Origin of the sequence: Dyadobacter sp. CY312 (assembly GCF_021390535.1) — a bacterium.
Classification (GTDB): domain Bacteria; phylum Bacteroidota; class Bacteroidia; order Cytophagales; family Spirosomataceae; genus Dyadobacter.
This window is the reverse complement of the sequence record NZ_JAJUXG010000011.1, coordinates 288,357-346,027: the sequence shown is the minus strand read 5'-3', so window position 1 is coordinate 346,027 and position 57,671 is coordinate 288,357. Positions and strand designations below refer to the sequence as shown.

Below are 57,671 nucleotides of genomic sequence, written 5' to 3'. Positions count from 1 at the left end.
TTAAGTTATCCGTCGGTATAAGAATTAGTGAATACTCCTTTTTTGACTTTTCGATATCGAATTCAACCGATTGGTAAGAAACGTGGCTGACAACAATTTTACTGTTTGCCGGGATATTGTTCAGTTCGAAATTTCCGCCGTGGTTTGAGGAAGTACCAATTTTTGAATTCTTGACAACGATGGTAGCGTTACGGATAGGTAGTCCGGTTTTATTAATAATGTTTCCCTTGATGCTAACTGTCTCGGCTATTATTTTACCTTCAACTTTCGGCTCTGGGGAAAAATCATCTTTTCGCTCTGTAGCGTCTTCTATTCTACCAACATTCACCTCTTCTGTATAAGCAGTCGTGTCAGGAGTTAACATATGTTTCTTTGCGGCAGTGAGGCTAACAACTAATATCAGTACAGGGATGATCATCAGATACTTCCCGAGCAGCCAGCGTGATGTGCGGTTTTTATAGATCATTTGGATTCGTGCTTTTAAAAGTGAACTATTGAAGAAATGATTGGTAAGGGCTTTCACAGGAGAGTGGAGGGCGTAGGAAACCAGAAAGTTGGCATACCGGTCTTTGTTCGGAGCTTGTTCGTCAGCAAGGTATTCGTGTATTTCCTGCAATGATTTTTTATAAAACCACAATGCCGGGTTGAACCAAAATACAGTTTTAATAATCTCAATCAGCATGACGTCCATGCTGTGATGCTGACGGATGTGAACTGCTTCGTGGCGTAGTATCGTATCCAGGTGATAAGTATAGTCCTGGTAACTCATGATCAGCCATTTGAAAAAGGAAAATGACCCTGTGGCAGACTGGCTGTGCGGTAACAGTATGAGTGTGTAATCATCAAATGAAATATGCTCATTGCGTGCAATGATTTTAACCAATTTGAACAAACCCTCGATTAGTCTGCCCAGCATAAAGGTGAAACCAAGCAAATAAACTGCGATCAGAATTTCATTCCATGGGAATGACTCCTGAATCGGTTGTGTGCTGATAACGGTTATTTCCGGTGCATCAGATATCAGGTACGTGACTTTCGGAATGGCTACTACTACCTCTGTTTCAGGAAACGAAATCAATGGCACTGCAAAGGACACAAGCAGAGTGAAAAGAAGATAGAGCCGATTCCACCGAAAAAAGGTATGATTCCTGAAAAGCAACCAGTAGCAACCATAAAACAGCACCCAGCACAGGTTGACTTTTCCAAAATAGATGAGCGTTTCCATAGGTGTTGCTAGTGATTGTGATCTTACTGTTAGTTTCTGGAATCTGAGAAGGTTGCCTTTTTTGTTGTTATCAATATAACTCCGTTGATTCCCTTTTTCCCGTATTTAGATGTAGCTGAATGGTCTTTTAAAACATCAATCGATTCTATTGACTTGGGATTGATTTTTAAAAGACCATCATGATTCTCCACAAGTTTTCCATCTACCACAAGTAAAGGTTGCTTGTCAGCTGTAAGACCGCTACCACTGAACCTTATATTCATGGGAGACTGTTGAACAAAGAAGACGGAATTTGAATCCTGCCCTGTGTAACCGGAAGAATTTGATCTTTTTATCAACGCAAGCTCCTTTTGCCTATCGGTAATCTCATTACCAGATAGCTTCCGATTTCCAACTTTGTCATCATTGTCAATCTGAAAATTAATGGGAAGGTTGTATTTAACATTCACTGCCTGACCATCCTGTGTTCCTGGTTTCCACTTTGGGAATTGGGATACTACCCTAACCGCCTCTTCATCGCAACCAAATCCAATTCCTTTCAAGATCTTTACATCCTGTATATTTCCATTTGTGGTTACAACAAAAGATAGGAAAACACGTCCGCTTACATTGGCTCTTGCCGCCGCAGTCGGGTACTTTATGTTATTTCCTAAAAACTTATACATCGCCTTGTTGCCACCCGGGAATTCCGGTTGTTTTTCAACGACAGTAAAGACTTTTCCTTCTGTGGGTAGTTCAAGAGTTTGTATCCTCGCTTCTCCTGAAACTACTGGCAAATCTTCTTGATCGGAAGAAGAAGATTCAGTGTCTTCTCTTGGTGAAAGTGCTATTCCGTGATCAGATATACCGTTTAAAGGTCTTAGTTGTGTTTTAAAACCAGGAAAGGAAATTAGCAGGTTGCTATAAGCAGGTGCATTGATCACAAATTTACCATCGCTGTCGGTTGTGGTGCCAAGCTGCAATCCTTCCACAACAACATTGGCTCCGGGAATTGCTAGTTTTGTTTCCGCACTGGCAATCCAGCCTTTCACTTGTATCGTTTTGGTAGAGTCCATTTCCTGGCCGGGAACTTCCGAGCTACTTTCCGAGAAGTTCTTTTTGATCCTTTCACATCCAGCAATGAGCAAGGCTATGGCACCTATAAAACCGAAAGTCAGAATATAAGAAGAACGTAACCATTTGGAAGAACGGCTTTTATAAATCATTTCAATACGACTTTTAAGCTGAGACGGTTTAAAAAAGTGATTGGTGAGTGCCGCAATGGGTGCGTTTAGCCCATAGGAAACCAGGAAATTGGCATAGTTTTCACGATTTGGCGCGGCCTCGTCGGCCAGGTATTCATGTACTTCCTGCAAGGCGTTTTTGTAGAGAATCAGAACAGGGTTGAACCAGAAGAGAATCCTTAAAATTTCTACGAAAAGAATATCGAAAGTGTGCCCCTGAGACGTATGAACCATTTCATGCCTCAATATGGCATCAAAGTGATTTTCATAATCGTTACGGTTTACTACAATCCATTTCAGAAATGAAAACGAACCGACATCATTTGAATCAATCAGAACTACTTTGCAGTCTTCCAGTTCGATCAATTCTCCATCACGAATAAATCCTTTGAGCTGGCGGATATTGCCGAGCATTTCATAGAACCGGCGCAGAACAGCAAACAGATAAATTACAATGAAGGCATTGATCCAGGTGAAGATTGAGGTTTCTTCTGCTTTGACATAATTCACAGAAAAACTAGCGGCGCTTACTTCGTATATCACAGGAATCTCCGGTGCAGATTCCGGATAGATGATAAAAGGCAATGCAAAAGACGCCAACAGTGCAGAAATCAGGTACAATCGGTTCCACATAAAAAATGTTTGTTGCCTGAGAAACAGCTGGTAACAGGCATAGAACAGGATCCAATACAAACTGACTTTTCCTATATATAATAAGATCGTTTCCATAGCGAATATAGAACTACTGTTCGTTTTTGTGTTGATTGATCAGTTTCATGATTTCATCCAGATCTTTTGTCTTTAAGTCGTTCTCTTTCACAAAAAACGAAACAAGATTAGGCAGCGAATTATCAAAGTAATTGACCATCAGCTGCTGCATTTCATATTTTTTGTATTCCTCTTCTGTTATGAGGGGATAGTATTCGTGGGTCTTTCCGTAAGCGTTATAGCCCACCACTTCTTTCTTTTCGAGAATACGGACGATGGTGGAAACGGTGTTATACGCTGGCTTGGGCTCAGGCATCTCAGCAAGTATATCCTTCACAAAGGCTTTTTTCAAAACCCACAGAATTCTCATGATCTCTTCTTCCGCTCTGGTTAATGTGCGAATTTCCATTGTATATTTTGTATTTACAGTAGTTTAAATTGGATATTCAAAGTTAAGACTATTTTATTAGTTTCAAAACTATTTTATTAGTTAATATAGAGTGTTATTGAAAGTATTACTCGACAGGTACTCTTCCGATGAGTCTAAGAATCTATTATTTTTCCAGGAAGAATTGAAGGGGTAGTATGTACTCCACAGCGACAGGCTTGTTGTTTTGTTTTGCCGGGGACCATTTTGGCATATTAAGTACAACACGCATGATTTCTTCGTCAATCCCAAATCCTATTTTCTGAGAAATTTTCGGACTTCGGATATTTCCAGCTTCATTTACTGTGAAGGAGACATTTATCCTGCCTTGAATCTTTTCCCTTCTGGCTTCGGCAGGATATAAGATGTTTCTAGCTATATACAAGATCAAAGCCTGGTTTCCACCAGGGAATTCGGGATTTTGTTCTACAATCACCATTTCTGCTGCATAGTTGTTTGCAGACACCAGTGAGTTTGTGCTTTCTTTACTTGTTGCATAGCCAACGATAACTATTTCGCCAAGTTGGACTTGCTTCTTTTTTAAGTATATACTGTAAGTTGTCTTGGATTCATCAAGTTTAAATTCCTGACTTTCAAAGCCAACATGGCTTACAACTAGTTGGTCGTTTGTTGACAAACCCAGTAGTTCAAAACTTCCGGTACTGTCCGTAGCCATAGCAAGTTTGGTTTCTTTTGCGATTACGGTAGCATCGCTCAATCCCTTTTTGTCTTCGCCATATACGATGCCGGTTATATTCCTCTTCCATTGACTTTTCTTTGAAATACTGTCACGCACGGCTACCTTCTGCACTAAAATCTTTTTATGTTTTGCTTTCAGGTTTATGAAGTAATTACTGATATTCTTTTTTACCACAAAGCTCTGTGATATGTGTGATTCGTGGTTTGCAATGATGGTATCACCATCGTTCACATTGAAAACTGTGAAAGTGCCGTTTTTATCAGTAAGACTCTCATTTTCTTTCCATTTTACGCTTAGCGTTACCCTATCTAGTGGAGATCCTGATTCATCGGTAATATGTCCCTGAATTGTGAAACTACTTCCATCAGTCTGTATTCGTTGGAGGGATTGGAAAGCAAAACAAATTGACTGATAGGATATTATCGATAATAATAATAGAGTAAGTCCAAATTTTCTCATGTGATTACGGGTAAATTTAGGATATTATTGATGAGTGTACTGGCTCAATTAGAGTAGTTTTGTAACTATTTTATTAGTTATAGATCATAGTAAAAAAACGATGCAGGTTTTACATCGTTGATAATTTATGTTATTGGCAAGCTCAGGCGAATTCTGAACCTTGTTCCTTTAGGTAGTTTCCTACATTACAAACAATGCCATTCATAATTTCCACATCACGATTCCAATCCCGAATTTGCCAATCTCCATTCGGAGTAGCAATCATTACGTTTTTGGATTCAGTCAAAAACCAGATTACTTTTTCAACTCCAAATTCTAATAGTTTTTTTGTTTTAACCGCTATGTAGCTGTTTTCAGTAAAGTCTTCTAACTCAATGTCCAGATCAATTTCAATCGAAAGTTTTGGAGGTACACTAGAATAATGCTTGTTGATCTTGTCTATGGTTAGAACATCCTTATCAAAGATGAGTATATCTCCTGCAAGATTGTTGCGGCGATCTAAATGGAGTCCGGCTTCGTTGGTTGCGATAAGATATTTAGCCCGATCAATACTTGGATATAACAACCCGAGAATATAATCGATGATAAAAAACTGCAATGAACTTGAACCCATAATGTCTTCGAGTTTCTTGGTTTTGGCCAATACTTCCCGGTAGCCTTTGCGATACAAAGGTTTTCCGTCTATTATTTCATGGATCAAAACGCTGGGTATGTTCTTGGCAGAGATTTTGGGCAAAACCTTGCTCGGACCTGGTGAAGCTATCATTGCTAAACTTGTTTTGCTGATACTCAAATATAAGAATATTAGTTGAATTATAGCATGGGCTAAGGGAGAGGTGGGGATGGGGAAATTGGGTCAAAAAAGGCTTAAATGCAAGAAGTAAAATCGCTACTCTTTCAATGAAAAAGGGCATAGAAAAAGGAATTTGTTACCTTAATCTATGCCCTTATCTCCTTGCTCAATTTTCTATTCCACTATACTCAACTTAACCGTATTGGTTTTGCGGTGTTTTGAAACAGGCATACTTAATGTGTTGATAAACACATCTCCTTTTTGCAATTCTCCTTTTTCAACAAGGAATAATTTAATGTCTTCAATCAGGTCGTCAGTGGTAACACCCTGGTCACGATCGTAGAAGAATACTTTCGTTCCCCAATAAAGCGCCAGTTGGTTCATCAATACTTTGTTGGAAGTAAAGATCAGCAAACCTGCTTTTGGGCGGTGGTGAGACAGACGGAAAGAAGTATAACCCGAACGTGTAATACCGATAATGGCCGCAGCATGTGTATCACGAGCCAAACGGCAGGCACTCATTACTACGTTATCGTTCAGTTTGTCAGCACCAGGGCTTTCGTTTACAAATGCGTGGTATTTGAAATAAACACTATCAGTTGAAGATTCGATTCTTTCGATGGTTCGGGTCATGCTCTCAACAGCAAGAATTGGGTATTTACCCGATGCTGTTTCAGCACTTAGCATTACTGCATCAGCACCGTCAAGTACAGAGTTCGCAACGTCACTTAGCTCAGCACGTGTTGCACGTGGGCTTTCGATCATACTTTCCAGCATTTGCGTTGCTACAATAACGGGCTTTCCAGCTTTATTACATTTCTCAACAATCATTTTCTGGATCATTGGTACTTCCTCAGCCGGAAGTTCAACGCCAAGGTCACCACGAGCAACCATGATCGCATCCGAAGCTTCAATGATTTCATCGATGTTCGTAATGGCTTCCGGCTTTTCGATTTTAGCGATCAAGCGAGCAGTTTTACCTTTGTTGGTAATGTATTCCTTCACTTTTAGAACTTCTGATGCAGTTCTTACGAAAGAAAGCGCTACCCATTCTACATCATGTTCAAGACCAAAATCCAGATCTTCATAATCTTTTGCAGTAACAGAAGGCATTGAAACCCTCGTGTTCGGCAGGTTTACTCCTTTTTTAGATTTAAGATAACCTCCGTAAATAACTTCTGTAATTACGTCGCTGCCGTCCAGACCTGTAACCAACACTTCCAGTTTACCGTCGTCCATCAGAATACGGTCACCGATTTTTACGTCATTATACATTCCGTCGTATGGAGTGCTCACTTTTTCAGCAGTACCCAATACTTCGGTATTTGATAGTATCAATTTGTTACCCGCTTCGATCAGTACGCCATCTTTTTCAGCGACAAGTCCGATACGGATTTTTGGTCCTTGTAAATCCTGCAAAATGGCCAGGTTATATCCGAACTCTTCATTTATTTCACGAATTGTATTCAGTCTCGCCAAATGATCGGCATGTGTGCCATGAGAAAAATTTAGGCGAAATACGTTTACTCCGGCTTTGGCCAACGCATGAAGCATTTCTTTTGTTTCAGAAGTTGGGCCGACGGTAGCAACGATTTTTGTTTTCTTGGAAGACATAGATTAATTAGCAGTATGGAATGAATTTACTTATATACAATCCACGTCGATGACGATATGGATACTTTTCAATGTTTTATCGGTGAGTACGTCAATCACTTTTTCCTGGATAAACGACTTTGCCGCCTTAAAATTAATCTTTTCTCGCTCAAGTTTAATGAGAATGTCGAACAAAAACTGATTTCGTACCCTTTCGACCAGCGGAGGCTGCGGGCCAAGTACTCTTCCGGTTCCCAAATTAGCAGTCAATTTCGCAGTCAGTATCTCAGCAGCGCGCTTGGAAACGGTCGAGTCAAGATGTTTGACAGTGATTTTTATTAAACGCGTATATGGCGGATAGTGAAATTTTTCACGTTCCGGTAGTTCGGCTTCATACATGCCTGTATAATCGCCCGTTACAACACGTTCCAATAGTTTTTGTCCCGGATTGGCAGTTTGGATCAATACCTTTCCGGGGCGGTTCGCCCGTCTTCCTGCTCGTCCGCTAACTTGCGTCAGCATTTGAAAGGCACGCTCCGAAGCTCTGAATTCAGGAAAATGGATCATACGGTCAGCATCGAAAATACCAACGATGCTCACATTGTCGAAGTCGAGTCCTTTGCTTACCATCTGTGTTCCGACGAGTATGTCTATTCCACCCTCTTCAAATTCCTGAATAATTTGCTGGTAAGCATTTTTGGCTCGTGTAGTATCAAGATCCATCCGCTGTACACGGGCAGAAGGAAACATCAACGTAAGTTCTTCTTCAATTTTTTCCGTTCCATATCCCATTGTTTTCACTTTGGGGGATCCGCAGTTGGGACAGGTGCGGGGAACTTCCTCTTTGTGGCCACAATAATGACAACGAAGCTCTCCAACCCTCATGTGGTAGGTGAGACTTACGTCGCAGTTAGCGCATTCCGAAATCCAGTTACATTCTTCACATTGCAGGTATGGCGAGTAGCCCCGGCGGTTTTGAAAAAGAATGGTCTGTTCTTTATTTTTCAGATTAAATTCCAGATGTTCGATTAGAACGGAAGAAAATTCATTCTTCATCTTTTTCGATTTCTTCTCTTTTTTTGTATCAATAAGCTCGAAAGTTGGCAACGCAGCGTTTCCGAAGCGTTCTTTCATTTCCACCAAACCATAGCGTCCATTTTTTGCATGAAAATAACTTTCAAGTGATGGAGTAGCTGATCCCAACAGCACTTTACCTTTGTGCATATAGGCCATCATCACTGCTACGTCGCGGGCGTTGTAACGCGGAGCGGGATCGTGCTGTTTGTATGAAGTTTCGTGTTCTTCGTCCACGATAATCAGTCCAAGATTATCAAACGGTAAAAAAACCGAAGAACGCACGCCGACTACAAACTGGAATTTTCCATCCAGAATCCCTTTCCAAACTTCAACACGTTCGTTATCAGAAAATTTGGAGTGATAGATTCCCATTACATCGTCAAACACTTTTCGTAATCGAACCACGATTTGGGTGGTCAGGGCAATTTCAGGTAACAAAAACAAAACCTGAGATCCGCTTTCCAGTACCTGTTTGATCAGTTCAATGTAAACCTCGGTCTTCCCGCTTCCAGTGATCCCATGTAAGAGAACAACTTCCTTTTCAGAAAAGAGGTCATAAATCTGTTTCGAAGCATTTTTTTGAGAATCGGTAAGGACAATTTCGGCAGGCTTACCAACGGGAATATCATCAAACCGGGATATGAAAATTTCGAACTGTTCAAAAACTCCTTTTTTAATCAGAGTCTGCAAAGCGGAATCCGAAAGCCCGTCGTCCTGCGAAAAGATGGATTTATCCAGACCTTTCTGATTCAAATCCGGGTTGTTGTATACGGGTATATGCGACAAGTATCGCATAATAATTTCCTGTTGTTTGGGTACTTTGTCCAACGAAGAAGTAAGCTGTACCAGCGAGTCATTTGACAAATAGGCCGTCGTAAGCCTCACTTTTTTTGCAACTTTGGGCTTGTATTTTTCTTTTACTTCTTCAAAAAGGATTACCGCCCTTTTACCTACAAGAGATTTAATGAGCGAAGTAATATTGGATTTTTGTACCAGCCGTTCTATTTCCTCATAAGACAGCGTCTGGTGTTTTTTGATCTCATCCAGTACAACATGTTCCAGGTCGGTAAGTAGGTCGTAATAATCAAACTCAGGATTGAATTGTATCCGTGACTGACTGGTTATTTTTAGTCCTGCCGGTAACGCCACGTTGAGGACCTCACCGATGTTGCATAAATAGTACTCTGCAATCCAGTTGAAAAGTTCGAGCTGCCGCGTGGTGATAATCGGCTGCTCGTCGAGCAATTCGAGGATGTATTTTGCCTGATATTTTGCTGGTGGAGTTGTATGAATCTGTGCTACGGCGGCTGTAAGTACTCTTTTCTGTCCAAACTGCACGATTACCCTTGCGCCAATTTTGATCAGCTCGCTCATTTCCCTTGGCACTCTGTATGTAAACAGTGAAGGAATTGGTACCGGTAATATTAAATCGGCGAATAAAGTAGTTTCTTCCTCAAAAAGGGAGGTCATTGATTGTGTGGGTTGTTAATATAAGATGTGGTGACATTATGTATCATCTCATCTGAAATATAGAAACTTAATGTTTTAATTATTGGTCAAGTAATTCTAAAATGGTCTTGGCAGTCTGCTTGTATGACGGATCTGTAAGATTCTGATTTCATTTATTAAAACTCTGAAAGAAACACAATATCGATCAATTTCAAAGGCGCGGTAAGATCCATCATTATTGATTTTGAAGTGATCAAGAGATTGATTAGAATGACTACCTGGTAAATTTCTAATTTTCAGAAGTATCTCATTTTCTAATTCCTCTGCATAGTTACCAAAATCATTTTCTTCGATAAACTGAATAATATTAAGGAGCTGTCTTACTGCAATTTTATTCCATTTGATCCTCATTTTATTGCCTTTCTTCTATTCCTAAATAAAAGATCTACATCTTCCTGATTTACAAAATTACCTGCTTCTATTTCAGTATTGGATTTGTCCAGATCTTCATTATAGCTTGTGACAAAGTCTTTCACTAGCTGGCTATCATCAATATCTGTTTTATACTGAATAGCCAGACTATCCAAAAATGCTATAAGAACTTTTTCTTCCTGTTCGCTTATGGTATTAACTAAAATGCTCATTTGGCTACGTTTAGTCAGTGTTCTACAAATACTAGTCTGATCAAAGTTAGCAACTTCAATCCACCATTCCAATAGGGAGCATTGGTGCAAGATCCCAGCCTACCATTGCGTTGAACAGCTTGATATGGCTAAATTTTTGAATGTCATTTTCAGAAACCTCAGCTTCCCGGATCACACCAGAATCCAGTAAAAGTGCCCGCTGTGTACCTGGGAGTAGGTAGGTTTTAGGAGTATACCATTTCTCTCCGTCTAAAAAAGCCACATTACAATAGAAAGAATCCGTAACCATTCCTTTTTTTATGATCAGAATTTCGTCCGCATCACCGCGCTGGGCGTACAAGTCATTCAGCTCTTCTCGTTGGTCATATTTGTAACTGTAATCAACTGAATCGTGGTGCACAATACGAATCTTTTGAATCGTTCGGGCGGTGTATGGCTCCCATCTGATGTTGTCAATTTCTTCGCCATAGGCCAACCGGCATTTGTGCAGATCATTGGAAACCTCATTGGGAATTTTGATAAGGTCTTCCAGCTTCCAATAATCGTTATATCCCCAAAGCTTCTTTCTGGTTTTGTTCAGCCGTGCTTCATGGTATTCGATATTTTTGAATTGCCTGTTTTGAACAGCGATGGTTTCAATGCACAGAGTGTGGGGCATGGCTAAAAGGAAGATATACTTTGTCTATTAATTCCTGGTATTCGTGTTCTGCATTGCTGAGTACGGTAATTCCGCCTCCACTTTTGAAAACAAAACTACCGTTTATGTCTTCTATGTAACGGATCATCACAGCACTTTCAAAATTTTCACCATCGAAAAAACCCATTACACCAGTATAATAACCTCGATCATAGCCCTCAGCTTCTTCGATGATTTTCATCGTGCTGGGTTTGGGAGCACCGGTGATAGAACCGGCTGGTAACAATTTCATAATCAGGTCGCCGTATTGACCGTCAAAATCGTCAGGTAAAATTCCCGCTACTTCCGAACTGACCTGCAAAAGCGTTTTATCATTGGTATGCACCTGATCAATGTATCGATAACGTTCCACCCACACTTTGTTGGCCACCATACTGATGTCGTTACGGATGAGATCCACAATTGTAGCATGTTCCGCTGCCTCTTTAGGGTCCGATAAAATTACATTTTCAGCATTTGGAGTGGAAGCGTCAATGGTACCTTTCATCGGAAAGGATGAGATACGGTTGCCTTTGATCCGAACGAATATTTCAGGAGAAAAACATACAACCTGATCTTTCATCCAAAAACGGTATGGCACCGCACTGTGTTGATAGATGTCCAATAAACTCAGATTGGTTTGAATAGGAGTAGGTACTGAAAGATTTACCAGAAAGGAATTGCCGGCCTTTAGATTTTTGACTACATGATCAAACTTGATTTTGTACTCCCCAAAGTCCATTGGCGATTTTCGCAGATAGAATTCTGGTGAAATTTTTATATTGGCTTCCGTGGGAGAATTGTGAAATCCGTTGAGATCAAAGCGTATTTTGGCAGGATCTATATCTTCCAACTGCCAGGCAAGTGGTTTTTTGTTCAGATAATCAATAAGAAAAACGAAGGGAGTTTTCTGTTTTCCCCAATGATTAAGTTTGTCAGAAAATGCCCTGATAGGATCAGTCAATGGATATATTTGTAATATTTTTAGAAACAACCAGAACAGTTGGCCAAATTACAAAGTTCAGAAACCAATAGCTAAAAAGAGGAGTTAGGTAAGGAGAAGTTAGGAATAGAGAAGTTAAGGGAGTTAAGAATGAAGAATTGAACGGGGCGATCATTTAGCATTGGCTGGGAAATCAGGCTTATTCGTCAATTACTACTCCTGAAAGAATTAAAACGAACTAATTTTTGTAGAACACCATTTTCGCTAACAGCTAACAGCTAACAGCTAACAGCTAACAGCTAACAGCTAACAGCCAACAGCCAACAAAAACAATGCATATACACGACGTAATTATTATTGGAGGCGGGCCATGTGGTCTTGCGATGGGGATTGAGCTGGCGAAAAGCGAACTGGACTATCTCATTTTGGAAAAAGGAAACTTAACGGAATCCATTCGCCGCTATCCGAGAAGAATGCGTTTTTTTTCTACTGCTGAAAACATTGAGATAGGCGGAATCCCTTTTGCAATTTCGGAAGTGAAGGCTAACCGGAATGAAGCTTTGCAATATTATCGGAAAGTAGCAGGATATTATCATCTGAATTTCAAGCTTTTCGTAGATGTAGATCGCACGGAAAGGCAGGAAGATGGTACGTTTCTGGTGTATGCCAAGGACGGACAAATTTTTCAGTCAAAAAAGGTAGTACTTGCTACCGGTTATTTTGATGTCCCACGCATGTTGAATGTCCCTGGTGAAAACCTACCGCATGTTTCACATTATTATGATGAACCTTTCAAGTATTCTTATACCAATGTCGTATTGGTAGGTGGATCAAATTCTTCTGTTGAGGCAGCCTTGGAACTATATCGCCACGATGCCCATGTGACCATTGTGCACAAAGAAGCGGACTTTCGAACGAAGGTGAAATACTGGCTAGTACCGGATGTTAAAAACCGGGTGAAGGAAGGTAAAATTCATACAAGATTCAACAGTGTTACAAAGGCTATTGAGCCTGGAAAAATGCAGATAGAGAATCTTGAAACAGGAGAAACGGAATGGATCGCTGCTGATTTTGTGTTTCTGCTTGTGGGTTATCTGCCAGATGAACATTTGCTTTTCCGTTGCGGAATTGTGCTTGATCCTGCCACGAAGGTTCCTACGTACGATCCTGAGACTTTCGAAACCAACATTCCTGGTTTATACCTGTGTGGAACCGTAATGGCTGGTGTTTTTACAGAAAAAATCTTTATCGAAAATGGCCGGGATCACGCTGCTGCAATTGCTGACCATATTACGGGTAAGGAGGTGCGGAAGGTGAAGGAGTTGATTGACAGAATCTGATTTCTGTCTCATAATCAGTGTCGTAAATAATGTTAATATGAATTATTGTTGAGAATATTTGGTGTAGAATTGCAAGCAATTGTGGTTATCTAAAACTTAATATTCGTGTCATGAAAGTGTTCTTGTTGCTTTTCCGATTGTTAGTATGCGTAAGTGTAGCATACAGTATGTTTGGATGTGAGCCGAAAATGTCCGGGAAAAGTCGTGTGATCAGTGGGGTAATAAGCGGGTTGCCAGACGGAGTTATGTATCTGAAAGATATCTCACTTACCAAAATCGATTCTTGCCCTACTTCTGCTGGAAGGTTTGAATTTCGAATAACCTCCGAAAAATTTCCGGAGCCTATTTATGCCGAAATGGTTCACATTGCTAACGATGACAGCACACTTCGTATTTTTGTTTTTCCTACAAAACACAAAATAATGGTAAACCGATAAACCAGGCACTTCTGATGCTTGATTTGGAGGGTATTACTATGAAAGGCAAAATACACGATTCTTTTTTTGCCAAGAAATCATATTATTCATCGATTGAAGGTGCTGTTAAATTTGGTAAGCAGACGAACATGTTTTTAGCAGACACATTTAATTTCAACGGTCAGGTTAAACTAAAAGATTTGAAAAAAATGATCTTAGCAAATCCCTTTTCTTATCATCTTCTTTACAGTGTCAAAAATATCAGACATTCATTGTCGGACAGACAAATACTGTCACTTCTTGAATGTTTTGATGATGATGTGCAGGCAAGTAACACTGCTTCTGAAATGAAAAGTTATATCGCTTCAAGAGGTAAAATAAAATTGAGTAATACAACTTTGACAGATTCAGCTGGAAAACAACATCTTATTTTGGATCAAAAAGCAAAGTTAAACATGGTCATTTTATGGGCATCCTGGTGCGGTCCCTGCCGGGCAGAAATACCTCAATTGAAGAAAGTATATAAAAAGTTTAGGAGTAATGAAAATTTTAAGATGGTATCTGTGTCCGTTGATAGTGAAAATTTGAAATGGAAAAAGGCGTTGAAAGAAGAAAAAATGCCTTGGAAACAGCTACTAACAGAACGAGAAATAGCGGACTATTACAAGGAACTTTTTGATGTAAACAACTCAATCCCAACCACGCTTTTTTATGATTCGAATGGGAAACTTATAAAAAAATATATTGGTTATGACGCCGCAAATGAAGTTGAAGTCATGGATCTAATCATCGCCAATCTGAAATAACAGTTTGCAAATCAAGTTGCCCATCGAGATGCTACTAATCAACAAACTTTAACCTCTTCCTTTTTCCCTTCGTCGATATCTTGTCAATTTTTCCGATCAGACCTTTTCCTCCCACGGCATAGCCGATATTTCCTGCAAAGCTAACGGCATGGAATGGCTCAGTCCCAAGGGGGCTCCAAGTCTTGCCTTTGTCAACCGAATAGCTACTTCCTGATGGTCCGGTTGCTACCAGTGCGTAATTGTCAGCACGAATCTGTGTATCGCCGTTCCAGGTTGCGTTTGCTTTATGGTAAATGGCTACACATTCTTTCAAACCTGTCGGTTTTGTCATGCTTTCCAGTTTCCAACTCTCTCCGCCATCCGCTGTTGTGAGTACATTAATAGTAGAGTCAGTAGTGCGTTTGTAGTCGCCGCCAACGGCAATTCCATTTTTGGAAGAAGTAAACCGGAGACCAAAAATGCCACTTGTCGGTCCTGCATTCATCGGTGTTTCTGATACCTTCCATGATTTACCATAATCTTCCGACCGGAAAACACGTGCTTTTTTGCTTCCTCCCGTTCCTATAAAAGCATTACCTTTTCCCGTTGCCAGTATGGATGTGCCGCTGGCAGCAAAACAAGCCTCTCCGGGCAGAGCTGTCGGACGGCTTTCGGCAGGTAATTCGGTCCATGATTTTCCGCCGTCCTCTGTGGTCAATACAAACAATTTTCCGTCTACCGGATCGCCCAAACAAATACCTTTGTTTTTATCCCAAAAGTCAATTCCATCCAGAAAAGCCCCAGTCTGTGTAGTTTGGTACACAAGAGTCCAGGTTTGCCCACCATTTTCTGTCCTGTATATTTTCGCTTTGCCTTTCTCTGCTTCACCTGCACTCATCGCAACGGCTGTTTGCTTGTCAAAGGCATGTATGTCACGAAAATCGAGCGAGTCGCCTTCCGGAACTTTTACGGTCGTCCATGATTTTCCGGCATCCAGTGTCTTGTAAACATTACCTCCGGTGCCGGCAATCCAGCATACATTGGAAGAAACCGCATGTACGGCGCGCATATGGGCTTTTGATTTAATGTCAAGAACTTTCCATTGTGACATGGCTGGAAATGAAAAACATGTCAAGATGATCATTAGTGTTAGAAGAAACTGACCGATATAGCGGTAAATCATGGATGTGGGTTGATTTGGCACGGTATTTTAATTAATTTCGGGATAAGTATATCTATCATCACACAAAATAAGACAATTCGTATGAACAAGAATCAAAAATTTCTGATAGGGTCGGTAGGAGCATTGTTAACCGGTATTGCCATCGGACTTTTAGTAGCTCCAAAAAGCGGTAAGGAATCTCGCAAACTGATCAAAACTAAAGCAAATGATCTGGGTGGTACTGCTAAGGATAAATATGAAAAAAGTCTTGATGAGTTGACGGTTCTTGCCGAAAAACTAAAAGATGGTTTTTTGAAAAATGTGAATACTGTAAAAGATAAAGCTGGTTCAGTTGCAGAAACAGTAAATGATAAAGTGCGTAGTGTAGTGAACAACAATGCTTAATTGCATCTTTTGAAAATATTAGGGGGTTGGTTTCCATTTGCGAAGCCAACCCTTTATTTATGGTATCCTGGTGAAAATTTCTGCGACTGCTTCTCCAATCTTGTCCGATAATTTTTTCTCCTTATCCGGTAAAATACCTTTCGCGCCACCTTCCCATACCATTTTGTTGTTTTCAGTTTCTACGAAATCAAGTAACATGGTACCTTCCCGATATTTGCCTACGGGTACTTCTTCGCTTTTCCAGGTATAGCGCCTCTGGCCCATGTATCTGGGATAACCATCGTTCAGGAAGTTGGTTTGTCGGGTTTGAATTTCTTCTTTGACTGACAACGCAATATTGATTTTTATTGCAGGATCCTGCGCTTCATTCAGTCCACGTTTTTTGAGATTCGTTGCAAGGGCGTCTTTAATCACCTGAATATTTTTTTCAAAGGTTTCAGAGTTAGTATCGCCTTGGGCTTCTATTTCATAAAAGCCATAAGTCGAGTAGTTGGACAGTTTAAAACCAGTTTCCTGTTTGGCTTTCAGGATTTTATAAGACGACTGGCAACTGGAAAACAGGAAGGCTGAAAGAATGAATACAAGTAATTTGATAGTTTTCATGAGTCGAGTTTTTTATGATTATTCTGGAAATTGATTTCTTATTGTCGTTTAAGCGAAGCGAATTTCATGAAGAGTTTCGCCAACGGAGAAGGCTGTCCCTGTCGATATACATATGAAAAATTACGTTCTATGTCTAAGCCAGCCACATCAACAATCGAGAGGCGGTCGTCGGCTAATTCCTGCTTCACACTATAAATAGACAGAAACGCAAAGGTATCGGAGCAAAAAAGATAGTTTTTAATACTTTCTGTACTCCCCAGCTGCATTTGAATATTGAGATCTTTATACGACAGACCTATTATTGATAAATGCTGGTCAATGATCTCAGATGTTCCTGATCCAACCTCTCTTGTCAATAGCGGAAGTTGGGTAAGTTCCTTTGGTTCAATTACACGATTTCTTGATACATTTTTAGGATGCGTCACCAGTACAATCTCATCTTTAAGAAAAGTTGTATATTTTAAATCTGAATGGTGAATAGATCCTTCAACCAGTCCAAGATCGATTTTTTTCTCTTCGAGCAACTGTTCAATTACCAATGAATTCGCATTGGTAAGCTCTATGTTAATTTCAGGAAAACGCTTGTGAAAATGCGCCAGATAGACCGGAATTACGTATTGGGCGATTGTGGTACTGGCACCGATATGCAACGTTCCTTCGGTTTTATTTTGAAGGAGGTTGATATCAAATTCCAGTTTTTGATACTGCTCAAATATAAGATGTGCGTGCTGAAGGAGAACTTCTCCGGCCTTAGTGAGAACGATCTGCTTTCTGCTACGGTCAAAAAAAGTCGTTGCATAGTGCTGTTCAATCTCCTTGATGTGTTTGGTAACCGCAGGCTGGCTGATACTGAGTTGTTCGGCTGCTCTGTTAAAATTAAGCGTTTGAGCAACCGTATAGAAAACACGAAGACGGAAATCAGCCATTTTTGATCTTTACGAAAGCGTTTAAATTAATTTCTAATTGCCCGAAACGAACTCAGCCGACCACACTTCCCAATTCTTTTGCGGCGGCCATGCTGATGCCTTTGTAAAACAGATACTCTTTCATCACGGCTATTTCTTCTTCAACAGTTTTTGCCTGAATTTGCTGCTGCTGACAAATCTTCATTTTCTCTTCGATGAATGCTTTTTTCAGTCTCAGAATATTTACAAAAGCTGTTTTGTCGAGAACATCTGTTTCAAAGGGAACGTATATTTCAAACTTTTCAGACCAAAGTTCACTCAGTTCATGTTTAGGTGTCAGCCATTCGATGGTTAAATTCCGAATTTCCGCCTCATGATGATTTAGGAAATACTCGGTTGCTAACACCGTGTTTCTACCATAATGTTCTCTGAAAAGAGTCAATAAATGACTAAAAACGGAATCTTTGAAATTGATGTCCTGAATTTCACCAAGCACGTACTGGCAAACAGTGATACCCGGTTCCAGCTCTTTTGCTCCGTAAAGAACCAGTAATTTAATAAATGCCTGCTCCTGATAATACAACCTTGAATACTGGACTGTCGCTTCCTGTATTTCTTCTCCTGGCGGGCCAAATAAATCATCAGGCGGACCGTCGAATGGGCTGCTATCCGTATTGGGTCCTGATGTTGTATTTATATCGGCTGGTCCGTTCGGAACAAATCCGGACTGTCTGTTGCCTCGCTCCTGAGGTTTTTGAGTTTGCTGTTTGCGCAGCAGTTTATTCCCCTCCGTGATCAGCATTTGCTCATCCACCTTCATCATTTCTGATGTACGGTGAAAGAATACCTGCCGTTTAATGGCATCCGGTATTTTGATAATGCTGTTCACCACCTCACCAATCACAGCTGCCAGCCTGAAAGGATCGTTACCGGCATCCTGCAACAAGGTCTCCGTTTTGAAGGTAATAAAGTCTTTTGAAGCCTTGCGCAGGTATTCCTTAAAAGCTTCCGCGCCTACTTTCCGAACATAACTGTCGGGATCATCGCCGTCGGGAAACAAAACGATGCTTACATTTAATCCTTCTTCGAGTACCAGATCAAGCCCTCGCAGTGCAGCTTTGATACCCGCCACGTCGCCATCATAAAGAATGGTAATGTTAGGTGTAAACCGGCCTATCAGCCTGATTTGCTCCGTGGTGAGCGAGGTTCCGGAGGAGGCAACCACATTTTCGATACCTGCCTGATGTAACGACACCACGTCCGTGTAACCTTCAACCAGATAACAGTGCTCCTGCTGGCGGATTGCATTTTTTGCCTGATAAATACCATAAAGAATTTCACTTTTATGGTATACTTCCGTTTCCGGAGAGTTGAGGTACTTAGGTTGATTTTTATCTGTTTTGAGTATCCTTGCTCCAAAAGCAATTACTTTACCCGCCACATTGTGAATCGGGAAAATGACCCTTCCTCGAAAGCGGTCATATCCGGCAGTGCTGCTTCCTTCTTTGTGAATAAGTAGTCCCGCTTTTTCCAGTACTTCCTGCGAGTAACCTTTTTCCAGTGCATCTTTGGAAAAGGCGTCCCAGTTATCGAGACTATATCCCAGCTCAAACTTTTTGAGGATTGTGTTACTAAAACCTCTTTCACGGAAATAACTCAGACCAATTGCCTGGCCTTCATCATTTTCATGTAATTTCTGCTGGTAGAAGTTTTTAGCATAATTTAAAACAATGTAAAGGCTTTCCCGTGCATTCTGCCTTGCAGCCTCTTCATTGGTTACCTCTTCTTCCTCTATTTCAATCCCATATTTATCGGCCAGGTAACGCAATGCTTCACCATAGCCGATCCCATCGACATCCATTACGAATTTAATGGCATCTCCCGCCGCTCCGCAACCGAAGCATTTATATATCTGTCTTACCGGATTGACATTGAAAGATGGCGTCTTTTCATTGTGGAAAGGGCAGCAAGCCGAGTAGTTGGCTCCCTTTTTCTTTAAAGACACAAAATCTCCGACCACCTCCACTATGTCAGCAGTTTGCTTGATCCTATCGACGGTTTCGGGATTAATGCGCATAAAATGTGATGATCCGGTAATGAGAGTTATATAACCCTTTATGTCAGCTTAACAGGTTTTTTTGCTTTTTTGTCCATTTTTATGTCCAAAAAGCATACGGAATTTTATGGGGTAACAAACTAATCAGCTCATTTAAGGCCATACTGCAACATCAGTTACAGAATAACGTTATTTATAAGTTATCGGTGATCCAAGTATGATAATAACCAATCAATTTCCGGGTGCGAAAATAACGAGGCGTCAGCGGTTTTAAGGTGTCTTGTAGATCATATTTAATCAAATTATTAATATTTAGCTCGGTTGTGAAGTTCTTTGCTGAGAAAATTTATTACAAAAGCCTTAGAATTAAGAAATTCATCACGTAAAGTTTTTTTCTGAATACTTTAATTTGTTATTTTGCGGTATCAATGCCAAGAAAAGAATCATCTAAGTAAGATATATAGATATTTAAAATATAGTGTGTGTATAGTGTGAAACAGGGCATGGAAGTTTTTCTATGCCTTTGTTTTTTTACAGGTATTTCTTCAAAAGTTTTTAGGTGCTCAGGCACTGATCATACAGATTCATTAACCTACCTGCAACGTCCTCTTCTTTTCTTATTTTAAGCCTAAGTTTCTGATCGTCTTGTTGTTTTGGTTGAAGGGCGGCAATCAGATCGATTTCTGATATGTGGTGATATAACATGCATTCTGGCGGTCTGGATACACAGTCCGTGGCGAATACCGGAACCTGGCTTTCAATAGCTTCATGTATGGAAATGGAGTCGCCGTCTGTGGTAGTATTTCTAATGAAAGCGTCGGAGTAAGTCAGTACGTCGGAAAAATTATGTAATGTGGAAATGAATATAATATTACCTGGCAAGGTTAATTGCTTTTTTACATATTGTAAGTACCTGGCTGATGGATCAGAAATGATGAGTGCTGCCATCGGCAAGGCTGTGAATTTTTGTATCAACGCAAGGATTCCGTATGTCTCATTTCCTGACCTGTCAAAGGTTACATTACCAGCGTTGGTACAAAAAACGTAGGCGTATTGCTGTTTCAAGGTTACAATAGTTACTACATTGACGACATCCAGAGAAATAAATGCTTTTGTTGGTAAAAATGAAGATAGGAGCAGCGCTCTGTTATTTAAACGGGATGCGATTTTCAGGCTACCCTGATTCTGGACAACTGGTATATAACACAACCGGCAGGACAAATTGACAACCCAGTTTTTGAAGGTACGGTATCGTCCCAGGTTCCCATGATAGGTAATGATCAGTTTTCTTTTCATTACCAAACATATTACTGAGGCTAAAAGTTGAAAGTACACATGCGACGTATGCAGATGCGCGACCGGAAACTTCATGAGTGCAGCAAGTATTGACAAAAGGGATGTTTTTCTTAAATCTAGGAAATAAAAGCGTTTATAACCTCTTTCTTTAAGGCTATCCACCAATCGGGAGGTGTGAATGGTAACACCACCAATGGGCGGAGGTATATTCCCGAGAATTAAGATTTTGCCCTCATCCATCGGTTGCCCTTTTTGATGTTTTCAACCTGGACAACAGAGCATAAAGATATCTCCAGTCCTGACTGACTGGTATAAAGAGCGCAGCAATTGTTATTTTTTCAGTTTTAGAATTTATCAAAACCACATAGGCGAAGATAAAAGCTGTAAGCGATGAACATAATGCGGCCATGCACAGCCCGTCGGACCCGTACAAGGAACACAGAATGGTGCCACTAATGATCAACCCAACGAACGATAAAAATTGTATGAAGTAGACGAGCCTTTTTCTTTCTGCTGCGATAAGATAATTGAGAAAAATATTGACCATACCGTGAACCATCACCCATGGAAAGAGTTTTAGCAACAAGGTCCAGCTTGGAATGAATTCATAACCAAAAAGCATAGTGAAAATAGGTTTTCCGATCAGGCAGGTCATTATCAAAGCGGAAAGAAGCAACAGGTTGGAAAATCGTATTGTTCTTGCCAATGTTTCCCGACCGGCTAGTTTGCTTATTTTTTGATTAAATACAATTGGCGCGATGGAACCATGTACAATCAGGAATGCTTCGGCTATATTTAAAGCCAGTAAGTAGTGACCGAGTCTGGGACTGTCAAGATACTGACTTCCGATTAAAACGGGAAGTCGTGCCATACCAAACTGAAAAACGACTAACGGCCATAGTGATAGCGAAAGGTTGATGTAAGTATGTAACAGACCACGGTCAAATCCCAATTGGAAATTCGGGAATCCAGTCAGAGTGAAACCGATTATTACTGTTGACAACCAATAGGAAATCTGAGCAATTACCACAGTTTTCATTGTTGCTGCCTGCCAAAAGGCTGAGAGTAAAATGAGGGTCTGGATTAGCAGCGGAATGATCTGTGTGAGAGAATAAGCTTGATATCTTCCTGCACCAAGCAACATTATAGGGAGTGCCATGGAAAGGATTATAATTGGAAGAAACGGAAGAAGCTGACGAAATATGCCCTGAGCAGATGAGCTCTCAGCGAATTGCCAATTCGCTATTTCCTCTGCGAAAACATGAGCAACGAGCATATTGCCCAGGCCCAAAATCAGTGAAAGTAGCACTGTGTAAGTTAAAATAGGATTTTTAGAATCTTGATATTTACCACTCATAAACTGTGTGGCAGGAGCAATTCCAACAGAACCCCATCGTGAAATGACGGTTGTTAAATTTAATGCGCTGCCAAAAGATCCCAGTCCGGTTGGTCCGAGGAGGCGGGCCAAAACAACTCTTGACAGCAAAACGAGAATAAGCGAAACTACCTTCGTTCCAAACGTAAAAGAGAAGGACCGGATGAAGTTCATACGCCAGCAGACGGTTTGAGTTGGAACGGCTGCTTTCTTGTGCTCTTTGCATAAAAATGCATACACATGAGCAACAGCGGTGCGATGCAGTTAACAGTGATGCTTTTACCAGGAAGAATTACAAATGTACTGCCGACCGTATGGTTGAATAAAAAGAAGCAAATGAATGCGATCAGAAGTGTTGAGTATATTCTTTCTTTTGTTGAAGCGAAGCGATAGAGTTGGAACAGCATTGCTGCCAGCAAGCTGTACATAAAAATGGTACCGATAATTCCCTGCTCGGCAAGGAGCGTATACCAAAGCGAATGCGCTTCTCTGAATCCGGGGCCGAGTAGCTCAAAACTGCCAATCCCATGCCCCAAAAGCGGTTCTTGTAAAAAAAGGGAATAAGCAACTTTATGAATTTCCGTTCTTCCGCTTATGGTTTCAAGTTTTGTTAACATGCTGTTTAGTGAACCCATGTCCGCAAACCGAAGCTGCCAGAAGTACAGCAAGTCTTGTACGTTCATAAACCCGGCAATTTTTGAACGGTACAGATAGCCAGAAAGTACAACAGCAAATAATAGTCTCAGATCGATAAAAGTAGAAGTCATCAGGCTTGTGACAAGGATAAACGGAAGAACAAGAAAGACGGCACCTCGCGAGAATGACAAGGCAACCACACCAATAAAGATGGCCATCAGTATCACTTTCAGCCATAGGGAGGCTTTGTTTTTTACGGAATAAAGCAAGGCAAACGGCCAGAGTAAAATGAAGTACGCCATGGTAACATTGGTATCTGCAATGTTACGCGATGCAAGCAAATTGTCACTGCCTTTGTAACCAGCGCCTGCGTACACCAGCCCGAACGTGCCCAATCCCAAAATAATAAAAAGCAGGCATAGGTATTTATCAAGTTCCTGCTGGAAATCATGCGCCTGACAGGCGATTTGTAAATAGGAAAACAAGAGTGGAATTGTGAAAATGTATAGTGTAATTCCACCCCAAATGATATTTTTAAGGTTCGGTGAAATGGAAAGAAAAAGCACACTTGCTATGAACCACAGAACAGTCACCAGGGGATTTTTAGTTTGATCTGTTCGGTGACGCCCGGCCAGAAAATGAAGCAGATATACATTCAGGATGATGTATGGTAGCAGCCTCCATAATGAATTTGCCCCGGTGGTAAAAGCGTATTTTTGAAAGATGTGAAGAAACTGAGTAAAGATTGGTAAAGACAGTACAAAGAACAGTTTGTGCCGCGAATGAACAAACAGTGAAACAGCGCAATAGACATAAAACGACAGCACCACAATACTCTGAAAAGTGTTTTCGCCGATCTTGAAGATAGAAGGTATCAGAAGTCCGGTAAAACAAACCAGACTTACAGCGACCAATATTCTTTTCAATATGCTTATCATCAGCTCAACCATTCACGTATATATTTCATAGTTATAGCAACAGATTCGGGAGCAGTGTGGTGAACAAATTTCTGGATCTTATCAGTATGATCAACTTTCGGAGCGTGATCGAGAAGCTTATCCAGGGTTAGAAACAATTCAGGTTTACTATAAGCGAACTGATCCAATCCAAGCTTGTTAAGTGGAATTTGATGTGAATAGGAGTAAAAGCGTTTCACTGAATGACTTTCTGGCAATATTTCATTTCCGTCATAGGCAATGCAGATGCAGGGTTTGTTACAAATTGCTGCTTCCAGTCTGATTGTGGAGGCAATTTGAATACACACATCACACGTTTTAAGCATGGAAGCAAGGTTAAGCAGTACATCCAAATCAGGAATAGTATTCGAAAACGTCTGATTTAGTGATGTTTTCTCCGAATGCCAGATTCGGAAATTCTGTTCGTTCTCAAATCGGCTGTATTTCCTGTAATCATCCGCAGGATGGCAGCGCACAAGAATGGTTGCTGAGGAATGGTGTGCTGCGTATTCCAACAGGTGTTCAAGAATATCTACCTGATTCGGGCAATGGTTTAAAGCGCTGGTTGCGAAAAGCATCACCTTATGTTCATTCGAAATATTGAATTTGTTGCGAATAGATTCAGCGGCATACTGCGGTGGCAGAGGTTTGTAGTAAACATCAAATCTGGGAACTCCGGTAATGAATATCTTTTGCTTTGTGATATTAAAAACTTTGTAAAACAGATCATATTCCTGAGCCATAAATTGATTCCAGACCAACACACAATCGTGATTTGCATTTATAATTCCTTTTGAAGTGAGATTGTCCCAACTAATGACGATCGCCAGGGAAGGCGTACTTTTGATTTTGAGATGATTGACTATTGTGTTCTCCCGGATGTCGAGCGGGGAGGTGGAAATCACGCCGTCAAAATCGGGCAAATTCCAGCTTTTGACGTGGCGGTTTTTGCCGGTAAACAGAATAATTATCTTTCGTAAAAGCTTTAAAAGGCCGCTTGTTAAACGTATAGACGCGATAAGAGACAACAAAATATCAACGGCGTAGCGGTACAGGATTGATGATTGCTGATCTTTTATCTTTTGGGTTTCTATCCTAAAATGATGAAAGAACACGGCTTTTTCAAGCTGCCTCAGAAATCTCAGCAAGTAGCTTTCTTCGAATAATGGCACTTGAATTTGCTGCATTTGAATATTAAAGTGTTTATTGATTTCTGATAATTCTCTCTTTCCTATCAGGCTGGAAATAAGCCGTATATCATATTCAGAAGCCAGTGGTTTAATAAGCCCGCTGTGAATTATGTTGATGGCGGCGTAGCTGTTGGTGATCAGAAGCAACAAGCTTTTTTTACGACTGGAATCCATTTTTTGCAATTGTTTCGGCCAGGAGCCAGTCTTGCATGCTATCAATATTTACATCAGGAGAATCTTCATTTAAAAAGCCAACAAGTTTTTCTCCATATAAATGTCCTGCCCGTATCACATCCATATGTGTAATGTAAACCTGCCCGTCGCGGTGCCACGTATCCGGCAATTCCTGCCGCCTTGAAATGATCTCCTTATCACCCGTCACAAGTTTCAGATAGTCATGCTGATTTTCGTAAGCCCAGTGCGGATTGTATTTGTCAGGAATTTTACGGACAGTTACAAGGCTGTCGCCCTGTTGTTCAATGAGATAAGTTATGGTTTTGTCGATTAAATGCTTGGTGCGAAACGGAGTTGTGGGCTGCAACAGGCATACATAGTCGAATGACAAGCCAAGCTTATCACTATAATGGATCATATTTGTGATCACATCCATCATGGGCGTATCGTCATGTGCCAGTTCTTTCGGTCGCAGTAATCCCTGAACTTCCGGATAACTAGTCCCAAAGCTTAGGATTTTCTCACAATCGGTTGAGAGAAAAACAGTATCTAACATACCTGATTCACATGCAGATACGATCGTGTAATGAATCAAGGGCTTTCCTGCAAGCATACGCATGTTTTTACCAGGAACGCCTTTAGATCCGGCTCTGGCAGGAATGATGGCAAGTATTCGGGGTTTTACCTCCATGTTATATGGGCGTGTTTAGTGAAATTTCAGCCAGAATTTCAGCCATATTTCTTCCCGCATTACCGTTTCCGTAAACAGGATCGGGCTGATAATGTCCGTGAGCAATCTGCCTTTTCGTTGCGTCCACAACAGCATCGCTGTCATAATGCACATCAATCACGTTACATCCTCTTTCGCGACCTTCCTGCCGGCTCCCGATATTTACAACAGGCACTCCAAGCGATGCACACTCCCGTATCCCTACACTGGAATTACCAATCAGACACAGAGAATTATTCAGTAGTTTGAGAAATGAACTGGCTCAATTGATCTAAACAAATGGATGTTTGCTGCCGGATGATGTTCCCGATAGGTTCTAAGCGTCTTTGAAACACCTTCTGTTCCCGGATCGGAATTTGGCCAAAACCAAAACACAGGTTTTCCAAGTTTTTCAATCGCCTGCAATGTTTGCAAAGTCTGGTCACCCGAGAAGAGATATTCGTTGGTCACAGGATGTTGCATCACAACCAGATATCCACTGCTCAAATCAAAAGAAGGACCTACACCACCATATTCGGATAACGGATTAAAGTCAGGTTGAGGCAGATTGAAAACTTCTGAGACCAGATCAATAGAAGGACAACCTGTAACGAAAACAGTTCCTTTATTGGCGCCCATGCTAATCACACGTTCGGCAGCCTGATCAGTAGAAACAAAATGATAATCAGCGAACTGAGTCACTGCATTTCTGACCTTATCATCAATGTTACCCGTAATTTCTCCGCCTTGTGTATGGACCAGAGGTATGTTCATACAAGCAGCGGTCATTGCGGTAGCAGTTGTTTCAAATCTGTCAGCAATTGTAATTACAGCGTCGGGTCTATTATGACTAAACAAAGTGGACAGCTCTATCATCGCCAGAGCGACTGTTTTGACAGAATCGGCAGTGCCACTCCCTTCCATAACATTTGAGAAGGATGCGGTAATATCAAATCCGTCTGATCGTATCTGGTTGATCACAGAGCCATATTTTTCTGATAATGCACTTCCACTCACAACCAATTGTAATGTCAGTAAAGGATGTTCTTGGATAGCAATTAATGCCGTTTTTATCCTGCTGTAACTTGCCCGGGCAGTGATGACTACACATATTTTACGCTTCATAAAATATCGGTTTCGTTTAAAAACATCCATTTTTTCATATCACGACTTAACCGTTTGCCAAGGACTTGCTCATACAGGTGAACCGGTATACCCATCCCTTTCGGTTTTTTGGATTCAAGATCGTGCAGGGTAATTACATGACCTGCGGGTAAATCCTTATTTACCGCAAGAGACTTTTCGAAGATGTTTTTAACATCCTGAAAACCTGAAATGTCTGCTTTATTCACCGGGTTTGTGTTTGCTGTTGAAATCTGCCTGACGCCTGTTGTAAGCATTTTAACCTGGTCAATGGTCAGAGATGAGGCCGAATCCGGACCATAGCTGCGCTTGTCGAAAGTGACATGGAATTCAAGTATTTCAGCGCCCAAAGCTGTTGCTGCAAGGCAGGCATAAATATCTCCTGAATGATCTGAAAATCCAGTGGGGACATTGTATTGGCTCCTTAACTCAGCTATCTGATTCAATCCCCATTGACTTTCACGGGTAGGATAGGCAGAAGTACATTGCAATAGCGAGAACATGGTATTTCGTTGTTTTAAAAATTGACATGTAAGGTCTAATTCGTCTTGCGAACTCATACCTGTTGATATGATCATCTCTTTCCCTGTTTTCGCTATTCGTTCCAGAAGCAACAGGTTGTAGGTATCACCGGAGCCAACTTTGTATCTGGAAACACCAATTTTTTCCAAAAGCTCCACAGCCTGAATGCAGGAAGGAGTTGCCAGGAAATCCATATCGTGGTCTTCGCAATGGTTTTTCAGACTGCTCCATTGTTCAGGTGTAAATTCCATACGTTCCCAGTACTCCATCCTCGTTTCAGTAGAATAGGGGAACGGGATACGAAATGTCTCATGTTCGCTACTTTCGGCTTCTGAAATGTGAGTCTGAAATTTGACGGCATCAACTCCGCTTTCTGCAAGCACATCTATGTATGAGTGAGCCACTCCAAAGCTACCTTCGTGCGCCTGCCCGATTTCTCCAATCATGTAAATAGCTGAATTCATCTCTGTTAGATGTTATGGTAAAAAATAACAGGGGACGTTGAGTTTCAGTTTTATCTACTTGCTCCCGTAGCCGTAGGCATATCCGGGTATGGCTTTCACGTCGTTGAGAATCAGTTGAAGTTTTGGCAGTGCGTTGGATTTTGAAATCTCTTGAATGATTTCGATCTGATGTCTGAAAGTGAAGTTTTGACGTACAACGAAGAGGCTTAAATCGGCATGATGACTCAAAATACTGGCATCGGTCACTAAATTAAATGGAGCCGAATCTATCACAACGTAATCATAATGTTCTCTGAGGTAGTTTAATAGTTCTTTTACACGAACTGACTGTAATAATTCGGCGGGATTGGGTGGAATAATTCCTGCAATAATTACATCAAAAGAATTATCCTTTCCGGATGGTTTTACGATATCTTCCGCAGCAATCGGGGTGATAATATATTCAGAAAGCCCTTTGCCGCTAATGCCCAGATTTACACCAATAGTAGGTTTTCTAAGATCGCATTCCAGCAACATCACACGTTTCCCGGATAATTGTAGCGAACGGCACAGGTTTATGGCGATAAACGTTTTTCCTTCACCAGCCATACTTGACGTGACGAGTATGACCTTGTTCTTTTCTGCATCAGGAACGAAGGACAAGTTGGTACGAAGTGTTCGGAATTGTTCACCCACAAATCCGTTTTTACCGGTATCAAACAAATTGTCCCGTGCGTCTTTGCCGGATCCTATTTCACCGATTACAGGGACTTTAATCAGATCAGTTAATTCCTTTTTGCTTGTAATCCGGGTGTTGAAAATTTCCCTGATATTGAAAAAAGCGATTGGCAGGAAAAGACCAATCAATACCGATACGAGGATGGTTAGCTGGCGATTGGGAGATACAGGAAGATCGTCTGCCTTTGGGTTGTCGATGATGCGTCCGTTCGCAAGCGTCGATGATTTTGAGACCGACGTTTCAATCCGTTTTTTTAGCAAAAAGACATACAGTTCTTGTTTGATCTGCTGTTGACGGGCATGGTCCTGGTATGTTCTTTCATTGGCAGGAATTGTATTGATCTGTCTTTTTGTTCCAACAATACTTCTTGATAATGATTGCTTCCTCAACCGCAATTCATTTTGACGTGATTCTATGTGGCTTATTAATTCATCTCTGATGTTTTTTAACTGAAAGTCCAAATTCTGTACCGCCGGATGCTCGCTGGTACTGGTATGCAGCGTGCGATCTCTTAACAGCTGAATTTCATTGTATTTGTTTATTGCTGAAATAAACCCTGAATTTTGCATAGCTACATAAGCAGGCACAACGTTGGAAGGATTTTCTTTCACAAAAGTTAACAGCGATTCAATAATGCTTAGCTGAACTTCAAGGTCAGTCCGTTCCTTTTCATCTAAACTTTTATTGGTTAGCAAAAGCCGCGACTGTTCGGGAAGGTCGGTGATTTGATTGGTAATCCTGTAATTTTCTATTTGTTTTTCAATTCCCGTAAGTTCCTGTGTAACCAGCGCCAAATTTTCATCTATGAAAGTAATGGTGCTATCCGCAATCCGATTTTTGTCAGTGATGCTTGCTTTCAGATAGTTGTCTATCAGTTTACTTAAAATTACTTCTCCTTTTAATGGCAGAATATCTGTCAATTTTAGAGTTATAACACTGACCTGTTTGTTGGTCGCCGCTACATGAAGTGCCTGACTATATTTTTTCGCGGCCTCATCGGCCTGCGAAATTGAAATTATATAAGAATCGCCGTTTAAGGGTTTTGGATTGGTGGTTTTAGTTAGAATTGCTTTTCCCTCAGGCAATATAAGAGTATCTCCAAATTTCAGTTGCCAGGTCTTGTCGTCATTGGTGAGCGTGAATTTTTTGCTTTTTGATATATCGAGGATATAGTTAACCAGATTTGTTTTGTGTTTTAAAAGGGGAGGGGTGAGGAAGCGTAGTTTTACGGGGGAGGTTTCAAACAGTTCTGTGGTTTTAATTTTCCCTTTGGCGAAATAAGATACATTCAATTGAAGATCAGCCACTACCTTTTCCATTAAGGTTCGGCTTTTCAAAATTTCTACTTCGTTATCTACATTGCTTTTACCGGCCGATAAACCCAGATTTTCAAGGATTGCAGCCTCTCCCAAATCTGTTCCTTTGGTATCGTCCTTTACCAATATGGAGGCCGTAATCTCAAACCTGGGTGTTGCATAACGCAGGTAAAGCAAACCACCTGTAAGACATATTGCTATTGACAACAAGATCCATGGCCAGTTCTGGATCAATTGAACAATCCGTCTAACCAACTGATTTTCATGTGGAAAGCCAGATGGAATTCTCGTGATTTCTTCCAGAGACTGTTGCATAAATCAGAACGTTAATCTGGAAATGAAGATGATCAGCACTGACAATCCGGAAGCGATTAAGGCATAGTTTCGTGTTTTTCCGGCGTCTCGTGCTGCGGCTATTTTGTTTTTATTAGGTTCCACAATCACGACATCTCCCTGTTTTAGATAAAAATGAGACGACTGTAAAGCTGCCAGTGAGTTAAGGCTTAAGCGAATGGCTTCTCTTTGGCTATCGCGATTTCGAATTACAAGCACATTTTCTTTCTTGCCATAAATACTGATGTCACCTGCAAGTGCCAGCGCATCTAGAACTGATAATTTCTCACGATCAGAAACAAAAATTCCTGGCTTTGGTACTTCGCCAAGTACCGTTATCGTGAAATTGGCTAGACGAAGTGTAACCACCGGGTCCTTGTAAAACTTGCCAGCCAGGATGGTAAGTGAGTCTCGTATCTGGCTAATCTGATAACCATTTACATGAACGCTACCCAAAACCGGCATTTGAATATTGCCATTAGCATCAACCGTAAGCAACAGGCCTGGCGTTGCAGGTAAGTTACTATTGGAAATGAGAGGGGTATCACTGGTAAGAATTGTGATTTCCAGAATGTCTCCGGGTGCAATAATGGGATACTGAAAAGTCGCCGTTGGGATAATCATCGCTTTCGAGAAAAGCGTATCAGGCAGATCCTGAAAGTATGCGATCCTGTTGGTTGTTTTACAGGAGAAAGTGGCAAATAGAAGTAAATAGAGCCATAGAACTGACCACAATCTCAGTTTAAGCGATTTGTTAGCAGTAATATCCGTATACATCTTAAGCGTGTTGAAGCGTGAAGGGTATGTCGGAGTTTCTACATAACGTAATGGCTATGTGACGCAAGGCGAGGGCAGAAGTATCAGGCGGAATTCGAAAAACATGATTTGAAGCATAACCTTGCGCTCTTCGTTCTAAAATAAAAGAGGCTCATTTGTACAGCAATGCACAAATGAGCCTCTTTTACATAATTTTCAATCAGGCAAAATGGGTCTTTACTTTTTTCAAAGCTGATCCAATTACCTGATGCATATCGTAATAACGGTACTCTGCGAGACGTCCTCCGAAGATAACTTTTTCTTCTGATGAGGCTAACGACTTATATTTATTGAATATTTCGGAATTCTTGTCATCATTTACAGGGTAATAAGGCTCCGCTCCCTTAGCCCACTCCTGTGGATATTCGTGCGTGATTACCGTTTTGGGCTGCGTCCCAAATTCAAAATGTTTGTGCTCAATGATCCTCGTATATTCCGTTTCGCCATCTGTATAATTGACGACCGCATTTCCCTGATAATTTTCTGTATCGAGAATCTGATTGTCAAAACGAAGGCTGCGGTATTCAAGCTGCCCGTGCTGGAAGCCGAAATATTCATCGATTTGGCCTGTGTATACAATTGTCTCGGCAAGCTCACTTAATGCTTCACGATCCTGGAAAAAATCGACACCAAGCCTTACCTCAACTCCTTCCAGTAATCCTTCTGTCAGCTTATTATATCCACCGATTGGAATTCCCTGGTACTTATCATTAAAATAGTTATTATCAAAGGTAAAGCGTACGGGAAGCCGCTTAATGATAAATGCCGGAAGCTCAGTTGCTTTTCGGCCCCATTGCTTCTCAGTATATGCCTTTATAAGTTTTTCGTATATATCGGTGCCTACAAGGGAAATAGCCTGTTCTTCCAGATTTTTGGGATCTGTGATTCCTGCCGCTTTTACCTGTTCCTGTATTTTTGCCTGAGCTTCGGCCGGTGTTTTAACCTTCCAAAGCTGGTAAAATGTGTTCATGTTAAACGGCAAGTTGTACAGCTCACCATAGTAGTTAGCCACGGGTGAGTTGGTGTATCGGTTAAACTCCACGAAGGAATTGACGTAATCCCAAATCTCCTTATCGTTCGTATGGAAAATATGAGCACCGTATTTGTGTACGTTTATACCCTCAACATTTTCGCAAAAAGTGTTGCCCCCAGTGTGAGACCTGCGATCTATTACGAGACATTTTTTACCTCTCTTATTAGCTTCATGAGCAAATACGGAACCCCATAATCCGGCTCCGACAATCAGATAATCGTATTGTTTCATTAATCAGTTGCTGGTTTATTAGTGTAGTAGATTGTGTGTTATTGGGAAAGCAGAAATTCTGATTTTGCTAAGTTGAAATGAGAAAGGCTCCTATCAGGAGCCTTTCTCATTTCAACTTAGTGTCTGTAACTACTATGGAAGAAGTTTCAATTCAACACGACGGTTTTTCTGTAGACCATCGCGGGTAGCGCTATCAGCTATCGGTTTGAATGCTCCGAAGTAGTCAACGATTACTTTGCTAGGATCTGTAAGACCTGCTTCGTTGATCAGGAAGTTTTTAACTGCATCCACACGACGGCGAGACAGAGCCATGTTGTAACGATCTGTTGCACGACGGTCAGCGTGACCTGCAAGTTGCAGACGGCATCCGTTTTTGTTCATCAGTTGAGCAACATTTTTCAACATTTCCTGGAATTCAGGTTTGATCACGTTTTTATCAGTTTCAAACTGAACGTTTGCAAATATTTCGCTGCATGCTGCGCCAGTTGCCAATGCGTTTTTCACATAAGTGTCGAAGTCAAGAACGCGACCGCTACCATCTACGATAGAACCTGCTGGTGAATTTGGCTCTTTATCGAAGAAGTCAGAAACACCGTCACCATCTGTATCAAGTAACAAACGTGGGTCGATATCTTTTGGACGGTTTGCTTTTGCAACTGAATCCATTTCTTCAAGCGTAAGAATCTTAGGTGCTTTCAGCAATACCTTAGGATCTGTGTAGCGCAGGTTGTAGTAACCGTCTTCTGGTTTGTAATCCCATTTGCCATCCACTTTCTTAACTTTAAGTGGTTTCTTACCTAGTTTGTAAGTAAGCTGGATTGAACCAGAACCGTATTTGTCAAGCTCAGAATTTCCTTTGCGGGAAGTTTTCGCATCCTTGATTGCATTCAGATTCGGAGTAAGATCGTAGTCTCCGCCGTACGTAGCATCGATGTAATCAGAATTTGTGTGGTTCAGACGGAAGTCAAGACCAAGATCAAGACGTGGAGTCAGTTCATAACTTACGTTAAGACCTGTTGGAATAACCCAGTCATTTTTCTTACCTGTTTCGCGAAGAGGCACACCACCTGTAAGGCTGTATGCTGTTGCATCGTAGAATACGCGACCAATACCGGCGTATACATCCACTTTCCATCTCTTCATCTTGTTAGGACCCATTAAAAGGCCTTTCAAGTTAACAGTTCCTGAAAGAGATACGTCAGCATAGTTTCCTTCGAAATAGCGTGCGTAATTACGGTTTTTCATACCTCTCAGATTTCCAAGAGATCCGTCAAGACGAGCACCAAAAAGATACGATAGTTGTTTATTGATGCTTATTCCTCCCTGAATAGTACCGGATTCTTTATGTCTGTCCAAAGAAGTCTTTGTTACAGGCCAAAAGTCATACTCACGAAGGTCTCCAAAGAACATTGACGGGCCGAAATGAGCAGATATAGACCACGTATTCATTTTGTAAGGGCCGTCATAGGTAGCTTTAGGATTGTAATCCGGAGAATTCGGCTGCTCCAATGGCTGAGCGATAGAAGGCAAAGCCACTAACGCGCCCAAGGCAAACGAATAAATCAACTGGGATACTTTTTTCATACTATTCAAGTTAGCGTTATTAAGATTAACTAGGATTGATCTAATAGTCAATTATGAGTAAAAGAATAAATTAATTCATGGCGATACTTATCAATAATGCCTAGCGGGCACAAAATTAGGTTAACAATATCACTTAATCAACCTCTATTTGCTTAAATGAAAAACTTTCCTGCTATTTCTCTGAAAAACTTCCCGAAAGAAACCTCCTTTTTGGAACTTTCAAAGCCGTTGCATTAATTTTTTTTCCATTTCCCTTTTCCAGGATGCAAATTCCCCCGCTATAATTTTTTCTCTAGCCGTATTCACGAGCCAGAGGTAAAAAGTTAGGTTATGGACACTTGCGATTTGCGCTCCAAGCATTTCCGACGACTTCACCAGATGTCTCAGATATGCTTTTGTATAAAAAGTGCTCACGTAGCCACCAAGATTTGCATCAATGGGCGACAAATCATCTTTCCATTTCTCATTCCTGATATTAACAATGCCCTCTGTTGTAAAAATCATGCCATTACGTGCATTGCGGGTGGGCATCACACAATCGAACATATCAACTCCTAACGCAATTCCTTCAAGGATATTGGCAGGAGTTCCCACGCCCATCAAATATCTTGGTTTGTCCTTAGGTAGAATATCGCAGACAACCTCAGTCAGTTCATACATCATTTCGGCGGGCTCTCCCACTGATAATCCGCCAATTGCGTTTCCTTCGCGCTCATAGGAAGCGATTTTTTCAGCCGACTGTTTCCGAAGATCCTTATAGACGCTTCCCTGTACAATTGGAAACAATGTTTGCTCGTAACCATACAGCGGCTCCGTTGAGTCAAAACGTGCGCAGCATCGGCCCAACCATCTGTGCGTCATTTCCATGGAGTTACGGGCGTATCCATAGTCGCAGGGATATGGGGTACACTCATCAAATGCCATGATGATATCCGCACCGATAATTCGTTGAATATCCATCACACCTTCGGGCGTGAATGTGTGTATGCCTCCGTCAATGTGTGACTTAAATACCACACCTTCTTCGTTGATCTTCCTTCCAGTTCCTGCAAGTGAATATACCTGATATCCGCCGCTGTCTGTCAGTATAGGTTTATCCCAGCCATTGAAACCGTGCAGTCCTCCTGTTTTTTTGAGCAGGTCAAGCCCCGGACGGAGATATAAATGGTAGGTATTTCCTAAGATAATCTGTGCCTTGATGTCTTCTTTAAGCTCGCGCTGATGTACTGCTTTAACCGTGCCTGCCGTTCCAACCGGCATAAAAATTGGCGTTTGTATGGTTCCGTGGGCTGTTTCAATAACACCAGCTCTTGCTTTCGACTGCGGATCCTCAACTTGAAGTGTGAATTTCATTCAGCGTTTTAAAATGTTGGACCGCAAAAATAGGAGTAAGGTTTCTAACATTCCTGACAATGACTGTATATTTGTGTAGAATATGGAAAAAATTTACAACTCTCTTCTATTGTGACGGATTATTTACTCTATGTGTTAGGGGCATTTGTGCTTATCCAGTTGTTTTATTACTTCTACTTTTTCACACGTCTGGCTTTTTACGGAAAAAATTCAAACTACGGAGGAGCTGTTCCGGGAATTACTGTGCTGGTGTGCGCGTGGAATGAGAGAGAAAATCTGGAAGAGCTTATTCCTTTGCTAGACGCTCAGGAGTACCCTGAATTTGAAGTGATTTTGCTGGATGATCGCTCCGACGACGGTAGTGAAGAGTTTATCCGTGAAAATATAAATTCATGGAAAAAAATCCGCTACATCCGTATCAACGATCAGTTTGATCATGTCACTCCCAAGAAATATGCGCTGACTGTTGGTATGAAGCAGGCCAATTACCCGGTAGCATTAATGACAGATGCGGATTGTCGCCCGGCTTCTGTACATTGGATCACAGCAATGGCTTCGCGGGTGAGCGAGCAGCAAGATATTGTGCTGGGTTTCTCGCCTTATGAAAAGCTGTCCGGTTTACTCAATTGGTTTATTCGTTGTGAAACCTTTTACACCGCAGTGCAGTATCTGTCGTTTTCGCTTGCAGGAGTTACCTACATGGGAGTTGGAAGGAACATTCTTTACAAGCGTTCCGTCTTTTTTGCCAATAAGGGATTTTATACCCACAGGAAAATTTATGGAGGAGACGATGATATTTTCCTGAATGAGGTAGCAACAAGTTCGAACACTACGATTTCAATCGATACAGAATCCTTTGTGTATTCGAAACCAAAGACTAGCTGGAAGGCGTGGTATCGTCAAAAGCAACGCCACATGTCGGTAAGCACTTTTTACAAGACCAGAAATAAGATACTTCTTGCATTGCTTTCAGGTGCACACGTAGGCGTATGGACAATTGGCTTTTTAGTCCTCATACTGGCATTGCTGGAGAAAAACATATTTCTGCTACAAGCCTTGGGAGTGATGTTCGGTGTTCGTTGGTTTATACAGTTGTTACTTTTATTGATCATCAACAGCAAGCTAGGTAAAACAGTGGAATGGGCAAGTTTCCTTTTTATGGACTTTGCCTTATATATATACTATGTGGTATTTGGATTTATCACATTAACAAAAAGAAAACCAAGGACTTCATGGAATTAATTCACAAATACTTTCCTGATCTGACGGAAACGCAGGTCGAAAAAATGACGCAGTTAGAGGAGTTGTACAAGGACTGGAATGCGAAAGTGAATGTAATCTCACGCCAGGATATTGATACGCTTTACGAACGTCATGTCTTGCATTCATTGGGAATTGCCAAAGTAATGCAGTTCAAATCCGGAACGTCTATACTGGACGTAGGAACTGGAGGTGGTTTTCCGGGCATTCCGCTGGCAATACTGTTTCCCGAAGCACAGTTTCACCTCGTGGATAGTATCGGTAAAAAGATAAGAGTAGTACAGGAAATCGCATCGGAATTGAAACTTACCAATGTAAAAGCGGAACAGGTAAGAGCAGAGCGGTTGGATGATACTTATGAGTTTGTGGTTAGCAGAGCTGTAACCCGGCTTGCGCCGTTTGTAGGGTGGGTACAAAAGAATATCAGCAAGAATTCATTTCATTCGCTTAGGAACGGTATTTTATATCTTAAAGGCGGGGATTTGGCGGAAGAGTTGTCGGAAGTGAAACAAAAGACACGAACGTATGATCTATCTGATTATTTCACCGAAGATTTTTTTGAAACCAAGAAAGTAGTATACGTACCTTTGTAACCAATAATTGGATAAATAACCTGAATTTAAAATGAACGAGAAATACAGTGCCAGTGCAATGATGAACCCGTTTTTTCCTGATGAAGTAGCATTTGGGGAAAAGGGAGTGACCTTTAAAGTGCGTAAGCTTTTCAGGAGCACGGATAATTTTGTGTTTTATACTGATATCTCAGGTGTAGAAATTGAAAGTGGAGTACTATTTTCCACCATTCGGGTCATCCCAAGAATGCGTCCGGAAATAATTATTAATAATTTTACGAAGGGTGATGCAAAGAAAGTCAAGGAGTTAATACTTCAGAAGGTACAAGCTTGATAATTTTTTTTCGATTTGGCTTGCGCTGTATATTATTAATGCCTTACATTTGCACCATAATTAGGAATAACAACCGGATTAAACACTCCTGAATAGCTCAGCCGGTTAGAGCATCTGACTGTTAATCAGAGGGTCGTTGGTTCGAGCCCAACTTCGGGAGCAGAGAAAATGAAAGGGGTTACATGAAAATGTAGCCCCTTTTTCGTTTGTTTCTATGATATCCCGAAAACATTGGATCAAGTCCTAAACTTGTGGAGGGCATAGGATTTTTTTAGGTTTGTGTTTTTAATCAAACCGCATAGTTTTGGAGAGTTTCTTGCCGCTTATCGAGTTAATCTTACCGGAGTTTATAATTGAGAATTACTTACTGACGCATGTAGAGAAGTCAGCAGAACGTTATCATGTCTATTTGGAAGAGAAGAATTACTCAGAAGACGATCCCAGAAAAGCAGACTTACTCTCCAAAGGATATTTTCCCACCATCACTTTGCAAGATTTTCCGATTCGAGGTTACAAAGTATTCCTTCATATCAAACGTCGTAGGTGGCTCAATCGCGCGGCGAACCGTACCAAGACAGGTAAAATAGAATACAGAGATTGGAATGAAGTAGCAGAAGGAACGCGGATGACGAGTGAGTTTTCCGCTTTTTTAAAAGCGATTGGTGGATACGAGGGCTAATGATGTTTGGAGCATTGGACGTTTCTATGGAGTTAACGGCAAAGATCTGTTGCGTCAATACCGTGATTTTCAGAGCGGATTCAAGGAATGGAATCAAAGAGGACATGCTAAAAAGTGGCTTTTGTTTCCTGAAAACATAGGCTCTCACCTTTCTATTGACGAGACGAGCCTCTCTCGGGGCGAGCTCTATACAATTCTCACAAACAAGGCTGCCAAAGGCGGGCGTGGAAGCATAGTTGCCATTGTGGCCGGCACCAAGGCGGAAACGGTTATCGAAGTTATTCGGAAGCTGCCAGAGGTACAACGCAAAAAAGTTACAGAAATAACCCTGGATATGGCTGGCAGCATGTCAATGATTGCAAAGCACTGTTTTCCCAGAGCAGTACGCGTCACTGATCGTTTTCATGTACAACGATTGGCTACCGAAGCCTTGCAGGAAATGCGGATAAAATTGCGTTGGGAGGCACTAGACCTAGAAAATGAAGCAATTGAGCAGGCTAAAAATGATCAAACTGAATATATACCTGAGATACTGTCCAATGGAGACACCCTAAAACAGCTACTGGCTAGAAGCAGATATGCCCTTTACAAAAAGCCGAACACTTGGACTGATAATCAGAAAGAAAGAGCGCAATTGCTCTTTGACTAGGCGTCCCCGACCGCTTCCCAGACCTTAAAAAAGCATATGATCTGGCACAAGAACTCAGCAACATCTTTACTAACACAACTCAAAAGATCTACGGGTTGACAAGGCTGGCCAAATGGCATGAAAAAGTAAGGCAATCTGGTTTCAAGTCATTTAACACTGTTGCCAGGTCGATTCAGAATCACTATCAAACCATCCTGAACTATTTTGATAACAGAAGTACTAATGCTTCCGCAGAGTCCTTCAACGCAAAAATCAAAGCATTTAGAAGTCAGTTCAGAGGGGTTCGCAACGTCGAATTTTTCCTTTACCGTCTAACTCAATTATATGCTTAATCCAAGTTAGTCCACAAGTTTTTGACTTGATCCAAAACATTGGATCAATGGATCATCAAATCCAAAACTTGTGGAGCGAGTAGTGAAAACGATAGTGTTAATTGGAAACGTCAATAAGTTCCTTGCCAAGATAGGAGGCATACTCTTCCGCCGCCTTGCGGATACGGTTTAATTTAGGAGCACTCAGTTTCGAAAAAGGAGTTAAGTTAATGACGACTTTGTCCCTTTTTATCTCCTTCTTCCATAAACCTTCCACTTTGCCGTCAATCACAATCGTCGGCATAAACATGCCGTTGTTCCCCGGAACAAGTTTGGGCAAATGGGATGTATTCACCGCAAGTGTACGATTGGTATAGCCAAGGATGTATTCATCGAAGCCAGATAGCAGCAGCGTTGTTTCGGTAGGCTTTATGTCTGATAACCCGGGATCATACCAGTACGAATTACCATCTACCTCCTTGTGTATAAGATTGTGTCCTATGGCTGCCAAAGCACGCCTGGCATCGGAAATTTTCAGCCCGCTCCACCATACAAAATCTTGCAATGTGGCTGGTCCGTGACCTGTAAAATATTTGGATGCAATTTCGATTAACGCTTCGTCCGGGGATATTTCTCTGGATTTAGGAATCCAGTCATCAAGCAGAACGTAGGTCGGTTGTTTCCCATGGTGAGAGCCATGACAGAGTATTTGGGTTTGAGCCAGATAATTGATAATGTGGATGCCGCGCTGTTGCGAAGTTCTGATTCCATTTTCCTCTAAAATTGCATAGACTTCACTACGCTCAAGTTGTTTGGTTCCCTCCATTGCTCTCAGCAGCAAATCCTGACTTTTGTTAAAAGTATCATTGTCTAGTTCCAGCTGTCTGTTTCGTCCCGCCATGCCTGAGATGATCCGTGGTGCAAGTAATTTGAGCATCCATCTGACATCATCTGATGCGACAAAGTGAAGTGTTCCACGCATTGGCCAGGTCCGGACGATGGAACGTTCTGAAATGGCTTTTTCAACATCGTTCTGACTCTTTTCCAACGTACGCATTGCGATAGACCACTTCGCTCCTTCGAAATCTTGTGCCTGAACAGCACCAAGTTTCGATACAACCTCGGCAGGTGTAAAATTTGATTTTTCGGCTAGTTTAAGACTATGCAGCCTTAGGTTCAACAAGTCCTTTTGAGTCATAAAATCTGCTGAGCTTATAGGTGTTACTTCAGATATACCTCAGCCCACTTTAAATCTTCAGGCGTGGTAATTTTTATATTTTCATAGCATCCTTCAACCAGATTTATTGGGTAACCTGCCGACTCGAGGACACTTGCGCAGTCGGTGAAAATTAACTGATATGGCTGATTAAATGCTTCTCTCATCCATTCCAGCCGAAAGGACTGAGGAGTTTGTATCAATCTTACTAAGGATCGATCCAACGCCATGTTCGTACCAGAGGGGTTAAGTGTCCGAATCGAATCCTTGCAGGCAACGGATGCAACAGCAGTCCCTTCCCTTGCGGCCGTCGTGAAGCAGTTGGAGATAACAGTCTTGCTTATTACAGGTCTGACGCCATCATGAACTGCTACAATTCCTTTTTCGCCCTTAATTGAATAGAGGCCATTTTTTACTGAATCGAATCGTGTTTCTCCGCCAGCAACCAGTTGATAATTAATATGAAATTGGTATTTTGAACAAAGCTCTTCCCAAAATGAAAACTGATCTTCCGGGAGCACGAGTATAATTGATATTTCGGGAGAATAATTATTGAATGCACTTAGGGTATGCATGAGAATGGGCAATCCGTTAACAACTATAAATTGTTTCGGTATATCACTTTTCATGCGGCTTCCGCTACCTCCCGCTACGATGATTACATATTCTTTCATGAAAAGTTAAAATTATGGTATAAAAAAGTCACTTACCGTTGAGAGTGCCTTCAAGACAGATTCTTTGGTAAGTGACAAAAATAAATTATTTGATAATTAAATCAGATAATCAGCATAGCGTCTCCGTAAGTAAAAAACTTATATTTTTCTTTGATTGCCAGGTCATAAGCTTTCATGACCAGTTCAAATCCTCCAAATGCACATGCGGACATAAGTAAGATTGATTCCGGAAGTTGGAAATTGGAAAGCATTGCATTCGCAATTTTAAAGTCGTAGGGAGGAAAAACAAATTTATCTGTCCATCCTTCAACCGCTTTTAAATGTCCGCTCGCCGAAACCGATGATTCAATTGCTTTTAAAGAAGTAGTACCAACAGCACACACACGTTTTTTGCTATCAATAGAGGCATTAACGATGTCCGCACTTGCCTGACTAATTCTGTAATTTTCTGAATCCGTTTTGTGCTTTGTCAGATCTTCAACATCCACTGTACGAAATGTACCCAGGCCGACATGAAGTGTTACCGGAGCAAAGTTTATACCTTTAATTTCAAGGCGTTTCATCATTGCTTTTGTAAAATGCAAACCTGCTGTAGGCGCAGCTACGGCTCCGATATGCTCAGCAAAAATGGTCTGGAAGCGCTCGCGATCTGCGGTTTCTACTTTGCGGCGCGAAATAATTTCAGGCGGAAGAGGTGTTTCGCCCAATTCGTCCACCAGTTTCATAAATTCGTCGTTGTTGCCGTCATACAGGAATCTTATTGTACGCCCACGGGAAGTAGTGTTGTCGATTACTTCTGCAACAAGGTCACTGTCACCGAAATATAGCTTATTTCCTACGCGAATTTTACGGGCGGGATCTACCAAAACATCCCACAAACGCATTTCACGATTCAGCTCGCGTAATAGGAATACTTCAATTTTTGCGCCGGTTTTTTCCTTTTGTCCATAGAGGCGTGCAGGAAAAACTTTTGTGTCGTTAATTGCCATCACGTCGCCATCATCAAAATAATTGATCAGATCGGCAAACATTTTATGTTCAATTTCTCCGGTTTTACGATGTACCACCATCAGACGGGATTCGCCGCGATCGGAAGGATGAAGTGCAATAAGGCTTTGAGGTAAGTCAAATTTAAATTCTGATAGCTTCATAGCTGGTTATTCAGTGAAAGTCGATAGTCGTTGTGACCTTGTGTTGGTCAGAATGAGACGGTTATATTGGTATTAATCTGATAATCCTGAAACGTAAAAATTGAGCTTCAAATGATATAATCATGCTATTAGAGCAAAGAACAAAAATCATTCGTAATACTTATTTTTAAGCTCTTTTTTGCAGCAAACGCACAATTATGCGAATTTGCAAAAAATTAAGACCGCAAAAGTAGGAAAATTTAAGAAAGAATCCTAAGCAATGCTGAGGTTTTTAGTAGTTTCACAATCGTCTCTCCCGCCACTTTGATGTGGTTGCAGCTTGTAAATCAGTGGATGGTGCTTTCAAAGGATTTGTAGTGGTCATTAAACTGGCACTAAGAAGCGCTGCAAGAATACTTTCGTCAATTCTATATTCTGACGTTAAATTTTCCGGTTTGAAGTAATGATTAACAAAATTGGTGTCAAATTGTCCGTTTATAAAAACCTGGTGTTTCATCACAAAGCGGCAGAATGGAAGCGTTGTCTGAACACCTGAAATCTGGTATTCATCAATAGCTCGGGTCATTTTTTCAATTGCTTCTTCCCGGCTCGCTCCGAAAGTAATTAGTTTGGCAATCATAGGATCATAGTGGATCGGAATTGCCATGCCTTGTTCAAAACCATCGTCAACACGAACACCATTTCCCTGAGGGCGTACATAAGTATTGAGCGTGCCAACGTCGGGAAGAAAGTTATTGGCAGCATCTTCGGCATATACCCGTGCCTCAATTGCATGACCTTTAATCGAAAGGTCTTCCTGTTTCAGGGTAAGTGGATATCCTTCTGCTATATGAATCATCTGACGAACCAGGTCCACTCCTGTAATTTGTTCAGTTACGGGATGTTCGACCTGAAGCCGGGTGTTCATCTCAAGAAAATAAAAATTACGCTTCTCATCCATGATAAATTCTACCGTACCGGCTCCATAATAGCCGCACGATCTGGCAACATCAATGGCTGCGCGTCCCATTGCTTCTCTTATTTCAGGCGTAACCGATACGGACGGAGCCTCCTCGATCACTTTTTGGTGCCGCCTTTGTATGGAGCACTCCCTCTCGAACAAATGAATGATATTGCCGTGCTGGTCGCCCAAGATCTGAATCTCAATGTGTTTTGGCGAAGTGATGTATTTTTCAATAAATACTGCTCCGTCTCCAAAAGAAGATAACGCTTCACTAACAGCCCGGTCCATCTGCTCGTCAAATTCTTGTTCATTGTTAACAACGCGCATCCCTTTTCCGCCTCCTCCTGCGCTTGCCTTAATTAAAACAGGGTAACCAATATTAGTCGCCAGTTTTTTAGCTTCTGTGCGGTCAGTGACAGCCGTGGATGTACCCGGAACCATAGGGATATTATATTTGCCGGCAGCTTGTTTGGCAGCCAGCTTACTTCCCATTATTTCAATAGCATGAGGCGAAGGTCCGATAAAAATGATACCTGCATCAGCTACCTTTTGTGCGAAGTCTGTATTTTCTGAGAGAAATCCATAGCCGGGATGGATTGCATCCACATTTAATTCTTTACATATTTTAATAATTTTATCTGACCTCAGATAAGATTCTGCGGAAGGTGCCGGGCCCACACAAACTGCCTCGTCGGCATATCGTACATGTAAAGATTTTCTGTCAGCTTCACTAAAAATTGCGACAGTGGAAATGCCCATTTCACGGGCCGTGCGCATAATTCTCAGTGCAATTTCTCCTCGATTGGCAATCAATATCTTTTTGATCCGGGGCATGTTCTAAACAAATATTGGTGGTAAACTGCGGAATTTAGCGATGATTTTTAATACCTTATTTTTTATTATTTTACTAACTTACGAAATGCTTGAATGCGAAGGGATTATTAAGGTAATGTAATTTTTTTTATTTTTGCATTTATCTAACATATATAATCATTGGTTACCCATATAAATTAGAAGCGAGTGGATATTTTTGAGAAACTGCAAAACAACTCCGGGCCCATCGGTACTCCTGCAAAGATGCTGAACAGCCACCATTATTTTTCATTCCCGATGCTGGAAGGCGAATTAGGTCCCAGGATGCGTTTTATGGGAAGAGAAGTGCTCAACTGGAGTCTAAACAACTACCTTGGATTGGCAAATCATCCGGAGGTGAGGAAAGCAGATGCGGATGCAGCGGCGAAGTGGGGATTGGCTTATCCTATGGGAGCGAGAATGATGTCCGGTAACTCAACTCAGCATGAGGAGTTCGAAAAGGAACTAGCAGAGTTTGTAGGTAAAAAAGATGCATTTCTTTTGAACTACGGTTACCAGGGAATCATGTCGGCAATTGAATGTATTTGCGATTACCGCGACGTGATTGTTTACGATGCTGAATCACATGCGTGTATTATAGACGGAATCAGATTACACAAAGCGAAGTTGGGTGAGTACTACAAGTTTAACCATAATGACATGGAAAGCCTTGAGAAAAACCTGAAACGTGCTACTAAGCTTGCCAACGAGAAGGGTGGTGGCGTATTGGTTATTACCGAGGGTGTTTTCGGGATGTCAGGTAAGGTTGGAGATTTGAAAGCGATTGCTGATTTGAAACAAAAGTATGACTTCCGTCTGCTTGTGGACGATGCGCACGGCTTTGGTACCATGGGTGAAACCGGTGCGGGAGTAGGAGAGTTATTAGGCGTGCAAAAGGAGATAGATCTTTATTTCTCAACTTTTGCGAAGTCTATGGCTGCCATCGGAGCATTTATTGCATCGGATAATCCTGAAATTATCATGTATCTGAAATATAACATGCGTTCGCAGACTTACGCGAAAGCATTGCCAATGCCATACGTTGAAGCGGGTCGTAAGCGCCTGGAAATACTTAAGGCAAATCCGGATCTGAGAACAAAGCTTTGGGAAAACGTAGCAGCCATGCAAAATGGTTTGCGCAGCAGAGGATTTAACATTGGCTCTACTGAGTCACCTGTTACGCCTGTTTTTCTTCACAGTGAAGGAGGTGTACCTGAGGTAACACGCATGGTTCGTGACCTGCGTGAGAACATGGGCGTTTTCTGTTCAATTGTAGTTTATCCCGTAGTACCAAAAGGGCAGATCATGCTGAGGATCATTCCTACGGCTGCGCACACCCTTGAAGATGTTGAATACACTTTGAATGCATTTACTACATTAGCCGACAAGCTGAAAAATCGTGTCTATCAAATTGATGACGTGCAGGCAGAAGTGGTTGAATAGCTAAATCTTCATTTTTGAGATACTGAGGGCATTTTATCAAAAATGCCCTCTTTTTTTTAAATATTTCAAAAATATTTTATTTTCTCAACTATTTGATAGTTAACATGTTAACTATAACATGACTTGTAAATTGCATTATAGTATTGTTTTTTTTTGTTTTTTGGATTGCGGTAATGCTTTTAATTATTAAATTTCGGGCAAAACATGCGTTTCTAGCTTGTTTTGGGCATTTTTAAACTAAAAAAACAAATAAAAACATGGCACGATTTGATGAAGTAAAAGATTTGATTCTTTCTTTGGAAGGTGATTTCGATAAGTTCTACAACAAAGAGAACCAAGCTGCAGGTACACGTGTACGTAAAGGCATGCAGGATCTTAAGACTTTGGCTCAGGAGATACGTTCTGAAGTTCAGAACAAGAAAAATGCAGCTGAGTAATTACTCTAGCACACCAGAAATTTGGAGGCCCGGTTCAATTTGAACCGGGCCTCACTGCTTTAGAATATCTTTTCATTAATCATGGTCGCCACACCTCGCGTCACCACTTTTTTTGTTCCAAGATCAACGATCTCGGTTGATATTTCCGCAATGTGTTTTTCAGGCTGGATTGATTTAATGGTAAACACAGCTTTATATTCGTTTTCCACAAACATGGGTCTTAGAAATTCCAGGGTCTGTTTCAGATAAATGGAACCGAACCCAGGGAATTGTGTGCCCAGTACCTTGGTAAAAACCGTCGCTCCCAGCATGCCGTGAATAATTGGTCTTTTGAAATTAGTGGTTGCTGCATATTCTGCATCCAGGTGTAAAGGGTTGTTGTCGCCTGTCAGCTCTGCGAATCTTACCACTTCGTCCTGAGTAAATTTAAAGAGGTAATCAAAGGATGAATTAACAACTGGCTCTATGTCCATAAGAATGATATTGATTAAATGATTTTCAAAAATCGGTTAAATACCGGATCTGTACAACCCGGTTTATCACAAAAAAAGAAGCTGCCCGGTCAAGGCAGCTTCTTCTCAATATGTTTATGAGGTTTATTCCTCGTTATCTTCCGTCAGGATGGCTACCGCAGCGTCTTCGTCAACTTCGCCTTCGAGAGGTTTGGTTACTCGTGCATTGCTTCGCTTGTCTTTAAACTTTTTAACCTGCATTTTCAACGTGTCTACTGCCAGGTCAGTGGCCTCTTCAAATGTTGTTCCTTTTTCCGTGACAAACATGGTTCCTCCCGGTACGTAAAGTTTAACTTCTAAAAGTTTGGTATGTAACTTGGCATTTTCACTTTTATCTAACTTCAAAAATACCTCCCCACTTGTAATCTTATCATAAAAGGTGTCCAGTTTATCTAATTTCTGTTGAATAAATGACAACAATCTAGGATCAGCATCAAAGTGAATTGCTTGCATCTGCAGTCTCATAAGCACTTAGGTTTAAGGTAAAACATTACTTTGAACCAAACGTCATATCATACACATCCGGAACTTTGACAGAATTTAACTACTCACGAAAAAGTACAAATTCTACAATTTCTCTGTTAACTCCCATGACGAATGGTATACTAAATAAAGAGAATTAATCCTGTAATGTCAAGCGCAAGACAAGGTTTGTCTGAATTTATTTTAGCAATGTTTCAAAGCTCAGGCTTCTTCCAAAAGTGTACGGAAAGATACATACTGACCATTAAAAATCTGATGATGCTTCTCCTGGATGTTGGATTGATAATCAGTCTGATAGGCCAAAAAGTCTTCCATTGTGCGAAATGAAAATTGAGAAGTATAGGTTGATCCCTCATTTTCGATTTCAGTGAGCAAACGCAGCAATTTAACCTCAGTAGGCAGGTTTGTCGCCATTATTTCCGGTATATGGGTGCTTTTCATATAGGCAAGCCATTCTTTTTCAGCTGCGTAGCTGATATTTACTGTGATGTTAAAAATGATCATTATTTTAATTGATTTGGTCTCGTGACATTCGTGCAAATATCGCAATTATATTTTTACCAGTTCCCGATCATTCAAGATGGTATCCGTATCCTCCAAATATTTGGGAGAAGGTAGATTGGGAGTTACCTTTGTACCCTTTACAAATTCACCGTAACTTGTTTTACCCTTATGAACATTCTTCTACGTGCCCATTCGGGCTTGCGTTATGTGGTATTAGGATTGCTCCTTGCTGCTATTTTCATAGCTTACTCCAATTGGAAGAGCAACAAAAGCGGAGATAGCAAAGTCTATCTCTTCGCACTCATCGCAACACATACGCAGTTGCTCATTGGCTTAATCCTTTTTACAATGAGTCCAAAGGTTAATTTTAGCCTTATCAGTGAAAAAGTTTTTCGCTTTTTCTCTATTGAACATGGATTTATGATGCTTATCGCGATCATATTGATTACAGTTGGCCGGGTAAGATCCAAGAAGCTGGAAGGTGCAGATAAGCACAGAACCGTACTTTACTTTTATGCTCTGGCATTAGTAATCATGCTGGTTGCCATTCCCTGGCCATTTAGGAATTTGGGATCAGGTTGGTTCTGATAATTAATTAGCGGTTAGCTGTTAGCCTTTGGCTTGCAGCTAACCGCTAAAATATTCAATAAAAATTTCGAAAAGGTTTCTACTGCTGGAATCTTAGCCAAACAAATCACTGGAAAGGTAACGGTCTCCGCGGTCACAGATAATAAATACGATTACTCCGGAAGTTAATTCCTTAGCAAGCTCTACTGCCGCCCACGCTGCTCCGCCACTGCTCATTCCTGCAAATACTGCCTCTTCTTTTGCCAGTCGGCGTGTCATATCAACTGCATTTTCCTGGGTAACTTCTATTACCTGATCCACACGGTTTCTGTCATATATCTTTGGAAGATATTCTTCCGGCCATTTTCTGATTCCCGGAATACTGGAACCGTCCGTCGGCTGACAGCCAACGATCTGAATTTTACTACTTTGCTCTTTCAGATAGCGCGATACACCCATAATAGTGCCGGTGGTACCCATGGATGAAACAAAGTGTGTAATTTGCTGTGTGGTGTCCTTCCAGATTTCGGGCCCTGTTGTGTTATAGTGCGCTTTCCAATTGTCAGGATTTGCAAATTGATTGAGCATAAAATAACCGTTGTGCGCTGCTTTGTCTTCTGCATAGTCACGGGCACCTTCCATCGTTTCCGTTAAAGTTACTTTCGCACCAAAAGCTTCCATGGTCAGTACGCGTTCTCGGGTCGAGTTCTGTGGCATAATAAGCTCTATTTCCAGCTCGAACAGCCGCGCAATCATTGCAAGCGCAATTCCTGTGTTACCACTGGTTGCTTCAATGAGTTTGGTTCCTTTTTTTATTTCTCCACGATCCAGAGCGCCTTTGATCATACTGTAGGCAGCACGGTCTTTTACGCTGCCACCGGGATTATTTCCTTCCAGTTTGCCGTAAAGTTTTACTTTTGGGTTGGGATTGATATGCTTTAATTCAACGAGTGGCGTGTTACCCACCAATTCAAGAAGTGATGACATGACAAGAGAATGTATTAAATGTGTCCCGGATTAAATGATCGGTTTCAGAAAACCGATTTTGAAAATGTTATTTTATTCCAGAACAACATCGTGCATCATCATTGACATTGAACGAAAAGCGTGGCTTTAAACAAGAATTTACAGTAATGATAGTTACAATCATATTTGTCTTATAGACTAAATTGGGTGCAAATATAATGGATTACTTGTATTTCGGGTCCTGAAAGAATGTCAGTGTCCCCAAAAGGTAAGGTGTAATGGTAGAACCATGATCCCCTCCTGGAACAGGAATAAACTGAACATCAGCGGCTCCAAGTTTTTTCATTGCTGCTTCTGCATTCACCGAATTGAAAGGAAAAACCAGCTGATCAGACAATCCGTGGTACAACTTTGTAGGCGTTTTAGGTTTCCAGTTATATACATCATTATCAGCAATGGCTTTGATAAAATCCTGATCTGTTCCGTCGTTTAATGCTTTTTTGAAAGAATCCGTCAGAATGTTATGGAAACTGGTATTGATCAGGACTTTGGATGGGTCACCATTTGCAGCCGCAATCTGTGCTGCCCATGGTTCCTTAAAATAGTAAGTCGCCGGTTTGTTTAATTTATAGATACGGTCGTAGCTTAGCAAAACCCATAGATAAAGCCGGTTGTAATTCACAACAGCATGAGTCTGATTATTTATGATTTCTTTCATAAATGCAGTTTTGTCGTAGGCACCTGCTCCACAGCTGGAAGCCCTCAGATTAAATTCCGTTGAAGCCTCTTCTTCAATCCTCTTCTGAAGGGACATGGTCGCATAACCTCCTTCTGAATAACCGGCCAGAAATAACTTTTCATCCCATTTAACAGCGGTCTGACCTTTCAGGAGCTCTTTTGAGGCTCTAAGCAAATCGAGTGAGGCTGAGCCAAGGCTTGCTCTGTGTTCATATGGATGAGGCAGGTCTTTGGAAGCACCGTAACCAATGTAATCAGGGTAGGCGATGATGTATCCCATGGCTCCAAACATTGCTCCAAATGTTGCTGTTTCCGAACTGGAGGCATAATGGGATGGAGCTTCTGCATCCGTGGTGATGGTGCCATGCTGCACACTGATCATAGATGCCGGCTGGTTAGAAACCGGCATAATCACAGCTCCTGATGCAGTAATTTCGGCTCCGTCGGTGTTGGTAGTTTTGTAGGTTACCTTATAAACTTTAATGCCGTTCTTAACATAGGCGGCAAACAGAGGATTTATTTTTAAGATATCATCTTTCGATAATTCCTTGATGAGTGAGCTTTCTTTGAGATACTTATTTTCCTGAACCGGATCGACAGGTTTATTTTCATTGTCACAACCAGATAAAATCAGAATTGTCAGAATGAATACAAGCCAGGTATTTCTAAGTAAGGGAGTAAAAATGAATTTTGCCATAGCGTTGAAAAGAGAATGAGTCAGTATTCAGTTATTACTAACGAACGCTGACTCATTTTAGGTCATGAAAACTGATATTATAATGAAGAAATTTTATTCATATACCAGCTTATCATTCTGGATGTTGCGTCGGGACGTTCCACCATACCCATGTGTCCGGCTTCTGCCAGAATGAACGGGTAATTCTGTTTGGGATAGTCCGATAAACTGATACAGCTTTCGAACTGAATTAGCTTATCCTGCATTCCGATAATGAAAAGAACAGGGTAGGGCATTGAGGCTAATACGGCTGTTCTGTCCGGGCGGTCACGCATGGCAGCCATCCCGGTTGCCAGAGCCTGAGCAGGCAATTTCCCGTAACGCTGGATATGAGCCTCTACTTTTTCCGGGAATAGTTCTTTAAACCTGTCACCGAATAAATTGGATGCTGTGGCTTTAATAAAGGCTTCGGTTCCGTGGTTGTTCAGCAGTTGAATGGTTTTATTTCGCTGTTCTTTTTTCGCGTCATCATCGGCATAGGCGGTTGAGTGTACCAATCCGAAACCTTCGAGTAAATCAGGATATTTTTCAGCAAATGCCAGCGCAATGTATCCTCCCATTGAGTGGCCGATCAGCGTAAATTTCGTGATGTTGGCACTGGTCAGGAATCGATGCAGTTCGTCTGCGTATTCTTCTACTGTCTGGCACGATGTATAGAGAGAAATATTAGGTCTTACAATCGTAAAATAGTCATTTAATGTTGCGTCCAGATAGTCCCAAATGGCATCATCCATTCCGTGACCGTGCAGCAAAACCAGGGTCTTTTTGTATAAATTCATAACAATTGTCTATCAAGGTTGAGTACTTGTTTTGGATAAATATACATAAACGATGTTCTAAAATAATGCTTTATGTTCAAATCGTAATGAACTTTGAGAAGAGCGGGATGGATAAAGACCAACAAAAATAAGCCCGGAGAACGCTGTTCACGGGCTTATTTCCTGAAATTATCGTATTTGATTTTTTCTGTTTTTTATCTTGAAAACAGTTATGTATTATTTGGGCGCTTTTGCCAATTCTTCATCTCTGAGAGCCCTGCGAAGTATTTTTCCAACATTGGTTTTTGGTAGTTCCGTCCTGAACTCAATCTGTTTAGGACATTTGTAAGCTGTCAGGTTTTCCTTGCAAAATGCTTTTACCGTTTGCTCGGTCAGAGCGGGATCTTTTTTTACAATATATACTTTCACCAGTTCCCCCGTTTTTTCGTCGGGAATACCTACACAGGCCACTTCCAACACGCCGGGGCATTGTGCTATCACTCCTTCAATTTCATTTGGATAAACATTAAAGCCTGAAACAAGGATCATGTCCTTCTTGCGGTCTACGATCTTGAAAAACCCGTCAGGATCTTCAATCCCGATATCGCCTGTTCTGAACCAGCGTCCGCTTTCATCCTCAAAAATCACCTTCGCGGTTTCATCGGGTCTGTTGTAATAGCCAAGCATGATCTGAGGACCTTTGGCGCATATTTCACCTTTTTCTCCTAGTTTGGCCCAAGTGTCGTCATCACTAAGAATGCGCATTTCCGTGCTTGGAAAAGGAACGCCGATTGTTCCGATGCGGTGGTTGCCATCGAGAGGGCTTACTGAAAGCACTGGTGAAGTTTCAGAAAGTCCGTAACCTTCAACAAGTATGCAGCCTGTTTCTTCTTCCCAACGATTTGCAACCACTTTTTGTAAAGCCATTCCGCCGGCAATGGTGATTTTTAAACCACTGAAATCTATGTTTTTAAATTCCGGATTATTCAGCAATCCGTTAAAGAGTGTATTGAGACCCGGGAATATATTGATCTTGAATTTTTTGAGTTCCTTTATAAAACCGGGAATATCGCGGGGATTGGTGATAAGCAGGTTAAGTGCACCCCATTTCAAACCACAGAGCGCATTGATAGTCATAGCAAAAACGTGGTACAAAGGCAATGCGGCCACCATAGTCAGCAAACCTTCATGATCCGAATTTCTCATTTTCGACATAAGCCATTCATTTACGGCTTCCACATTGGCAATCAGATTACGATGGCTTAACATGGCTCCTTTCGACACACCAGTAGTTCCACCGGTATATTGTATAAAAGCGACGTCGATCCCAGAAACGTTGGGACGCTGATACGTAAAACCAGAACCCGTGTGCAGGGCGCTTCCAAACGAAGTAACTTTAGGAAGGTGGTACGCGGGTACCATTTTCTTCACATACTTTACTACTGCGTTTACGATCAGTTTTTTAGGGAAACCGAGCAGATCACCTATTTCGGTTACGATAATGTGCTCAATATTAGTACTTGCAATGATTTTTTCAAGATTTGCTGCAAAGTTGGCCATGATCACGATTGCCTTTGCACCTGAGTCGTTAAACTGGTGCTGCATTTCTCTTGATGTATAAAGAGGATTGGTGTTAACAATTACCAAACCTGCCCTTAGCGCTCCAAACATTGCTACCGGATATTGTAACACATTAGGCATTTGAATGGCAATACGATCTCCCTTTTTAAGACCTATACTCTGCAGATACGCTGCGAAATTCCGGGATAGCTGGTCAAGTTTTCCAAATGTCAGGACCTTATCCATGTTGGTATAGGCCGGATTATCCGGGAAATTTGCAAAGCTGGTCTCTATCAGGTCCAGTAAGGAGGTATACGCGTCCGGATTTATTTCATAGGGTACACCTTCGGGATAATGCTTCAGCCAGGGATATGTATCTTTTGATATTGACATCATACTTGTGGTAAGGGTAGTTATTTAGGAATGTAGACAACCAAACAATAAATTAAGATAAAAATTTATAAAATCAATGCAATTTCTTTTTGAAAATATGACAACGGCGAATTCTGATAAATTTTATTCCATTTAAGGTTAGTTTGTTTTTTTTATTTCCCAACGCCATAAGGCGCCCTCATCTGAGTCATCAATATCCTCTGTTTGAACGAAACCAATTTTCTGCAATATCTGTCCCGATGCGTTCTCTTCGGCCAGTGTGTGGGCAATTACTTTATGTACTCCACTTTTTGAAAAGGCGTGATCTACCAGGCTACGTGCTGTTTCCGTCCCAAGTCCTTTGTTTCTGTATGAAGGTATGATTTCGTAGCCAATCTCAACAGTGCCGGTAGAATCCGGTTCACCTTTGTAGCCGCATGAGCCAATGAGCTGGTTAGTAGGGATGTGTATGATAAGATAAACCCACCATTCACGAAGAGGAGGATGTGCCTTCCAGCGATGGTAGGACGGAGTAAACGTATCTCTGAAATCGGTCCATTTTTTTGGGACATTCACACCCATCACTTTTGCGAGGGTATTATTGCCCATTCTAATGGCATCAAACAGTGTATCGTCGCAGACGACTATTCTCAAATTGGGGGTCAAAATCATATGTAATCGTATTGTAAAAAAATCCTGACCCCCAATTTAAGCAAAATCATTGTGAGTTGTTTTCATCAAAGCGATCGGTGATTGCTTTGCGGATTGCCTGATGAGGTCGCATACCCGTGCTGCGGGTGCGTGTTACGGCCCTGTCAGAAGATGCGTTAGCTTTGGCTTTCATGGCGAGATCCGAAACGGTTAAATGTCTGTTGCGCCAAGAGTCATATTCTTCCTGGTTCATTACATCTCGCGTTACCTGCCCACGTCCGTATCCATCTGCGTAAGAATGAACCCTGCTTTGGGTAAGGGCGAGTCTGCGGTCTTCTTCAAGATTTTTTATTTCGTCAAGAACCTCTCTTTCTTCCTGTTTTAATTCTTCCAGAGAAGGTAATACGGACAGTTCATTTTCAAGAATATTCTTTTGAGCCAATTGGCCTGTAAGCAATTGCTGTAAAGGCTCCATTTGTTTCAGAATTCGTTTACGGCGTCGTCTTAGTCGCCATAACTTGGGGTCAATTTGAAGCCAGCGATACCAAAAGCCCTGCAATACCGGCAAAGCCATGCCCAACGATACCGCACCTGCAATAGCGAAAAGTACTCCACTCAATACAAATGAAAGCAAAGCCCATGGACTGTTGACCAGATCCAGATTCAGCTGATCCGAGTTTCTTAGTGCCTGTTCTATTTTGTTTGTAAGTTCCGGACTATTTATTGGTGCTCCTGTCATTGGATCCACAGCATTGAGCTGAAGATTTTTTACCGATTTATTAATTGCTTCCTTCAATTTATCGGTACGGTAAGCTTCGTATCGGAACCAGCCTAACACGATAAGTGTAACAATGGCAAAGATGGAAAGTATCAGCTTGAAACGTGCGTATCTTGATTTCGCTTTATGCGTATCCTCGTTGTGATAAGGTTCTTCAATGAGCCGGTCGTAAGCGGGCTTTAACAATACGGAAAGCATTGCAAGACCAATTGCAAAAGCCCAGGCCTCATTGGAATTCCTGATGTTCAATGCATAAGCAACAATCTCGTGCGAGATGATAAGGTCACCGGCTATAAAAGAAATACCTGCGGCTAAAAATATAAGACCGGCTATAAGTGAATAAGTGGGCGCCTTAGAGCTTCTTTTTTCTTTAAGATTTTCGGTTTCCGAGTCAATAGCGTTAACAGACGTTTCCAGTTCCTGCATTTTGCGGACATTTCCGTTAAGTCCCATCGTTTCCTGTTGAAGCTTATCATATGACAACTTCTGTTTTTGGATGGTTTCCTGCTTTCTGTTCCGCAGCGTTTGTAGCAATTCCTGTTTTTGGGTAATCTGATTTGTTGCCCAATCGTGATTTACGTTGCTCGATAAATAATTTTCGTAGGTCTCGCGGTCAAGGCCCTCAATACCACTGGTGTAACCGTGTTGGTAATCACCACTTTGGTTGGGATTTTGCTCGTCCATATCTCCTGAATTTTAAAGTTCTTAATTGAAAACGAAAGGTGGCCTACTGACCTCCTTTTTGTATGTAATTCAACTGTTTGCCTGTAAGTTGGTTTTTCATGCGACGGGCCAGAAAGAATTCACTTTCGAATAATTTGATCAGCATGTCGCGTCTTGCGTAAATTCGGTCGCGCTCGGTCTCAACTGCACTTAATTCACGCAATACCTGCCATTTTTTTACACGTAGCTCGTTGGTTTGTTCCTGTAATTCCAATATTTCTGTTTCCCGGTCAACCGCTTCATTTTCGTGTTGCTTTTTCTCCCGGATCGGGTCCAGCCAGGCTTTAAGGTCGGTTCGTAATAGGGTGATGTTGCTGAGGAAAAGTTTTCCTGCAAAAAGAAAAAGGAAGAAAATGAAAACGAACAGTGCGGAAGCCTGAAACCAGCTTTGGGCTGGTAATACGTTGGCGAAAACAAAAAGCGCTGCTGCAAATGGCAATCCTATTTCTTCAAGAAGCGGCCGCCAGCTTACCTTTGATTGTGTATCATGAAAAATAGAAATACGACCGAATAAACTGAACATCCCGGCAAGGAAAATGCCCAGGGCTATCCATGAACTTTCAGCAAACACCGGCTTGAGTGATTCTCGAATCAGGAAAAAATTACCTACACACATGGCAGCGCAGAGAGCCAAACCTGTAAGTGTTCGTGGCAAATGATGCTCAGCGCGTTTTTCTGATGTCGCAATCGCATCCAATTTGAATTTCAATTCTTCAATTCTATTCGTTTTTTGACCAATGAAGAGATTAAGCTCCTGAACACGTTCGTTATGTTGTTCTATTTCACTTAGGGGCTTTGCGGAAAGATGGAGGAAGTATTTGTGAATGATATCCGTTTTTTCAGTCGGATCAGATTCGGATAAACCGAATAACACTCCTTCATCACGAAGTGTATCTTCATCTTCCAGCCAATAGGGGATCGCTACTTCTGTCACCTGAGGCACAACAGGACTTTTATCCGTTACCTCGCCTATGGCATAAGTCGGAGTATTACTTACAATTGGCGTGTTTTGTGAAGTTGTAATTTCGGAGGTTTCGGTGTTCGCTACGACGTCGTCTTCGTAGTATTGTTCCTCGTCGGAAGGTGACGAACGGAACAGATTTGTGATCAATTGAGTGAATTTGGCCATATGTTTTCATGGATTAGCCTGCGATTATCCATGAAAACAGGGAACTAACCTACATTATTGTGATGATCGGTTATTAAAATACGTAAGGCGTTCTTAGCTAGGCCTTTTCGAACATTTTTTGCAGAGCTTGCCATAGTTTTCGTTTTAAGTCACGATCAGATTCAATAGCTGCCAGCGGATCTGCCAAAAGGAACCATATACCATCCACAAGTTTAGGTGTGTAAGGTATCAGAAGCAGATCTACATTCAGTTTGACAAGCGGTACGCCAAATGTGATGAAATAATTGATTTTCCGGCCGGAAATAACACCACGGGCATCTGTAGGGGGCAAGAAGCTGACATTGAAAACGTCGGCCTCACTGATTGAAAATTTCACCGCTTTCAAAATATTATCAAGAAAAACGGCCTCTGCTGCCTGCATTTCCTGCTGCTTTTGATCTTCTGTGAGAATTAGTATCCTATGCTTTAAAGCAGGGAATTCCTGAGCAACCGGTGCAGAAACAAGTTTCGGAGCCTCTGGCTTTTCTGCGATCTTAATTGTAGTTGGAGCCGGTTTTGGTTGCTGAGGAGCAATAGGAGCACTTTTTGCAACCGGAGATTCTTTTTCCTGAACCACAACCGGCTTGCTTTCATTCAGTTGAAAAAGGGTATCATTCTGGAAGAGAATCTTAAAAAGTGCGGCCTGTGAGCTCATATTTTAATGTCGGTCAGAGTTTGCCCAAATTTACCTGGTCAAAGCTCCATATCCCAATTTTTTTCTTTTGTGCCTGAATCTCCAGATTTGAATATTCGGAACTGCCTGAATATTTTTTAAAATGTACCGCGTATCCAACTTTTACCAACTCTTTGTTCAGAATTTTCCCATCTGGCAATACCACTTCTCCCAGTAATCTTCCATATCGGTCAAAATTACCCGCATGGCGGATCTGTACCTTTTTTCTGAAACATTTTTCTGAGGTAAACTGCTTCGCTACTTTATAATAGGGCCTGCCACGTTCAGGGGCATTTACATGCAACAGCCGTATCCGGAGCGGCATATCCTTTCTGCGTCCTGCTTTTTTACCTGCGAAAATAAATTTCAATTCGATGGTATCGCCATCCTGTATTCCGATCACTTCTGCCTTGATGATTGCAGGCAGTACATCACTTTTTGGAATGGGTTGACTGGTACGGTCCTGTTGAAAAGAACTTAAAAACAGGATTAGTAAAACAGCAGAAAGGTAATTTGTTAGTAC

Annotated in this window: 52 protein-coding genes, 1 tRNA gene and 2 pseudogenes (2 of these 55 cut by a window edge); 13 read left to right on the top strand and 42 right to left on the bottom strand. The window is 41.4% G+C overall.

Annotated features, from left to right (window positions below; all coding sequences use genetic code 11):
* The 10 genes from LZG71_RS16435 to LZG71_RS16390 all read right to left on the bottom strand — a co-directional run.
* Positions 1-1,225 carry the 5' portion of a M56 family metallopeptidase gene (locus tag LZG71_RS16435; RefSeq protein ID WP_233822061.1) on the bottom strand. The gene continues 605 nt to the left of window position 1, outside the view, so the window shows 1,225 of its 1,830 coding nt (coding positions 1-1,225); the start codon lies at positions 1,223-1,225; its stop codon lies off the left edge, out of view.
* Between the two features lie 29 nt (positions 1,226-1,254).
* Positions 1,255-3,081, bottom strand: coding sequence for a M56 family metallopeptidase (locus tag LZG71_RS16430; protein WP_233822060.1), 1,827 nt, complete (start codon positions 3,079-3,081; stop codon positions 1,255-1,257).
* A gap of 109 nt (positions 3,082-3,190) precedes the next feature.
* The gene (locus LZG71_RS16425; protein ID WP_233822059.1) at positions 3,191-3,565 is read right to left on the bottom strand and encodes a BlaI/MecI/CopY family transcriptional regulator; all 375 of its coding nucleotides are present in this window, start codon (positions 3,563-3,565) and stop codon (positions 3,191-3,193) included.
* 145 nt (positions 3,566-3,710) lie between these two features.
* Positions 3,711-4,742, bottom strand: a complete 1,032-nt coding sequence (locus LZG71_RS16420) for a TonB family protein (protein WP_233822058.1) — start codon at positions 4,740-4,742, stop codon at positions 3,711-3,713.
* Between the two features lie 142 nt (positions 4,743-4,884).
* The gene (locus LZG71_RS16415; protein WP_233822057.1) at positions 4,885-5,535 is read right to left on the bottom strand and encodes a Uma2 family endonuclease; all 651 of its coding nucleotides are present in this window, start codon (positions 5,533-5,535) and stop codon (positions 4,885-4,887) included.
* 174 nt (positions 5,536-5,709) lie between these two features.
* Positions 5,710-7,149, bottom strand: a complete 1,440-nt coding sequence (gene pyk / locus LZG71_RS16410) for a pyruvate kinase (RefSeq protein ID WP_233822056.1) — start codon at positions 7,147-7,149, stop codon at positions 5,710-5,712.
* Positions 7,150-7,179: 30 nt separating this feature from the next.
* Positions 7,180-9,675: a primosomal protein N' gene (priA, locus tag LZG71_RS16405; RefSeq protein ID WP_233822055.1), complete on the bottom strand. Its 2,496-nt coding sequence runs from the start codon at positions 9,673-9,675 to the stop codon at positions 7,180-7,182.
* Between the two features lie 386 nt (positions 9,676-10,061).
* Positions 10,062-10,298, bottom strand: coding sequence for a hypothetical protein (locus tag LZG71_RS16400; RefSeq protein ID WP_233822054.1), 237 nt, complete (start codon positions 10,296-10,298; stop codon positions 10,062-10,064).
* Positions 10,299-10,353: 55 nt separating this feature from the next.
* Positions 10,354-10,956: an aminotransferase class IV gene (locus LZG71_RS16395; protein WP_233822053.1), complete on the bottom strand. Its 603-nt coding sequence runs from the start codon at positions 10,954-10,956 to the stop codon at positions 10,354-10,356.
* On the bottom strand, positions 10,934-11,938 hold the full coding sequence (locus tag LZG71_RS16390; RefSeq protein WP_233822052.1) for an aminodeoxychorismate synthase component I: 1,005 nt from the start codon (positions 11,936-11,938) through the stop codon (positions 10,934-10,936). Before LZG71_RS16390 ends, LZG71_RS16395 begins: the two co-directional genes overlap by 23 nt.
* Before the next feature lie 311 nt (positions 11,939-12,249).
* On the opposite strand from LZG71_RS16390, the gene LZG71_RS16385 reads away from it, so the two are divergent.
* The 3 genes from LZG71_RS16385 (at position 12,250) to LZG71_RS16375 (ending at position 14,479) form a co-directional block, all read left to right on the top strand.
* On the top strand, positions 12,250-13,257 hold the full coding sequence (locus tag LZG71_RS16385) for a YpdA family putative bacillithiol disulfide reductase (protein ID WP_233822051.1): 1,008 nt from the start codon (positions 12,250-12,252) through the stop codon (positions 13,255-13,257).
* A gap of 110 nt (positions 13,258-13,367) precedes the next feature.
* On the top strand, positions 13,368-13,694 hold the full coding sequence (locus LZG71_RS16380) for a DUF4369 domain-containing protein (RefSeq protein ID WP_233822050.1): 327 nt from the start codon (positions 13,368-13,370) through the stop codon (positions 13,692-13,694).
* Between the two features lie 14 nt (positions 13,695-13,708).
* Positions 13,709-14,479: a TlpA disulfide reductase family protein gene (locus LZG71_RS16375; RefSeq protein WP_233822049.1), complete on the top strand. Its 771-nt coding sequence runs from the start codon at positions 13,709-13,711 to the stop codon at positions 14,477-14,479.
* Positions 14,480-14,513: 34 nt separating this feature from the next.
* Here LZG71_RS16375 and LZG71_RS16370 read toward each other — a convergent pair whose 3' ends face one another.
* Entirely contained in the window at positions 14,514-15,527 is a 1,014-nt protein-coding gene (locus LZG71_RS16370) for a YCF48-related protein (protein ID WP_233822048.1), read from the bottom strand.
* Between the two features lie 195 nt (positions 15,528-15,722).
* Here LZG71_RS16370 and LZG71_RS16365 point away from each other — a divergent pair, with 195 nt between their 5' ends.
* Positions 15,723-16,025 carry a YtxH domain-containing protein gene (locus tag LZG71_RS16365; protein WP_233822047.1) on the top strand — a complete coding sequence of 101 codons (303 nt, stop codon included), beginning with the start codon at positions 15,723-15,725 and terminating at the stop codon, positions 16,023-16,025.
* A 57-nt stretch (positions 16,026-16,082) separates the two neighbouring features.
* On the opposite strand, the gene LZG71_RS16360 is transcribed toward LZG71_RS16365, so the two are convergent.
* From LZG71_RS16360 to tgt, 15 genes and pseudogenes are all read right to left on the bottom strand, one after another.
* Positions 16,083-16,628, bottom strand: coding sequence for a DUF4136 domain-containing protein (locus LZG71_RS16360; protein WP_233822046.1), 546 nt, complete (start codon positions 16,626-16,628; stop codon positions 16,083-16,085).
* 38 nt (positions 16,629-16,666) lie between these two features.
* A complete protein-coding gene (locus LZG71_RS16355; RefSeq protein ID WP_233822045.1) occupies positions 16,667-17,554 on the bottom strand; it encodes a LysR substrate-binding domain-containing protein in 888 nt (295 codons plus the stop codon).
* 52 nt (positions 17,555-17,606) lie between these two features.
* Positions 17,607-19,610 carry a DNA primase gene (dnaG, locus tag LZG71_RS16350; RefSeq protein WP_233822044.1) on the bottom strand — a complete coding sequence of 668 codons (2,004 nt, stop codon included), beginning with the start codon at positions 19,608-19,610 and terminating at the stop codon, positions 17,607-17,609.
* A gap of 534 nt (positions 19,611-20,144) precedes the next feature.
* Positions 20,145-21,125, bottom strand: coding sequence for a hypothetical protein (locus LZG71_RS16345; protein WP_233822043.1), 981 nt, complete (start codon positions 21,123-21,125; stop codon positions 20,145-20,147).
* Positions 21,118-22,434 carry a lipopolysaccharide biosynthesis protein gene (locus LZG71_RS16340; protein WP_233822042.1) on the bottom strand — a complete coding sequence of 439 codons (1,317 nt, stop codon included), beginning with the start codon at positions 22,432-22,434 and terminating at the stop codon, positions 21,118-21,120. Before LZG71_RS16340 ends, LZG71_RS16345 begins: the two co-directional genes overlap by 8 nt.
* Entirely contained in the window at positions 22,431-23,834 is a 1,404-nt protein-coding gene (locus tag LZG71_RS16335; protein WP_233822041.1) for an O-antigen ligase, read from the bottom strand. The genes LZG71_RS16340 and LZG71_RS16335 overlap by 4 nt, the downstream gene beginning before the upstream one ends.
* Complete coding sequence (locus tag LZG71_RS16330; RefSeq protein ID WP_233822040.1) at positions 23,834-25,216, bottom strand: CDP-glycerol glycerophosphotransferase family protein; 1,383 nt, start codon at positions 25,214-25,216, stop codon at positions 23,834-23,836. Before LZG71_RS16330 ends, LZG71_RS16335 begins: the two co-directional genes overlap by 1 nt.
* A complete protein-coding gene (locus tag LZG71_RS16325; RefSeq protein WP_233822039.1) occupies positions 25,200-25,907 on the bottom strand; it encodes a cytidylyltransferase domain-containing protein in 708 nt (235 codons plus the stop codon). The genes LZG71_RS16330 and LZG71_RS16325 overlap by 17 nt, the downstream gene beginning before the upstream one ends.
* A gap of 1 nt (position 25,908) precedes the next feature.
* Positions 25,909-27,050, bottom strand: a pseudogene (neuC, locus tag LZG71_RS16320) (UDP-N-acetylglucosamine 2-epimerase).
* Positions 27,047-28,054 (bottom strand): N-acetylneuraminate synthase family protein, encoded by a 1,008-nt coding sequence (locus LZG71_RS16315; RefSeq protein WP_233822038.1) that lies wholly within the window; start codon positions 28,052-28,054, stop codon positions 27,047-27,049. The pseudogene neuC and the gene LZG71_RS16315 overlap by 4 nt, the downstream one beginning before the upstream one ends.
* A 54-nt stretch (positions 28,055-28,108) precedes the next feature.
* A complete protein-coding gene (locus tag LZG71_RS16310; RefSeq protein ID WP_233822037.1) occupies positions 28,109-30,403 on the bottom strand; it encodes a polysaccharide biosynthesis tyrosine autokinase in 2,295 nt (764 codons plus the stop codon).
* Between the two features lie 3 nt (positions 30,404-30,406).
* On the bottom strand, positions 30,407-31,198 hold the full coding sequence (locus tag LZG71_RS16305) for a polysaccharide biosynthesis/export family protein (RefSeq protein ID WP_233822036.1): 792 nt from the start codon (positions 31,196-31,198) through the stop codon (positions 30,407-30,409).
* A 199-nt stretch (positions 31,199-31,397) separates the two neighbouring features.
* A complete protein-coding gene (gene glf / locus LZG71_RS16300) occupies positions 31,398-32,501 on the bottom strand; it encodes a UDP-galactopyranose mutase (protein WP_233822035.1) in 1,104 nt (367 codons plus the stop codon).
* Positions 32,502-32,633: 132 nt separating this feature from the next.
* A complete protein-coding gene (locus tag LZG71_RS16295; protein ID WP_233822034.1) occupies positions 32,634-34,085 on the bottom strand; it encodes an OmpA family protein in 1,452 nt (483 codons plus the stop codon).
* A gap of 219 nt (positions 34,086-34,304) precedes the next feature.
* The gene (tgt, locus tag LZG71_RS16290; protein WP_233822033.1) at positions 34,305-35,438 is read right to left on the bottom strand and encodes a tRNA guanosine(34) transglycosylase Tgt; all 1,134 of its coding nucleotides are present in this window, start codon (positions 35,436-35,438) and stop codon (positions 34,305-34,307) included.
* A 111-nt stretch (positions 35,439-35,549) separates the two neighbouring features.
* Between tgt and LZG71_RS16285 the strand changes: the two genes are divergently transcribed.
* The 6 genes and pseudogenes from LZG71_RS16285 (at position 35,550) to LZG71_RS16260 (ending at position 39,264) form a co-directional block, all read left to right on the top strand.
* Positions 35,550-36,680 (top strand): glycosyltransferase, encoded by a 1,131-nt coding sequence (locus LZG71_RS16285; protein WP_233822032.1) that lies wholly within the window; start codon positions 35,550-35,552, stop codon positions 36,678-36,680.
* Positions 36,671-37,291 carry a 16S rRNA (guanine(527)-N(7))-methyltransferase RsmG gene (gene rsmG / locus LZG71_RS16280; RefSeq protein ID WP_233822031.1) on the top strand — a complete coding sequence of 207 codons (621 nt, stop codon included), beginning with the start codon at positions 36,671-36,673 and terminating at the stop codon, positions 37,289-37,291. Before LZG71_RS16285 ends, rsmG begins: the two co-directional genes overlap by 10 nt.
* Before the next feature lie 31 nt (positions 37,292-37,322).
* A complete protein-coding gene (locus LZG71_RS16275) occupies positions 37,323-37,604 on the top strand; it encodes a hypothetical protein (RefSeq protein ID WP_233822030.1) in 282 nt (93 codons plus the stop codon).
* 86 nt (positions 37,605-37,690) lie between these two features.
* Positions 37,691-37,764: transfer RNA gene (locus LZG71_RS16270), tRNA-Asn, on the top strand.
* 144 nt (positions 37,765-37,908) lie between these two features.
* Positions 37,909-38,283: a transposase gene (locus LZG71_RS16265; protein WP_233822029.1), complete on the top strand. Its 375-nt coding sequence runs from the start codon at positions 37,909-37,911 to the stop codon at positions 38,281-38,283.
* Positions 38,284-38,329: 46 nt separating this feature from the next.
* Positions 38,330-39,264, top strand: a pseudogene (locus LZG71_RS16260) (transposase).
* Positions 39,265-39,361: 97 nt separating this feature from the next.
* Here LZG71_RS16260 and LZG71_RS16255 read toward each other — a convergent pair.
* From LZG71_RS16255 to LZG71_RS16240, 4 genes are all read right to left on the bottom strand, one after another.
* Positions 39,362-40,441: a winged helix DNA-binding domain-containing protein gene (locus tag LZG71_RS16255; protein WP_233822028.1), complete on the bottom strand. Its 1,080-nt coding sequence runs from the start codon at positions 40,439-40,441 to the stop codon at positions 39,362-39,364.
* A 23-nt stretch (positions 40,442-40,464) separates the two neighbouring features.
* Entirely contained in the window at positions 40,465-41,133 is a 669-nt protein-coding gene (locus tag LZG71_RS16250; RefSeq protein WP_233822027.1) for a 2-C-methyl-D-erythritol 4-phosphate cytidylyltransferase, read from the bottom strand.
* Positions 41,134-41,234: 101 nt separating this feature from the next.
* Positions 41,235-42,284, bottom strand: coding sequence for a tRNA preQ1(34) S-adenosylmethionine ribosyltransferase-isomerase QueA (gene queA, locus LZG71_RS16245; protein WP_233822026.1), 1,050 nt, complete (start codon positions 42,282-42,284; stop codon positions 41,235-41,237).
* A gap of 280 nt (positions 42,285-42,564) precedes the next feature.
* Complete coding sequence (locus LZG71_RS16240; RefSeq protein ID WP_233822025.1) at positions 42,565-44,061, bottom strand: acetyl/propionyl/methylcrotonyl-CoA carboxylase subunit alpha; 1,497 nt, start codon at positions 44,059-44,061, stop codon at positions 42,565-42,567.
* 186 nt (positions 44,062-44,247) lie between these two features.
* On the opposite strand from LZG71_RS16240, the gene LZG71_RS16235 reads away from it, so the two are divergent.
* Positions 44,248-45,522, top strand: a complete 1,275-nt coding sequence (locus LZG71_RS16235; protein WP_233822024.1) for a pyridoxal phosphate-dependent aminotransferase family protein — start codon at positions 44,248-44,250, stop codon at positions 45,520-45,522.
* Between the two features lie 257 nt (positions 45,523-45,779).
* A complete protein-coding gene (locus tag LZG71_RS16230) occupies positions 45,780-45,959 on the top strand; it encodes a histone H1 (RefSeq protein ID WP_131960147.1) in 180 nt (59 codons plus the stop codon).
* Between the two features lie 59 nt (positions 45,960-46,018).
* On the opposite strand, the gene LZG71_RS16225 is transcribed toward LZG71_RS16230, so the two are convergent.
* The 3 genes from LZG71_RS16225 to LZG71_RS16215 form a co-directional block, all read right to left on the bottom strand.
* The gene (locus tag LZG71_RS16225; protein ID WP_233822023.1) at positions 46,019-46,432 is read right to left on the bottom strand and encodes a MaoC family dehydratase; all 414 of its coding nucleotides are present in this window, start codon (positions 46,430-46,432) and stop codon (positions 46,019-46,021) included.
* 123 nt (positions 46,433-46,555) lie between these two features.
* Positions 46,556-46,936 (bottom strand): HPF/RaiA family ribosome-associated protein, encoded by a 381-nt coding sequence (locus tag LZG71_RS16220; RefSeq protein WP_233822022.1) that lies wholly within the window; start codon positions 46,934-46,936, stop codon positions 46,556-46,558.
* A gap of 219 nt (positions 46,937-47,155) precedes the next feature.
* Positions 47,156-47,458 carry a DUF4286 family protein gene (locus LZG71_RS16215; protein WP_233822021.1) on the bottom strand — a complete coding sequence of 101 codons (303 nt, stop codon included), beginning with the start codon at positions 47,456-47,458 and terminating at the stop codon, positions 47,156-47,158.
* Between the two features lie 168 nt (positions 47,459-47,626).
* Here LZG71_RS16215 and LZG71_RS16210 point away from each other — a divergent pair, with 168 nt between their 5' ends.
* Positions 47,627-48,046, top strand: a complete 420-nt coding sequence (locus LZG71_RS16210; RefSeq protein ID WP_233822020.1) for a cytochrome B — start codon at positions 47,627-47,629, stop codon at positions 48,044-48,046.
* A gap of 93 nt (positions 48,047-48,139) precedes the next feature.
* Here the strand turns inward: LZG71_RS16210 and cysM are convergent, their stop codons facing one another.
* From cysM to LZG71_RS16165, 9 genes are all read right to left on the bottom strand, one after another.
* Positions 48,140-49,012, bottom strand: a complete 873-nt coding sequence (cysM, locus tag LZG71_RS16205; protein WP_233822019.1) for a cysteine synthase CysM — start codon at positions 49,010-49,012, stop codon at positions 48,140-48,142.
* A gap of 202 nt (positions 49,013-49,214) precedes the next feature.
* A complete protein-coding gene (locus LZG71_RS16200) occupies positions 49,215-50,426 on the bottom strand; it encodes a S9 family peptidase (RefSeq protein WP_233822018.1) in 1,212 nt (403 codons plus the stop codon).
* Between the two features lie 77 nt (positions 50,427-50,503).
* Positions 50,504-51,244, bottom strand: a complete 741-nt coding sequence (locus LZG71_RS16195; protein WP_233822017.1) for an alpha/beta fold hydrolase — start codon at positions 51,242-51,244, stop codon at positions 50,504-50,506.
* Positions 51,245-51,460: 216 nt separating this feature from the next.
* A complete protein-coding gene (locus tag LZG71_RS16190; RefSeq protein ID WP_233822016.1) occupies positions 51,461-53,179 on the bottom strand; it encodes an AMP-binding protein in 1,719 nt (572 codons plus the stop codon).
* Between the two features lie 135 nt (positions 53,180-53,314).
* Positions 53,315-53,827 carry a GNAT family N-acetyltransferase gene (locus LZG71_RS16185; protein ID WP_233822015.1) on the bottom strand — a complete coding sequence of 171 codons (513 nt, stop codon included), beginning with the start codon at positions 53,825-53,827 and terminating at the stop codon, positions 53,315-53,317.
* A gap of 46 nt (positions 53,828-53,873) precedes the next feature.
* Positions 53,874-55,268, bottom strand: coding sequence for a hypothetical protein (locus LZG71_RS16180; protein ID WP_233822014.1), 1,395 nt, complete (start codon positions 55,266-55,268; stop codon positions 53,874-53,876).
* 43 nt (positions 55,269-55,311) lie between these two features.
* Positions 55,312-56,436, bottom strand: a complete 1,125-nt coding sequence (locus tag LZG71_RS16175) for a hypothetical protein (RefSeq protein ID WP_233822013.1) — start codon at positions 56,434-56,436, stop codon at positions 55,312-55,314.
* A 97-nt stretch (positions 56,437-56,533) separates the two neighbouring features.
* Positions 56,534-57,130 carry a hypothetical protein gene (locus tag LZG71_RS16170; RefSeq protein WP_233822012.1) on the bottom strand — a complete coding sequence of 199 codons (597 nt, stop codon included), beginning with the start codon at positions 57,128-57,130 and terminating at the stop codon, positions 56,534-56,536.
* Positions 57,131-57,143: 13 nt separating this feature from the next.
* Positions 57,144-57,671: the 3' portion of a thermonuclease family protein gene (locus tag LZG71_RS16165; RefSeq protein ID WP_233822011.1), read on the bottom strand. It continues 30 nt past the right edge of the window; only the last 528 of its 558 coding nucleotides appear in the window; its start codon lies beyond the right edge, outside the window — the gene reads right to left on this strand; its stop codon occupies positions 57,144-57,146.

Bases quoted from the DNA above. Each gene is read 5' to 3' on its own strand.
- LZG71_RS16430 (WP_233822060.1), bottom strand. From the start codon at position 3,081: ATGTGGAACCGATTGTACCTGATTTCTGCACTGTTGGCGTCTTTTGCA.
- LZG71_RS16425 (WP_233822059.1), bottom strand. From the start codon at position 3,565: ATGGAAATTCGCACATTAACCAGAGCGGAAGAAGAGATCATGAGAATT.
- LZG71_RS16420 (WP_233822058.1), bottom strand. From the start codon at position 4,742: ATGAGAAAATTTGGACTTACTCTATTATTATTATCGATAATATCCTAT.
- pyk (WP_233822056.1), bottom strand. From the start codon at position 7,149: ATGTCTTCCAAGAAAACAAAAATCGTTGCTACCGTCGGCCCAACTTCT.
- priA (WP_233822055.1), bottom strand. From the start codon at position 9,675: ATGACCTCCCTTTTTGAGGAAGAAACTACTTTATTCGCCGATTTAATA.
- LZG71_RS16400 (WP_233822054.1), bottom strand. From the start codon at position 10,298: ATGAGCATTTTAGTTAATACCATAAGCGAACAGGAAGAAAAAGTTCTT.
- LZG71_RS16395 (WP_233822053.1), bottom strand. From the start codon at position 10,956: ATGCCCCACACTCTGTGCATTGAAACCATCGCTGTTCAAAACAGGCAA.
- LZG71_RS16385 (WP_233822051.1), top strand. From the start codon at position 12,250: ATGCATATACACGACGTAATTATTATTGGAGGCGGGCCATGTGGTCTT.
- LZG71_RS16380 (WP_233822050.1), top strand. From the start codon at position 13,368: ATGAAAGTGTTCTTGTTGCTTTTCCGATTGTTAGTATGCGTAAGTGTA.
- LZG71_RS16375 (WP_233822049.1), top strand. From the start codon at position 13,709: ATGCTTGATTTGGAGGGTATTACTATGAAAGGCAAAATACACGATTCT.
- LZG71_RS16370 (WP_233822048.1), bottom strand. From the start codon at position 15,527: ATGCGCGCCGTACATGCGGTTTCTTCCAATGTATGCTGGATTGCCGGC.
- LZG71_RS16365 (WP_233822047.1), top strand. From the start codon at position 15,723: ATGAACAAGAATCAAAAATTTCTGATAGGGTCGGTAGGAGCATTGTTA.
- LZG71_RS16360 (WP_233822046.1), bottom strand. From the start codon at position 16,628: ATGAAAACTATCAAATTACTTGTATTCATTCTTTCAGCCTTCCTGTTT.
- LZG71_RS16355 (WP_233822045.1), bottom strand. From the start codon at position 17,554: ATGGCTGATTTCCGTCTTCGTGTTTTCTATACGGTTGCTCAAACGCTT.
- dnaG (WP_233822044.1), bottom strand. From the start codon at position 19,610: ATGCGCATTAATCCCGAAACCGTCGATAGGATCAAGCAAACTGCTGAC.
- LZG71_RS16345 (WP_233822043.1), bottom strand. From the start codon at position 21,125: ATGGATGAGGGCAAAATCTTAATTCTCGGGAATATACCTCCGCCCATT.
- LZG71_RS16340 (WP_233822042.1), bottom strand. From the start codon at position 22,434: ATGAACTTCATCCGGTCCTTCTCTTTTACGTTTGGAACGAAGGTAGTT.
- LZG71_RS16335 (WP_233822041.1), bottom strand. From the start codon at position 23,834: ATGATAAGCATATTGAAAAGAATATTGGTCGCTGTAAGTCTGGTTTGT.
- LZG71_RS16330 (WP_233822040.1), bottom strand. From the start codon at position 25,216: ATGGATTCCAGTCGTAAAAAAAGCTTGTTGCTTCTGATCACCAACAGC.
- LZG71_RS16325 (WP_233822039.1), bottom strand. From the start codon at position 25,907: ATGGAGGTAAAACCCCGAATACTTGCCATCATTCCTGCCAGAGCCGGA.
- LZG71_RS16315 (WP_233822038.1), bottom strand. From the start codon at position 28,054: ATGAATTCAGCTATTTACATGATTGGAGAAATCGGGCAGGCGCACGAA.
- LZG71_RS16310 (WP_233822037.1), bottom strand. From the start codon at position 30,403: ATGCAACAGTCTCTGGAAGAAATCACGAGAATTCCATCTGGCTTTCCA.
- LZG71_RS16305 (WP_233822036.1), bottom strand. From the start codon at position 31,198: ATGTATACGGATATTACTGCTAACAAATCGCTTAAACTGAGATTGTGG.
- glf (WP_233822035.1), bottom strand. From the start codon at position 32,501: ATGAAACAATACGATTATCTGATTGTCGGAGCCGGATTATGGGGTTCC.
- LZG71_RS16295 (WP_233822034.1), bottom strand. From the start codon at position 34,085: ATGAAAAAAGTATCCCAGTTGATTTATTCGTTTGCCTTGGGCGCGTTA.
- tgt (WP_233822033.1), bottom strand. From the start codon at position 35,438: ATGAAATTCACACTTCAAGTTGAGGATCCGCAGTCGAAAGCAAGAGCT.
- rsmG (WP_233822031.1), top strand. From the start codon at position 36,671: ATGGAATTAATTCACAAATACTTTCCTGATCTGACGGAAACGCAGGTC.
- LZG71_RS16275 (WP_233822030.1), top strand. From the start codon at position 37,323: ATGAACGAGAAATACAGTGCCAGTGCAATGATGAACCCGTTTTTTCCT.
- LZG71_RS16255 (WP_233822028.1), bottom strand. From the start codon at position 40,441: ATGACTCAAAAGGACTTGTTGAACCTAAGGCTGCATAGTCTTAAACTA.
- LZG71_RS16250 (WP_233822027.1), bottom strand. From the start codon at position 41,133: ATGAAAGAATATGTAATCATCGTAGCGGGAGGTAGCGGAAGCCGCATG.
- queA (WP_233822026.1), bottom strand. From the start codon at position 42,284: ATGAAGCTATCAGAATTTAAATTTGACTTACCTCAAAGCCTTATTGCA.
- LZG71_RS16240 (WP_233822025.1), bottom strand. From the start codon at position 44,061: ATGCCCCGGATCAAAAAGATATTGATTGCCAATCGAGGAGAAATTGCA.
- LZG71_RS16230 (WP_131960147.1), top strand. From the start codon at position 45,780: ATGGCACGATTTGATGAAGTAAAAGATTTGATTCTTTCTTTGGAAGGT.
- LZG71_RS16225 (WP_233822023.1), bottom strand. From the start codon at position 46,432: ATGGACATAGAGCCAGTTGTTAATTCATCCTTTGATTACCTCTTTAAA.
- LZG71_RS16220 (WP_233822022.1), bottom strand. From the start codon at position 46,936: ATGAGACTGCAGATGCAAGCAATTCACTTTGATGCTGATCCTAGATTG.
- LZG71_RS16215 (WP_233822021.1), bottom strand. From the start codon at position 47,458: ATGATCATTTTTAACATCACAGTAAATATCAGCTACGCAGCTGAAAAA.
- LZG71_RS16210 (WP_233822020.1), top strand. From the start codon at position 47,627: ATGAACATTCTTCTACGTGCCCATTCGGGCTTGCGTTATGTGGTATTA.
- cysM (WP_233822019.1), bottom strand. From the start codon at position 49,012: ATGTCATCACTTCTTGAATTGGTGGGTAACACGCCACTCGTTGAATTA.
- LZG71_RS16200 (WP_233822018.1), bottom strand. From the start codon at position 50,426: ATGGCAAAATTCATTTTTACTCCCTTACTTAGAAATACCTGGCTTGTA.
- LZG71_RS16195 (WP_233822017.1), bottom strand. From the start codon at position 51,244: ATGAATTTATACAAAAAGACCCTGGTTTTGCTGCACGGTCACGGAATG.
- LZG71_RS16190 (WP_233822016.1), bottom strand. From the start codon at position 53,179: ATGATGTCAATATCAAAAGATACATATCCCTGGCTGAAGCATTATCCC.
- LZG71_RS16185 (WP_233822015.1), bottom strand. From the start codon at position 53,827: ATGATTTTGACCCCCAATTTGAGAATAGTCGTCTGCGACGATACACTG.
- LZG71_RS16180 (WP_233822014.1), bottom strand. From the start codon at position 55,268: ATGGACGAGCAAAATCCCAACCAAAGTGGTGATTACCAACACGGTTAC.
- LZG71_RS16175 (WP_233822013.1), bottom strand. From the start codon at position 56,436: ATGGCCAAATTCACTCAATTGATCACAAATCTGTTCCGTTCGTCACCT.
- LZG71_RS16170 (WP_233822012.1), bottom strand. From the start codon at position 57,130: ATGAGCTCACAGGCCGCACTTTTTAAGATTCTCTTCCAGAATGATACC.